Below are 54,106 nucleotides of genomic sequence, written 5' to 3'. Positions count from 1 at the left end.
CGTCTCGGCCAGCCGGACCGCCTCGATCACGTGCGCGGTCGACACCGGCAGGTCCTCCTCCCGCAGCACCGCGGCGACGCCGGTCAGCCAGCGCGTGGTGACGTCCTCGGCCGTGGTGAAGAGGTGGTGGTACCAGCCGGGCGACCGCACCCCCGCGCCGTAACCGCTGGTCGTGGCGAGCCGGCCGTGGGTCCACGGCACCCAGGTGCACGCGACCTTCCGCTTCGGCAGTCCTTTGAGGACGGCCTGGTCGTGCGATGCCGGTGGCAGCGGGTCGGCCAGCGCCGGCACGTGCCACGCGCCGCAGACGACGGCGATGTTCTCGAAGCCCTCCTTGCGCGTGCGACGCAGCACCGAGCGCATGTACGCCTCGCGGCGCGCTTCGTTGCCCTGCGGCGGTTTCTCGTCCTCGCGCACCGCGGTCATCGCGTCCGCGATCACGTCGAACGGGTTTTCGCTGTCCCGCCGGGACTCGACGACGTCGTCCCACCAGCGTTCCGGGTCGTCGTAACCGCCGGCCGAGGCCAGCAGCGCCAGCGGGTCGACCGGCGGCCCGGCGTGCTCGTCCGGGCCCGCGGCGAAGGTGTTCGCGGCCGGGAGGTCGCAGAACCGCACCGGGATCCCGGCTTCCCGCGCGTAGGCGAGCGCCTGCCACTCGGGGCTGAAGACGGCGAACGGCCAGAACGCGGCCCGCGAGACGTCGTCGGTCGCGTACGCCAGCAGCGCGACCGGCGGCGCCATCGCCGGGTCCTCGGTCAGCTCGACCAGGGCGTCGGCCTCGGGTGGTCCCTCGATCAGCACGACGTCCGGTTCGAGCTCGGCCAGCCGGGTCGCCACGGCGCGGGCCGAACCCGGGCCGTGGTGGCGGATGCCGAGCAGGTGCGTCGTCACGAAATCTCCTGGCCCGCCCGGTAGAAGTCGGCCCAGCCGTCGCGTTCGCGCACGACCGTCTCGAGGTATTCGATCCAGATCGCGCGGTCGGCGACCGGGTCCTTGACCACCGCACCGTGGATGCCGGCCGCGACGTCGTGCGGGCGCAACACACCGTCACCGAAGTGCGCCGCCAGCGCGAGGCCACCGGTGAGCACACTGATCGCTTCGGCGGTGGAGAGCGTGCCGGACGGCGATTTCACCGCCGTGCGGCCGTCTTCGGTGCGCCCGGAGCGCAGCTCGCGGAACACGGTGACCACCCGGCGGATCTCGGCCAGCTCGGCGGCTTCCGCGGGCAGCTGCAGCGACGCGCCCAGCTGGGCGACCCGCCGGCTGACGATCTCGACCTCGGCGTCGGCGCTGTCCGGCAGCGGCAGCACCACGGTGTTGAACCGCCGCCGCAGCGCGCTCGACAGCTCGTTGACGCCCTTGTCGCGGTTGTTCGCCGTCGCGATCAGGTTGAAGCCCGGCCGCGCCTGCACCTCGGTGCCCAGCTCCGGGACCGGCAGTGTCTTTTCGGAGAGAATGGTGATCAGCGAGTCCTGGACGTCGGCCGGGATGCGCGTCAGCTCCTCGAGCCGGGCCAGCTTGCCGTCCCGCATCGCGCGCAGCACCGGGCTTTCGACCAGCGCGGCGGCGCTCGGGCCCTCGGCGATCAGCCGGGCGTAGTTCCAGCCGTAGCGGATCGACTCCTCGGACGTGCCCGCGGTGCCCTGCACCAGCAGCGTCGAATCCCCGCTGATCGCGGCGGACAGGTGTTCCGACACCCACGTCTTCGCCGTGCCGGGCACCCCGAGCAGCAGCAGCGCGCGGTCGGTGGCCAGGGTCGCGACGGCGACCTCGATCAGCCGCCGCGGGCCGACGTACTTCGGGGTGATCACGGTGCCGTCCGGCAGGGTGCCGCCGAGCAGGTACTGGACGACGGCCCAGGGGGAGAGGTTCCAGCTGGGCGGCCGGGTCCGGTCGTCGGCGGCGGCCAGCGCGGCCAGCTCGGCGGCGTGGTCCTGTTCGGCGTGCGGCCGGAGGACGGTGGCGGCGGTCATGCGAGCTCCTCGTACATTTCGCGGCGGAAGTTCAGCGTTTCGGTGAGCGCCCGGCGCCACGGCCCGGCGTCCATGGTCAGGCGGGTGGTGGCCAGCGGGTGGCCGAGGCACGTCCGCGGGACCGCGCGGGCGATCACGACGGCGGCGTGCGAAACCAGGCGGTGGTCGTCCTGGCGGGCGATCCAGTCGAGCAGCGCGGTGCCGAGCTCCTTCGTCCACGGCCGGGGCAGCTCGTGCACCAGCCGCGCGAACGACTCGACGGGCAGCCGGCTCACCAGGTGCCCGACGGTCTTGGCCTGGCTCGCCGGGCTCAGCGCGCCGAGCAGCGGCGGGGTGGTGCGCCCGCCGGGGTCGGCGCCGATCAGCGCCTGCGCCCAGGTTTCGTCGCGCTGGCGCAGGGCCGCGGTGGCCCAGGAGTCGCGCAGGACGCCGGGCGGGCAGCCTTCGACGGTCATCCGCACCACCTCGGCGGGCGGCCCGAACTCGGTCCAGAACCCCAGGGGAGCGGCCGCGACGAGCGTGCGCAGCCGGACGGTGCCCTCACCGCGTTCGCCTTGGGGCAGCGACACTTCCAGCACGCGGCCCCGGCGGCGCACCAGCGGCCGCAGCCGTTCGGCCATCTGCTGCCCGTAACGCGTGCCGGGCAGCCGGCCGAGCAGCTCGGCGGCCCGTTCGCGGACGGCGGCCGCGCGGTCGGTGAGCGCGGCTTCGAGGAAGGCTTCGTCGCCGGGGCGGACGTGCCCGGCGAGCACCCCGAGGAAGTCGGAGCGGACGTCGGCGGGTTCGGTCTTCCACGACGTGCCGAGTGCTTCCCGCGCGGCGTCCGGGTCTTCGGCCAGCCGGGCGGCCAGCCAACGACGGCGCTGGGCGAGGCTGCCGTACTGCCAGACGTCCGCGGTGTCTTCGGCGGGCGCGGACAGGAAGGTCCAGTCCGGGTTCCGCTGCCCGAGCCAGGCCCCGAGCGGCCCGGCGACCGCGACGAGCGGCCCGCGCAGGGCGGCCTTGCTGCGGGCCGCTTCGGCCAGCAGGGGCACGGTTTCCGGCGGGACGCGGTACGCCGTGCCCGCGACGATGCCGAGCCATTCCAGTAGCAGGTCGGGATGGCTGGCGGCCAGCAGCCGCGCGAGCCGCTCCCGCGCGAGCGGCGGCACGAAGGCCCGCTCGTCGGGCGCGGCGGCCGGCAGCGGTTTGACGTTCGACAGCGGCCGTTTCCCGGCGCGCCGGTAGGTGGTGAGCACGGCCGCCGCGGTGAGCAGCTGGTCCGCTGGCTCGGATCGATCACCGGCCAGCGCCTGGACGGCGGGCGGCTGCGTGGCGGTGTCGAGGGGCCGTCGGCGGGTGCCGAGCAGCGCGGTGCCGACGAGGTCTTCCCAGGCTTTCACGGGTTCACCGCCTTCCGGGGCTTGAGGTACAGGGGCATCACAGTCGCACCGCCCGGTCGCCGGTCCAGCACGTCAGGGGGCGCAGGCCCGCGAGGCTCCACTCGCCCGCGACCGTCACCGGGCAGCCGGCGGACATCGCCAGCAGCGACCACGGGAACGCGTACGGCACCAGCGGCAGCGCGGTTCCGTCCTCTTCGGACAGACACCAGCCGCCGGCGTGTTCGGCCGGGGTGACACCGGTGAGCAGGACCGGCCAGCGTTCCAGCCACGGGTCCGCCGCCATCGCCCGCGCGTACGCCGACAGGGCGTCTTCGATCGAACCGCCGTCGGCGGCGGCCGCCGGCAACGGGATGCCGCGTTCCACCACCAGCGCTCGCAGCGGCGCCGCGCCCGGGTAGAACGCCAGCTCCGCCGTCAGGAAGTGCCCTGGGGGCAACGACGAATCCAGCGGACGGCCCGGCGGCGCGAACGACAGCACCAGCGCGTCCCGGCCCGTGCGGCCGCCGCGCAGCCAGGTGCGCCGGGTGAGCAGCCGGTCGTTCTCCTCGTCGGCCGCGCCGGTGATCAGCCAGTCGTCGGCCACCCGCTCGCCCTGCTCGAGCACCCGCGCCGTCTCCACCGAAAACCCGAGCCGCGTCCGGACCGTCTCGGCCAGCGGAGGCGGCAGCGAGTCCAGCCGGCTCGCCGCGTCCGCCAGCAGGTACAGCAGCGACAGCTCGCCCAGCAACGCCTCCGGCCAGTCGTGGCGGCCGACGATCCCGGCTGCCCGCCGCAGCCCGCCCGCCAGGCCGGACGCCTGCGCGTCGACCATCCGGGCGGCGACCGTGCGCAGCTCCTCCCCGCCGCTGCGGTCGAACCCGGCGAACCCGGCGCCGATCCGGTCGGTGAGCCAGACCTTCAGCTCCGCGACACCGCCTTCGACCCGCGCCGCCCGATCCGAAGCGCGGCGGGCGGCGGCTTCTTCGTCCTTGGGCCCGGTCGCTTCCGCGCGTTTCTCCGCGCGGCGGGCCCGATCGGCCCGCTCGGCGAGCCACGTGTGCACCCATTCCGGCGGCTCCCCGGTGTCGAGCCGGCCGGCCGCCCAGAGCATCAGCAACCCCAGTGCGTGTTTGCACGGGAACTTGCGGCTGGGACAGGAACACCGGAACGCGGGCTCAGCGAGCTCGACGCACGTCTGGTACGGCTTCTTGCCGCTGCCCCGGCAGAAACCCCACACGGCGTCTTCGGACGCACCCGCGCCCGACCACTTCGCCGGCGCGGCGAGCGCCCGGCCCGCCTTCTCCGACGCGGGATCCGGCGCCAGCCCGGCCACGCGCTCCGCGGTCCACGGCACCGCCGTCACCACCTGTCCCCCCACTGTTCCCCCTCGGTTCCGTTACTCGCTGAAGCATGCCATCACCCACCGACAATTTCCGGAGCCGAAGTATTCTAGTGCTAGAGTACGGCCGTGCTGACGGACGCGGAACTGACGGTGCTCGGCCTCGTGGTCGAGCGGCCGAGGCACGGGTACGAGCTGGACGAAGTCGTCTCGGAGCGCGGTTTGCGCGAGTGGACCGCGCTGGGGTTCAGCTCGATCTACTACGTGCTCGGCAAGCTCCGCGACCGCGGCCTGGTCACCGAGGTCGCGGGCGAGCGCGCGCACGCCAAGGCCAAGAAGACGTTCACCGCCACCGACGCCGGCCGCGAAGCGTGCGCGCGGGCGGCCGAGGCGGCCGTCGCCGAGCTGCGTCCGGTCCACCCGCCGGTGCTGATCGGGCTGGCCAACGCGCCCGCCATCCCGCCTGACCGGCTCGCCGCGGCGCTCGCCCGCCGGGCCGAGGCGGTCCGGGAGCGGCTGGCCGAGGTCCGCCGCGCGGCTGCGGCCGACGTCCCGCCGTTCGTGCGCGCGATCTTCGACTACTCGATCGGCCAGCTCGAAGCGGAAGCCGAGTGGCTGGAAGGGATGGCCTGATGCCTTACGACGTCAAGAAGGACCTGAAGGAGCTGTACGCGCCGAAGAACCGGGACTGGGCGCTGGTGGAGGTGCCTGAGCAGCAGTTCCTCGCGGTCGACGGCCGTGGCAACCCGAACACTGCGGAGAGCTATGTGCGGGCTGTCGAAGCGCTTTACGGCGTTGCGTACACGATCAAGATGACGGCCAAGCGCGGTGGCGAGGACTTCGTCGTGGGTCCGCTGGAGGGCCTTTGGTGGGCTGACGACTATGCGGCGTTCACCGTGCGGGCCAAGGATTCCTGGCAGTGGACGATGCTGATCAGCCAGCCGTCGTGGATCGGTGAAGACGCGGTCGAAGAGGCTCGGGAAACGGTGCGGCGCAAGAAGAAGATCGAGGTCCCGGTGCGGCTCGAGAAGCTGCACGAGGGGCGGTGCGCGCAGGTGCTGCACGTGGGTTCGTACGACGACGAGGGTCCGCTCCTGGCCCGCCTGCACGACAAGTTCCTTGCGGCGCAAGGGCTGCGGCCGACCGGGTTGCACCACGAGGTGTACCTGGGCGACCCGCGGCGAGTGGCGGCGGCGAAGCTGAGGACGGTGCTGCGTCAGCCGGTCGGCTGATCCAGCTCGGCGAGGCCGCTTTCCCACCGCTCACGCCGTTGCGCGGAAGTCTGCTCCCACCACGGCTCCCCGCGTTCGCCCAAAGCCACCTTCGCCGTCTGCGTCCGCGCGCGGTCCTGCACGCGCCGCGCGGCCATCAGGTGCTTCTGCAGCCGGTCGCGGACGTCGTCCGGGATCTCCGGGTCCGTCGCGCGCCAGCGACGGCCGTCGACGACGATGTACCGGCCGTCCGGGGTGTGCTCGGGCATCAGTACTCGGAAGTCGCCGGCCAGGTGTCGTCGTGCAGGAGCCTCTTGAGGATCTTGCCCGTCGCGTTGCGCGGCAGATCCGGCACGAAATACACGTCGCGCGGCACCGCGAAACGGGCCAGGCGCTGGTGGATGTACTGGCGGATGTCCTCCGCGTGCAGCGAAGCGCCGCGCCGCGGGACGACGTACGCCGCCAGGCGCTGGCCCCACTCCGCGTCCGCCACGCCCACCACCGCCGCGTCGTGGACACCGGGCAGCGCCACCAACGCCTCCTCGACCGGGCGCGGGAAGACGTTCTCGCCGCCGGAAACGATCATCTCGTCGGCGCGGCCGGTGACGAACAAGCGGCCCGCCGCGTCGAGGTACCCGACGTCGCCGGTGGCCATCAGGTCCGCCGCGCGGGCCGGGTCGGTGCCGTTCGTGTAGCCGTCGAACAGCATGTCGTTGCCGACGAAGATCTGGCCCTCGCCGCCGGGCGGGACCGGCATGCGGTCCTCGTCGAGGATCGCGATGCGCGTGCCGAGCAGGCAGCGGCCGGCCGTCGTCGGCGCGGCGCGCAGGTCGGCCGGGGCGGCGATGCTCGCCCACGAAACCTCGGTGGAGCCGTAGAAGTTGTAGAGGACGTCGCCGAAGGTGTCCATGAACTGCGTGACGAACGCCCCGGACATCGCCGAGCCGCTGCTCGCCACGATCCGCAGCGACGACAGGTCGTACCGCGCGCGGATCCGCTCGGGCAGGTCCATGATCCGCTGCAGCATGATCGGCACGGCGAACAGCGCGTCGCACTTCTGCTCGGCGATCATCCGCAGGGTCTCTTCGGCGTCGAACTTGCGGGTCAGCGCGAGCGACGCCCGCAACGCCATGCCGATCTGCATCGCGGCGAGGCCCCAGCTGTGGAACAGCGGCGCCGCGACGAGGATCCGGTCGGCGGCGCGCAGCGGGATGCGGTCGAGGATCGCCGCGGCGGCGCCGAGGCCCTTCGGGGTGGGCCGGCGCGCGCCCTTGGGCGTGCCGGTGGTGCCGGAGGTGAGCACGACCAGCCGGCCCGGCCGTTCGACCGGCTTCGGCGGGTCGGCGGGCGCGGCGTGGATCAGCTCGTCGACGGTCGGGTAGCCGGTCTCGGCGTCCGGCCAGGTGCTGACCCGCGCGAAGTCGCCCGGCACGTTCGCGATGGTCTGCGCGAACTCGTCGTCGGCCAGCACGGCGGCCGGTTCGTGCTCGGCCAGCACGTCCTTGACCGAGGACCCGGAGAGCCCGGTGTTCAGCAGGATGACGTCCGCGCCGAGCTTGCTCGCGGCGACGAACGACTCGACCATCGCGGCATGGTTGCGGCACATGAGCGCGATCCGGTCGCGCTCGCCGACCCCGAGGTCGGTCAGCGCGTTGGCGAGCCGGTCGCTGCGCTCCTGCACCTGGCGGAAGGTGCGGAGGTTGCGCTCGTCGTGCAGGGCGGGCTCGTCGGGGACGCGGCCCGCGGCGGCCTGGTAGCCGCCCGCGACGGTGGCGCCCCACTGCGCGAGCGAGTTGAGCTGGCGCGCCAGCTTGTCCGGCCGCGCGGGGCTCAGCACACCGGCGCGCAGCAGGACGCTCGTCGTGCGCAGCTTGGTGGCCTTGTAACTGTCGTTGTCCGCGCCGGGGTCGGACTCGCCGGCCAGGTGGAGGTCGAGACGCCGGGCCAGCGCGCGGAGGTCCTTCTTCACCGACGAAACCAGGTCGAGGTACGACGGCGGCAGCATCATCCGGACGAACAGCTCGGTCTTGCCGCCGGCCAGGGGTCTCAGCTCGAGGGAGACCCAGGTGCCGTCGTCGGGGACGCCGCACCACACGACGTGCTCGCCCGGCCGGTACACGACGGCCTGCACCTGCGACTCCAGCATCGGCCCGCGCTCGGGGACGATCCGGATGAGGCCCTTCGGCCCCCGCCCGCGCGCCGGTGGCTCCTGGACCTCGCACCAGCTGATCTCCGGGACGAACCGCGAGTACCACTCCGGCGACCCGACGATCTGCCACACCACGTCCGGCGTGTGCCCGACCACGGCACTCGCCTCGACCACATCGTCACGCATCGTCTGCCCTCACCGAAGTGTCACCGAACACACGTTCAGGTCACGGAGGCGTCACATTAGCAGCAAACGGGTGATCAGGGATACTCCGAACGGCGAGATACCGGGGAGTAACGGACACTCGTAGTAGGTCTTCCTACTGTCCACTAAGGATGGATTAACGCCGTTCACCGAGTATGACGGGCTGGCGGCTCGTCAACAAGTCCGTCCGAAGTGGGCGGAGCGGGTGTTCCGGTGGGTGGGGAGCCGGGGGTGGCGGGGGATTTTGGTTCTTTTCGGCATCTCGGTATCGAGGGATTTATCGGGCATAACGGGCGACTGGTTCAGAGGTCGGCCGCTTCGGTTCGGCTTGGACCGACTCTGGCCATTCTCGCAATCGGCTGATCATGACCGCCGGGGCTTGCTCCTCCGGGGCGCGAGCTGTTCGGATGAAGCCTGGCGATCTTGCTGGGGGCGCCTGTGTCGGTCGAAGACGTCGCTCGTGAGGTGAACGAGGTCCTCGACGGACTACCGGCCGGCGGCCTGGACCAGGCCGCTCGGGCGTTGCGGGAAGCGGGCGAGGTACTTGCCCAGGCCACAGTGGGCGCGCGTGGTCAGGAGATCGAGCAGGCTGCCGGCTTTCTCGTGAGCGCGCTCGAAGACCTGGGTCGCGTGCGGCGCACGCTCCAGGCGGCGGCGAACGAGCTCCAGACCTATCTCGACACCATCGGCAAAGGCGGCCCGGCTCCTTCGTCTGACGCTCGGGGCCGTCGGTGCCGCCACGACAGCAGGGAAAGTCCGGCAGGCTGAGCCCGGGGCGATGTGGCGACGTTGCGGTACCCAGACCGAACCCTGAGAGCAAGAAGACGCAAGGCCGGTGGCTGGATTCGCACGAAGCGTCCGGACGGCCGTCAGCGGTGACGATCGGTGGTCGGCGAAGGCTTGGGAACTGCTTCAGCAGGCCGGTGTGCCTGCCGGGCGTAAGCCGGTGATCACCACGCACGTCGAAGCCAAGGTCGCCGCGGAGATGACCCACGACGATCAGCGGCACGGCGAGCTGGTGGTGAACAACCGCCCATGCGTCGGGCCGATTGGCGAGGGAGGCGAGCAGTGGTAGCGCTCGACATCTGGTACGACCAGGCGCCGAAGAACGACGAAGGCAGCGTCGTCATCCGCGTTGACACCACCGCCGAACTGGACGAGCTGATCGACCGCATCCTCGAGGAGACCGCTGGGCACGAAGCGCCGCCGATGATCCAGGTGGCGATCTCGGGGGTGAAGCGCTCGCCTGCGCTCGAAGTGGGCCTCGGCAAGGACAAGGGCTTCATCGGCTACACCTCCCGGACGGAAGGCGGCTGGACCCGTGGCGACGGCGATTCCGGCTCGGTTGTCGACTACCTCTACATGGGCAGCCACAGCGAAGTGCCTGCCGATGCAGAAGTGCCGATGACGGTTGTGCGTCGCGGGCTGCGTGAGTTCCTCGAAACTGGGGAACAGCCGAGCATGGTGAGCCTCGGCTAGCCGGGCGTCCGGGCATAGCGGGCCACCAGTTCGGCGCCCAGCCGCGCCAGTTCGGCCTGGACGGACTCCGGGCCCTCGACCTCGACCAGCGCGCCCCAGCCGGCCAGTTCCTGGGCGATCATCAGCGGCGCCGGGGCGGCCACCCGGGCGCGGACGCGGTCGCCGGGCAGTTCGGTGACCAGCTCGCAGTGGCGGCCGAACCGGTCGCGCAGCACGCGGAAGTGGCGGCGGGCCAGGACGACGTCCGCCGTGAGGAGGGAACGGCGCTTCTCCACCTCCTCGACCACCTGCTCCCAGACCTCGGCCAGCTCCAGGTCCGACGGCCGGTCCGCGGGCTCGCCGGTCGGGACGGCCTCGATGATCCGGTCGACGCGGAACGTCCGCCGTCCTTGGGGCGTGCCCGCGACGAGGTACCAGACGTCGTCCTTGTCGACCAGGCCCCACGGGTCGACGACCCGCTCCGACCGCTCGCGTCCCGCGTAGGTGAGGAGGACGCGGCGGCGCGCGATGACGGCGTCCCGCAGCGCCTCGACCATCGGCGGCCGGTCCTTCGGGCGCTCGCCCCAGCCCGCCTGGTCGACGAAAACCGCCTCCGCCGCGGCCTCGGCGTCCGCCCGGAACGTGCCCGGCAGCGCGCCCATCAGCTTGCGCAGTGCGGACTTCACCTCCGGCGCCCCGGCCGCGGCCGGGCCGGCCAGGAGGAACAGCGCCTGCGCTTCCCGCGCGCTCAGGCCGGACAGGTCCGTGCGCGCGCCCCCGACGAGCTGCCAGCCCCCGCCGCGGCCCGCCTGCGGGTAGACGGGCACCCCGGCGGCCGACAGCGCTTCGAGGTCACGGCGGGCCGTCGCGACGGAGATTTCCAGCTCCGCGGCCAGCTCGCCCGCGGTGACGCGCCCGCGGGTCTGCATCAGCAGGAGGGTGGCCACGAGGCGGTCGGCGCGCATGGAGGAAGTGTCGCAAACAAAGTGCTCAGATGGTGCGCACTTTCACCCCGCATGATGACCGAAGACAAGAGAGAAGGAGCAGACATGCTGCGAGGAATGGCCACCGTCTCGTACTTCGCCGACGACCACGAGGCCGCGAAGAGCTGGTACAGCGAGTTCCTGGGGGTCGAGCCGTACTTCCACCGCCCGGGGTACGCGGAGTTCCGCATCGGCGACTACCAGCACGAGCTCGGCCTCATCGACCGCAAGTACGTGCCGGACATGGGCGGCGCGAGCGGCGAGATCGTCTACTGGCACGTCGACGACCTCGAGGCGACGCTCGCGCGGCTCATCGAACTGGGCGCGAAGGAACACGAGCCGATCACCGAGCGCGGGCCCGGGTTCGTGACGGCGTCGGTCGTCGACCCGTTCGGCAACGTCCTGGGTGTCATGACGAACGTCCACTACCTGGCGGTGCTGAAGGAGCGGTGAGTGTCGCGGATTCGCGACAGGGGCGGCCGTGCGGCGGACGGAACTCTCGGACCCCGGTGACAGAATGCGGTCATGGCGACACCCTTCGCGACACCCCGGGCGAGAGCGCTCGGCTTCGGGCTGCGCAAGTGCCGGGAGGAAAAGGACGTCGGCGTGCGGCAGCTGGCGCGGGTGCTCGGGGTGCACGCGCAGGAGGTTTCCAGCTGGGAGTACGGGAAGAGGGTGCCGCGGGTCGAGCAGGTGGCCCTGGTGATGGGGGCGCTGGTCGTGGCGCCGGCGGAGCGCGCCAGGTTGCTGGAGCTGGCGCGCACCGCGGCGGAGCCGAGCTGGCTGGAGAAGCAGGTGCCCGGGGTGGCGCCGAGCGCCTCGACCTTCGCCGAGTACGAGCGCGAGGCGACCGCGATGGTCGACTGGGAACCGCTGGTGATCCCCGGGCTCCTGCAGACTTCGGACTACACGCGGGCCTTGCTGGGCGGCCGGGATGGCCCGCCGTGGCGGATCGAGAGGATCGTGCACGCCCGGATGGCGCGGCGGGGCGTTCTGATGAGGCCCGATCCGCTCGACTACCACGTGCTGATCGGCGAGGGCGCGGTGCGAGGAGATGTCGGCGATGCGCGGGTGATGGCCGAACAGCTCACCCACCTGCTGGAAATGGCGCGGCGGAAGAACATCCGGCTGCAGGTGATGCCGGCGCGATGCCAGCCGCAGGTGGTCTTCCACAACTTCGCGGTGATCGAGTTCGCGGCGCTCCCGACGATCGTTTTCATCGAGCTCCACCAGGCGAGTGCCTACCTTTACGATGACGATCAGGTGGCCGGTTACCGTGCTGCGGCGGAATCCATGATGGCGCTGGCGATGGATGAGCGAGAAAGCGGCGAGTTCATCGGGGAGGTGATCGCCGGCCTGGGAGGGACGACATGACCTGGCGGAAGTCCAGCTACAGCGCGACCGAAGACAAGTGTGTGGAAGTGGCGCTCGGAGCCGTGTCGCAGATCCGCGACACCAAGGACCGCCCGGGCGGCACCCTCGAAATCTCCACCCGATCGTGGCACGCCCTCCTCGCCGACCTATGTGCCCCCACCCCACTGGATCTTCCGAACTTGTAGCTCCCGCGCACATGGCCCGCGACGCGGGTCACGCTTACCGTTCCCGTCCATGACCAGCGATCTGGACGGGCGCACCGCCCTCGTCACCGGCGGGGCCGGCGGTATCGGCCTGGCCTGCGTCCGCGCGCTCGCGGCGGCCGGGGCCAAGGTGCACGTCGTCGACGTCGACGGCGATGGGGCCGAAGCCGCCGCGGCCGAGGTCGGGGGCTGGGCGCACGTCGCCGACCTCACCGACCCCTCCGCCGTCACCACTCTGCCCGCCGAGGTCGACGTCCTGGTCAACAACGCCGGGATCCAGCACGTCGCACCGCTGCAGGACTTCCCGCCTGAGGTCTTCACGCGCATCCAGGCGCTGATGGTCACCGCCCCCTTCCTGCTCATCCGGCACACGCTGCCGTCGATGTACACGCGCGGGTGGGGGCGGATCGTCAACATGTCGAGCGTCCACGGGCTGCGCGCGTCCCCTTACAAAGCCGCTTACGTCGCCGCGAAGCACGGCCTCGAAGGCCTCTCCAAGGTCGCCGCCCTCGAAGGCGCGGAACACGGGGTCACCAGCAACTGCGTGAACCCCGGCTACGTCCGCACGCCGCTGGTCGACAACCAGATCGACGCCCAGGCGGCCGAGCACGGCATCCCGCGTGAGGACGTCGTCGCCGAGGTGCTCCTCAAACGCGCCGCCATCAAGAAGCTCATCGAGCCGGCCGACGTCGCCGCACTGGTGCTGTGGCTGTGCTCGCCGCACGCCGGCCACCTCACCGGGGCGTCCCTGCCGCTCGACGGCGGCTGGACCGCCGCCTGAAACCCCGTCCCCACAAGGAAGTGGAGCCCGCAGTGAGCCAACCCCAGCGGCCGGCGATCGCCAAGATCGTCGGCGCGAGCCTGATCGGCACGACCATCGAGTGGTACGACTTCTTCCTCTACACCTCGGCCGCCGCGCTGGTGTTCAACAAGCTGTTCTTCCCGACGGCGAACCCGCTCACCGGCACGCTGCTGGCGTTCCTGACCTACGCCGTCGGGTTCCTCGCCCGGCCGGTCGGCGGCCTCGTCTTCGGCCACTACGGCGACCGGCTCGGCCGCAAGAAGCTCCTGATCGTCAGCCTGGTGCTGATGGGCGGCTCGACCTGCCTGATGGGCGTGCTGCCGACGTACGCGAGCGCGGGCGTCGCGGCTCCTCTGCTCCTCACGCTGCTTCGGCTCGTCCAGGGCTTCGCGCTCGGCGGGGAGTGGGGTGGCGCGGTCCTGATCGTCTCCGAGCACGGTGACGACCGCCGCCGCGGGTTCTGGGCGTCCTGGCCGCAGTGCGGCGCGCCCGGCGGCAACCTCCTGGCCACCGCCGTGCTGGCGATCCTCTCCGCGACGCAGTCCGACGCCACGTTCATGTCCTGGGGCTGGCGGGTGCCGTTCCTGCTCTCGGGTGTGCTGCTGCTGATCGGGCTGTGGATCCGGCTGGCCGTCGCCGAGTCGCCGGTGTTCCTGGCCGCCCAGCAGCAGGCCGACGAGCGCGCCGAAAAGCACGTCCCGGTCGTCGAGGTCTTCCGCGACAGCTGGCGCCAGGTCCTGGTGACGATCGGCGCGCGGATGGCCGAGAACGTCTCCTACTACGTGCTGACGGCGTTCATCCTCGTGTACGTCACGACCGGGCTGCACCTGCCGAAGGGCGTCGGGCTGAGCGCGGTGCTCATCGGCTCGGCCGTGCACTTCGTGACGATCCCGCTGTGGGGCGCGCTGTCCGACCGCGTCGGCCGGCGTCCGGTGTACCTGTTCGGCGCGATCGGGATGGGCTTGTGGGGCTTCGCGTTCTTCGCGCTGCTGGACACGAAGTCGTCGGCGGTGATCGTGCTGGCCACGATCGTCGGGCTGGTGCTGCACGGCGCGATGTACGGCCCGCAGGCCGCGTTCTTCGCCGAGCAGTTCCCGACCCGGGTGCGCTACACCGGCCTCTCGGTCGGCGGCCAGCTGTCCTCGATCGCCGCCGGGGCCGTCGCGCCGCTGATCGCCGTGGCGCTGTTCTCCGCGTGGGGCAGCACCGTGCCGGTGTCGCTCTACGTCGCGGCGATGTGCCTGATCACGGTCGTCGCGCTGCTCGCGGCCCGCGAAACCCGAGGTCAGTCCCTGCACGATGACGACGTTCAGGCGGAAACGGCGACCGTTTCGCCCTAGCATGACCGCCGTGAGCGCACCCGCCGAGAACGTCACCGCGTTGCGCCGGCTGCTCGACCTGCTCGCCTCCGGGGCGAGCACCGAGCAGCTGGCGCACGTCGTCGTGGCCGCCCGGGCCGGGGGCGCGCTCGGCCCGGCCGACCTGGCCGCGCTGGCCAGCGCCGGCGAGCTGGCGCTGCGGATCCGCGAGACCCTCGCCGAGCACCGGCGGCGCGAGGCCCAGCTGGCCGCGCTGTTCGACACCGCGAGCGAGCTCGCCGCACTGTCCGATCCGGACACCGTGCTGCGCTCGATCGTCCGGCGGGCGCGGGCGCTGCTGGGTGTCGACGTCTCCTACCTTTCGCTGAACAACGAGGCCGAGAACAAGACCTACGTCCGGGTCAGCGACGGGTCGGTGTCGGCGGAGTTCCAGCAGATCGTGCTCGGCATGGGGGAGGGCCTCGGCGGGCTGGTCGCGCAGACCGCGCGGCCGTATTCGACGTCGGACTACTTCACCGACGACCGCTTCAAGCACACCCGGCACATCGACTCCGGCGTCAAGGACGAAGGCCTGACCGCGATCCTCGGGGTGCCGCTGGCGATCGGGCCGAAGGTGCTCGGGGTGCTCTTCGCGTCCGACCGCTCGGCGCGGGAGTTCAGCGCGGACGAGGTGGCGCTGCTGTCGTCGCTGGCCGACCACGCCGCGATCGCCTTGGACAGCGCCAACCTCCTGGACCAGACGCGCCGGGCCGTCGCCGAGCTCAACGAGGCCAACGCGACGATCCGCGCGCAGAACGAGGCGATGGAACGCGCCGAGGACGCCCACGACCGGCTCACCGACCTCGTGCTGCGCGGTGGGGACCTGCCGGACGTCGCGGCGGCGGTCGCGGGGGTGCTGCACGGCGACCTCACGGTGTACGACCCGGACGGCACGATGCTGGCGAGCTCCGGCGCCACCGCCCGGCTCGACCCGGACGCGCTCGCCGCGGCCCGCGCCAGCGGCCGCGCGGTGTCCACGAAGGACACCTGGGTGTGCGCGGTGCAGGCCGGTCCCGAACTGCTCGGCAGCCTGGTGCTGGCCGGCCGCGGCGGGCTCAGCGATCCCGACCGGCGGCTGTTCGAACGCGCCGGCGTCGTGACGGCGTTGCTGCTGATGCTCCGGCGGTCGGTGGTGCGCGCCGAGGACGAGGTCCGCGGCGAGCTGCTGACCGACCTGCTCACCGCGCCGGAGCGCAACCCCCGCGCGCTGCTGGCTCGCGGCCGCCGGCTGGGCATCGACCTGTCCGCGCCGCACGCGGTGCTCGTCGCGCACGCCGACGGCGGTTCGCGGCGACGCGTGGCGAGCGCGGCCGCCCGGCACGCGACGCTGGTCGGCGTGCACGCGGAGGAGGTCGTGCTGCTCGGCGCGGGCGACCCGGACGAGCTGGCCCGCCGCGTCGCGGCCGAGCTCGGCTCGGTGACCGGCCGTCCGGTCACGGTGGGCGCGGCCGGTCCGGCGAGCGGGCCGTCGGCGATCGCGGACGCCCACGCCGAAGCGGCCCGCTGCGTCCGGGCGCTGCTTGCGCTCGGGCGCACCGGTGAGGGCGCGGCGATGGCCGGGCTGGGGTTCCTCGGCCAGCTGCTGGGCGCGCACGCGGACCTCGGCGCGTTCGTCCGGCAGACGCTCGGCCCGGTCCTGGACTACGACGAGCGGCGCGGCACCGAGCTGGTGGCGACGCTGCGCGCGTACTTCGCGAGCGGTGCGCAGCTGGCGCGCACGAAGGACGTCCTGCACGTCCACGTGAACACGGTGGTGCAGCGGCTGGAACGGGTGGCGTCGCTGCTGGGGGAGGACTGGCAGGCGCCGGACCGGGCCCTGGAGATCCAGCTGGCGCTGCGGCTGCACCGTCTGCGCGACGCCTAGGCCCGGAAGGCTTTCGACCGGCGCACCACGAGGGACGCGCCCAGGCCGCACAGGACCGCGATGCCCACCGCGGCCGGCAACGCGCCGTGGTCGAGGCCGAACCCGCCGAGCGCGGCGCCGAGCGCGATGCCGATCTGGAACGCCACGATGTAGACGGCCGACGCCAGGTCCGGCTGGCTCTTCGCCACACGCAGCACCGCGGCCTGCAGCACGACGCCGATCCCCGCGGCCGGCGCCGCCCAGAGCACCACCGCGCCTCCGGCGAGCACCCCCGGACCGGCGACGAGCAGCGTGAGCAGGCACACGGCCAGGCCGCCGGTGGTCACCAGCGCGGTGGCCCGCGGCCGCCGGTCGACGTGCCGGCCGATCAGGACCAGGCCGGCCAGCCCCACCAGCCCGTGACCGAACAGCAGCGCCGACGTCGCCGCGCCGGTCAGGTGGACGTAGTCGGCGATGATCGCCGTGATGTAGGTGAACGCCGCGAAGTGGCCGGTCACCACGACCACCGTCGCGAGGTTCACCGGCCACAGCGCCCGGTCGGCGACCACACGCCGGATCGATCCGCGCTCCGGCGACTCCGGCGGGGCCGGGCCGACCGTGAGGCGGATGCCCAGGGCCGCCAGCGCCGCGACCCCCGCGACGACGAGGACCGCGAGCCGCCAGCCGAGCGTCGTGCCGAGCCAGGAGCTGAGCGGGAGCCCGAAGAGGAAGGCCAGGGAGTTCCCGGCGAAGACCACCGCCGTCGCCCGGCCGCCCTGCCCGGGCCCGAGCAGCCGCGCGGCCATCGCCGCGACCACCGACCAGAACACGCCGTGGCCCAGCGCCGCGACGAGCCGCGCGGCCACCGCGACGCCGTAGTTCGGCGCGACGGCCAGCAGCAGGTTCGAACCCACGACCAGCAGGATCGTGACGAGCGCGGTCGTCCGGCGGTCGCGATGGGCCGTCCACGCGACCAGCGGCACCACCGAGACCGCGACGACCACGGCGTACCCGGTCATCAGCAGGCCGACGGCGGAATCCGGGACGGCCAGGCCGGCGGCGAGCTGCGGCAGCAGCGCCACGGGCAGGTTTTCCGAGGTCACAGACGCGAAGCAGGCGAGGCTCAACGCCCCGAGCGCGACTCCGGTGCGGGGCACGACCAGCATTGTTTAACGATACACAGCTAAGGTGGGGTCATGTCCAGCCCCGCGCGCGTCACGATGGCCGACGTCGCGCGCCGCTGCGGCGTCTCGGCGATGACCGTGTCGTACTGCTACAACCAGCCGGACCGGGTCGCGCCGGAGACGCTGCGCCGCGTCCGCGAGGCCGCCGCCGAGCTCGGGTACCGCGGGCCGGACCCGACCGCGCGGTCGTTGCGCCGCCGCCACAACGGCGCGATCGGCGTGGTGCTCGGCGAACACCTCGCGTATGCGTTCGAGGACCCGCAGGCCCGCCGGTTCCTGGCCGGTGTCGCCGAGGTCTGCCGCGAGCGGGGCAGCGGGCTGAACCTCATCCCGACCACCGGGGCGGCCGACGACGTCGAGCGGGTGCGGTCGGCGTCGGTCGACGGGTACATCGTCTGGACGACCGTCGACACCGACCCGGTGCTCGCTGTGGTGACCGGGCTGGGCAAGCCGGTCGCGATCCAGGGCGGCCCCGCGGTGGCCGGGGCCCGGGTGGTCACCATCGGCAACCGCGCGTCCGCCCGCGAGCTGGCCGCCCGCACCTTCCCCGGCGCGCGGCGGCCCGCCGTGCTCGCCTTCCCTTTCGACCGCGACCGCCGGCCGCGGCTCGAAACCGGCCCGGACCCCGACGAAGTCGAGTTTCCCGTTACGCGCGAACGCCTTCTCGGCGTCTACGACCACTGCCGGGACGCCGGGCGCGATCCCGGCCGGCTGCCGGTCGCGGTGGTCGCCCGCAACGACCGCGAAGAGGCCACGGCGATGGCCGACGCGCTCTTCGACACGTGCGAAGCGGACGCCGTCGTCGCCATGAGCGACCAGCTCGCCTTCGCCGTCCTGGACGCCGCGCACCGGCGGGACCTGCGGGTGCCCGAAGACGTCGCGGTCGCCGGGTGGGACGACGATCCGGACGCGGCCCGGGCCGGGCTCACCACGGTCACCCAGTCGTTGTTCGACCAGGGCCGGGACTGCGCGCTGATCGCGCTCGGCGAGCGAGTCCCGGCCCGGCCGGCCGAGTGGACCGTGACGGTCCGCGAGAGCACCGCGTCAGCACTGCCCGTCGGCGATGACCCAGTAACCCGTTGACGTCTCCCGCAGCGCGTGAGTCGTGAAGGTGTTCCACAGCCCCATGGCCTGGTTGGAGCCGTTGGCGTAGACCTGCCCGCCGCTCTGGTGCGCGCGCCCGGCCTGGGTGTGGGCGTAGTTGCTGGCGTTCACGCAGGCGCCCGACGGCGGCGGGGTGGTGGTGGTCGTCGTGGTGGTCGGCGGGGGTGGGGTGGTCGTCGACCCCGATCCCTTGTCCAGCCCGAAGAACACGCCGGTGTAGTAGCTGGAGCAGATCCCGGCCAGGAAGTACGCGCCGGTGCTGCCGCACTGCGTCGTGCCGCTGCCGGGGTCGACCGCGGTGCCGTGGCCCATGCCGGCGATCGAGTAGAGCTGCACCTTGTCGCCGTAGGTCGTCAACGTGGTGCTGCCGGGCAGGTTCTGCGTGCTCGTCGGGGTCTGGGAGAGGCCGTGCACCGCGGTCCACTGGTCCCGCAGCTCGGTGCCGTTGACCGGGTAGACGGTGTAGTCGCCGGTGCCCTGCCAGATCGCGACCCGCGGGTACGGCCCGCCGTAGCCGGGGTACTGCGCCTTGGCCTTCGACGCCCACTGCGCCGGGGTCAGGTTCTGGTTGTTCTGCTGGCAGCTCGTCGCCTGCGTGATGCTCGTGGCGCACTGCGCGGGGATGCCCGCCATGACCCCGCCGCCGGCGAAGACGTCCGGGTACGCCGCGAGCAGGTCCGCGGTCATCGCGCCGCCGGCCGAAAGCCCGGTGACGAACACGCGCGAGGTGTCCGCACCGTGGTCGGCCACCGCCTTGTCCACCATGGACTTGACCGACGCCGCCTCGCCGTTGCCGCGGGTGTCGTCCGCGGTGCCGAACCAGTTGAAGCACTTCAGCGAGTTGTTCGCGGTCGACTGCTGGGGGAACACGACTTCGAACCGCCAGCGGTCGGCCAGCTCGGGCCAGCCGGAGTGGGCGTAGTAGTCGGCCGCGCTCTGCGTGCAGCCGTGCAGGGCGACGACCACCGGGCGGCCGGTCTCGAGGCCGGCGGGGGTGTAGGTGTACATCGCGAGCGCACCCGGGTTGGCGCCGAAGTTCGCGACCTGGACCAGGGACGACGGCGGCGGATCGGCGCTGGCCACCCCGACGGTGGTGAGCACGGCGGCGGTGATCGCGGCGAGTCCGGCGAAGACGAGCTTGCGCATGAGGACGTCCTTCTCGTCGTTGAGAGGGTTTCCAGCGACGTTAGGTCGTCCCGCGTGGTCCGGACCATGTGGCCGGCCACCACATCGCGACGGGAATTCATGGTGGCGGCCGGGATGGTTCCCGGGCCGGGCACACGCTTGGGTTCTGTCCCATCAGACCCCGGAGGTGGACCGTGCGGAGTTGGCTGGCTGTGGTTCTGGCGGGAGCGCTCGCGACGGCGGTGCCCGCATCGGCGTCGGCGGCGCCCGGGCACTGCCGGGTCGCCGTGCCCGGCGCGGAAAAGTCCGTCGCCGTCTGCCTGGACGACCTCACGACGACCGGCACGCTCGTGTCCGGGCACACCGTCGAGGCCGACTGGGCGGGGCTCACCTCGGCGGGCCTGCCGGTGCCGGGGCGGGTTTCCGGCGTCCAGGTCGACGGGTACTTCCCGGACACGTCGACGTCGAACACGAACAACGGCTGGAACCACGACGCCCAGTTCGTGCTGCGCCTGCCGGACCGGTGGAACGGCGGCCTGGTGGTCGCCGGCTCGCCCGGCGTGCGGCGGCAGTACGCGAACGACCGCGCGATCGGCGACCAGGCGCTGGCCGAGGGCTACGCGTTCGCGGCGACCGACAAGGGCAACACCGGCGCGACGTTCTTCACCGACGGCGTCCGGCCCGGCGACGCGCTGGCGGAGTGGAACACGCGCGTCACGCAGCTGACGCTGGCCGCCCGCGGCGCGGTGGCCCGGCACTACGGGCGGCCGCCGGCGCGGACGCTGGCGGCGGGGCTGTCCAACGGCGGGTACCTCGTGCGGTGGCAGCTGGAGAACCGGCCGTGGCTCTACGACGGCGGCGTCGACTGGGAGGGGACGCTGTGGCGGGCCGACGGCCCGAACCTGTTCACGTTCCTGCCGCCGGCGCTGCGGGCCTACCCGGCCTACGCGGCGGGGTCCGAGGCGGCGCATCAGTCCATTTTGGACGCCGGGTTCGCGCCCGGGTCGGAGTTCCTGTGGGACTACCACTACCGCGTCTACTGGGACCTGACCCAGCGGATCTACCGCGAGGAGGTCGATCCGTCGTTCGACGGCTCACTGGCGGCGGGGAACCCCTTCTGCGCCAGCGGAACTCCGGCTTGTGACGCGGACTACGACTATGCGTCCCGGCCGTCGTCAGTGGCGCGGGCGGTGGAGCGGATCTCGCTGACCGGGCGGATCGGCAAGCCGCTCCTGACCCTGCACGGCACGCTCGACACGCTCCTGCCGATCACGCGGGACTCCGACGTCTACGACCGGATGATCAGCGCGTCGGGGCGTGGTTCTCTGCATCGGTACTACCGGGTGGTCGACGGGAACCACGTGGACGGCTTGGTGGACCAGTACCCGGACCGGCTGCGGCCGCTGGGCCCGTGCTTCCGCACGACGTTCGACGCCTTGGCGGGCTGGCTGCGCGGCGTGCGGCCACCGGCGTCCGGGACCATCGCCCGGCCTGCCGGTGCGACTCCGGCCGAGCTGGCTCGGAGCTGTTCGCTGGGCTGACGCGGTCACCCGTCTTCGGAGCTCGTCCGGACCGGCTCGCCGTTCCGGACGAGCGGTCCGACGAACGTCGAGTTCGAGCCGGCGTTCGGCCCGGGTCTGGCCCCACAGCATCGCGGCGACCGCGACGCCCGCCGCGACACTCGACAGCAACGCGAGGACAACCCACACCATCCGCCCATCCCACCACGGGCCGCGAGCGGTCAGTCGCCCTTGATGAGGTGCTGGGCCAGCGCCGGGCTGAACGTGCCCGCCGGCACCCCCTGGCCGTAGCCGCAGCTGCCGTCCGAGTCGCCCGGGACCTTGATCCACAGCTGCATCTCCGGGCCGCCGCCGAGCCGGGACGTCGCGCCCAGCCTGCGCTTCGGCGGGTTGCACCACTCGGTGTCCGTGCCGTGGCCCGCGCCGTTGCGGCTCGTGTCCACCACGAACGGCGCCGCGTACCCGAGAGCCGAGCCGACCGCTTTTCCATACGTCGTCGAGTCGGCCGTGGAGTAGAAGTTGGACACGTTGAGCACGAACCCGTGGACCGAACCGACACCCGCCGCCTTCAGGCGGGTCGCCATCGTGGGCGCCGCGATCCAGGTCGCGTTGCCGCCGTCGAGGTAGGCCCAGGTGTTCGGCGTCTTCTCGGCGAACTGGGCCGCGGCGTACTTCAGCAGCTCGGTGCGGGTCGTGCGGGCGGCCTCGGGGAGGCAGTCGAGCTGGGCGAGCGCGTCTGGCTCGAGGATGACGATCGCGGGCTTGCCGCCGACGCCGTCGGCGAACGCCGAGATCCACTCGCGGTAGGCCGCCGGGCTGCCCGCGCCGCCCGTGGAGTCGCCGCCGCAGTCGCGGCCGGGGATGTTGTAGGCGACCAGGACCGGGAGCTTGTCGGCGACGTCCGCCGCGTACGTGAACTTGTCCACCGCCGTGCGGACGTCGCCGCTCCAGGCGCCGAACCAGCGAGCGCCCGGCTGGGACGCGATGGCCGTCCGGATCGGGCCGGCCAGGCCGTCGCCCGGGTGGCCGCGGACCCACGTCGCCGGGTTCGAGTCCGGGTCGACGTAGAAGCCGTTCGTCTTCTCGAGCGGGTTGCCGTCGGCGGCGACGGCGGGAGCGAAGCCGGTGAGCGCCAGCGCGGCGGCCACGAGCCAGGGCGAAATGCGCATTCCCGGAGTTTGCCGAGGGTGTGTACACGCGTCGTACAAAGAAAAGTGAACCGGACGCCGCCGGTGGCCGTACTACCTGGTGAGGGGCTCGTTCAGGCTACCCCAAAACGGGCTCTGACCAGCGGCTTCACCCCCGGACGGGGCACCTCGTTCGGCCGCTTGCGGGAGCGTTGACCGTCGTTCATGATGGCTCCGGGGTCCGCGAAACATTCGTTCACGTCGAATACCCAGGTGTCGGCCATGCTTCGGAAGAACCGCAAGTCCGGAAGTGAACGCCATGCTGCTACCCGTCGCCGGGGCCACGTGATGTCCGTGGACCTGCCCGGTCTCGCCATCGTCGCCGGTCTGCTGCTCCCCGCGCTCGCCGCCGCGGCCTGGGCGGTGACGCTCGAACGCCGCCGGCCTCGCCGCGCGTCGGCCGCGCCGGACCCGGAGCCGGACTGGACGGTGGCCGGCATCCAAGCGCGCCTGCGGTACGAGCAGGCGTCCCGGCAGCTGGCCGAGGCGGGCACGATCGCGCTGCCGACCCTGCCGATCCCGGAGCAGCCGGGCCGCGACGCGTCCCCGGACCAGCTGCCGTGGCGGCTGCCCCGGACCGTCCCGCCGCCGCGGCCGTCCACCGGCCGGGTGCTGGTGCCGCGGCTGGCGTTCGCGGCCCCGGACACCGAGCTGATGCACCGCATCCTCGACGGTCTTCGCAAAATGGACTGAAACCCGGCCCGCTCCGCCTAGGCTGGGGACATGACCGACTCGAGGCGGGGTTCCGGCGAAACGCCGGAGGAGCTGGCAAGCACGTTGCGGGAGCAGGCCAGGAGCGCCGCCACCACGGCGTTGCGCACGGGCCTGGAAGACATCGAAGACCGGCACGGCCAGCACGTCGCCGACGAGGTCGCCGCCCTGGTCGACGTCGACGCGGTGTTCGCGGGCCTGGACGATCCCCGGAAGCCGGCCCGCCGCGTCGAGGAGGACGACGACGGGCCGTACGAGTTCAGGCCGATGACCGGTCTGTAGCGGTCACTTCCGCCAGTCGTAGCTCAGCGTGGGCGGGTGGTCGGACCCCATCGTGACGGTGAGGTTGTCCTTGGGGTGTGCGGCGGCGTACCGGACCATCTCGTTGTACATCCGGTCGCGCATCGCGACGTCCCGCACCTCGATCGTGGCCCGCTGGGCCAGCGGGAGCTTGTCGGCCTCCACTCCCGGGTCGTTGCGGATCGCCAGGTTCCAGAAGTGCTTCTTGTCGGTGCCGTCGGCGCCCTGGCCGTCGTTGGTGAAGTACACCTGGCCGGTGTCCTTGTTGTAGATCGTCTGGGTCACCTTGATCTGGTCGTCACCCTGGGCGGTGTTGAAGTGCCCGTTGTTGTTCGGCGAGTCGCTGGTGTAGAAGCCGACTTCCCCGCCGAACGCGTGGCTCCCGTACTTGCCCTTCCACAGCTCCAGCCGGTACGTCTTCCCGGTCTCGGGGTCGGTGAACTCCATGTTGTCGCCGTCGTCACCGGTTTCTTGGAGCTTCATCCCGGCGATCTTCCCGAGCTTGTCGTAGAAGTCCTCCCAGCCCAGGTAGCTCTGCATCGAATGCTCGCCGGTGGTGTAGAAGTCGCCGTCCTTGTTGTACCGGAAGCCGAGGTAGTCGTAGATCTTCTGCGCGACCTCGGGGTTCTGCATGATCGTGTTCCAGTCCTTGCGCCGGAGGGCGTCCCACAGTTCCGGGTGCTTCTTCAGCAGCGCGAGGAGGCCGGGTATCTCGCGGCCCATGATCGCGAAGATCTCGGCCAGGTTCCGCTTTTCGGAGCCCGCGAGCTCCCACACCTGACCCGTCCTGAACCGCAGCTTCTGGCCCTCGATGAGCAGGATCGCGTCGTAGGTGGTCGTCACCCGCTCCAGGTCGGCCAGCAGGACGAGGGCCTGGGCCTTGACGGCCTTGTCCTGCGCCCAGGCGACCGCGAGGTCGACCTGGCGGATCCCGAAGCCGTGCCAGCCGTGGTCGAGCTTCTTCTGGAGGCCCTGGGCGTCCGCGCGCTTGTTCCGGGCGTCCTGCTGGGCCTTCGCCAGCGCGTCGCGGATCCGGTCGAACGACTTGGCCGACTCCTCGAGGTCGTGGGCCTGGTCGTCGCGGTTCTGCTTGAACGCCTCCAGCGACTTGAGCGCCGCTTCGCCGGCCCCGCCCTGCCAGGCCTCGCTCAGCTGGACGCGCACGCTCTCCAGCAGGGCCTTGGTGTCGGCGAGGGTTTCCTTGGTGGCCCGGCAGGCCCGGGCGCGGTCGTCCAGCTCGGTGGTGCTGCCCTTCTCCACCTGGTCGGCGAGCGCGTAGATCTTGTCGAACACCGCCGTCACCGGTCGATCCTCTCGAAGCTGCTGTCCAGCGCCTTCAGGAACGCGTCCCGGGCCCCGGAATCGGTGCCGTGGTAGGCCTTCGCGGCCGCCTCGATGCTTTCGACCAGGTAGCCGACCTGCTGCTGCGCGGCGTCCAGGTCGTCCTTGCGCGTCGCCAGCCAGACGTCGTAGTCCCCGGCGAAACCGCCGGCGCGGGCGGTGTTCCCGACGTTCGGCGACCCGCCGATGGAGAGCGCCGGTGGCGTCCCCGCACCGAGCTTGGCCGCCGCGGCCTTGATGTCCGCGACGTCGACCTCGAAACCCACCGGAACTCCTCCCCGCCGGCCGAGTGACAGGCCCCGTCGGCAATGTAACAGTTTGCCGCAGGTGGGACGCCGGGGTTCCGTTTTCGGTTCCCCGGTCGGTGGCCAAAACCGGACACGTCCGGGGGAGGCCAGGGCGCTCAGGAGCCGAGGGCCGCGGGGGACTCCGCCTCGGGGATCAGCAGCCGGGCCGCGCCCGAGCCGTCGGACGGAACCGCCCAGACGTCCGCGTGGCCGGGCGCCCGGGGGACGCCGTACCCGATCGTGTGATCGTCGAGCCAGGCCGGCTGGTCGTCGACGCTGCGGGTCTCGGCCAGCGGGGTCACCTTCGACGTCGCCAGGTCCAGCACCGACAGCCGCCAGCCCTTCGCCGGGTCACCGTCCACTGCGGACTTGAACGCCACCCGCGTCCCGTCCGGGGACAGCGACGGGCACTCGACGTTCTCGCGCAGCGTGCGGACCGTGTGCGCGGTGAAGTCGCCCGCGACGAGGTAACGGCGCCCGGCCGTCGACATCGTCGCGTAGAAGTGGCGGTCGTCGCGGGTGAACGTGACACCCCAGAAGTTGAGGTCGGCCGCCTGGTACGGCCGCCCGTCGAGCGTGACCGCGTAGTCCTCCAGCGTGCCCGCGAGGTCGCCGGTCGCCGTGTCGAGGATGCCGGCGCGGGTGGAGAACATCCCGCCGTTGTAGGAGTCGCCGGTGACGAACACCGTCCACGCGAGCATCCGGCCGCTCGCCGACACCCGCGCCCGGTTCGGCAGCCCGACCAGCGGGATCTCGCGCTTCGAGGTGAGGCCGGCGTCGAGCACCACCAGCTGGTAGGTGGTGAGGTCGCCGTCCGGGCGCAGGCAGAGCCCGGTGCCGCCGGCGGCGTACACCCGGCTGCACGACAGCGGTGACACCGTCCGCGCGCCGCCGGGGTCGGCCGCGGCCACCGTGGCGACGTGCCCGCGGTCGGCGTCGGCGGTGCTGCGGAACAGCAGCCGCGGGCCGGGGGAGAGGCTCACCATGCCGGTCGCCGTGACGTCGTGGCTGCGCGCGCTCGCGAACCCGACGTAAGCGACCGCGGCGCCGGCCAGCACGAGCACGCCGGCAACGGCGATCAGGATCCGGGTCTTCACGCAGCCTTCCTCGGGGAGAGCACTACGAAAGTGACGCCGATCGCGAGCACCGCCGCGCCGGCCGCGACGGCGATCGCGGGCTCCGCGCCCCAGAACTGCCACGCCAGTCCGAAAAGGACGGACGAGGCGAAGTAGGCCAGCGCCTGCGCCGTCTGCACCAGCGAAAGACCCGTGGTGCGCAACGACTCCGGCAGGAGCGGCCCGGCCAGCGCCATCAGGACGCCGTCGGTCGCGGCGTAGAACGCGCCGTACAACGCCAGCGAGAGCGCGAACAGCGGCCAGCCGGACACCGGGCCGGCCAGCAGCAGGTAGACGAGCGCCAGCGCGCCGTAGCCGCCGAGCACCACCGGCAGCCGCCCGACTCGGTCGGCCAGCGCGCCCAGCGGCGCGGCGAGCAGCAGGTAGGCGAGGTTGGTCCCGACCGCGAGCAGCGGGAACCAGCCGGTCGCGATGTCTTCCTTGTGCTGCAGCAACAGGTAGACGAACCCGTCGCCGACCGTGGCCAGCCCGAGCACGGCCGCCGCGACCAGCAGCCGCCGCACCCCGCTCCCGCGCAGCAGGGCCGCCGCGGCCCGGGGCGAGACCGGGGTGGCGGCCCGCGGGGTCCGGCGGTCACGCACGAACAGCACCAGCAGCAGCACGCCGATCGCGGCGACGCAGAAGCTGACGACGAACACCGCGTCGAACGCCTCGGGGTTGGTGGCGCCGACCGCGGCGAGCACGGCCAGCGCGACGAGCGGACCGGCGAACGCGCCGGCGCTGTCCATCGCGCGGTGCACGCCGAACGCGCGCCCGAGCAGCGGTTCGGGGGTCGACAGCGTGATCAGCGCGTCGCGGGGCGCGGTCCGCAGGCCCTTGCCGGCGCGGTCGAGCGTGATCACCGCGCCGATCGCGCCCGCCGACGCCCCGGCCGCGAGCAGCCCGAGCTTCGCCACCGCGGACAGCGCGTAGCCGGTGCCGGCCACGACCTTGCGCCGCCGGACCCGGTCCGCGACGTACCCGCCGGCGACCCGCAGCAACGCCGTCGCGCCGGTGTAGAGACCGTCGACCAGGCCGTATGCCGCAGGGCTGAGGTGCAGGCCGAGCACGAGGTAGACGGGCAGGATCGCCGTGACCATCTCCGAAGAGACGTCGGTGACCATGCTGACGGCGCCGAGCGCGAAGACGTTCGCGCCGATCGCCGAGAGCTTGCGCGGGGACGCTGCCCCGGCGTGCTCCCGGCGACCGATGGTGGAGAGGTACACGCGGCCTACTGCCAGACGTCGAGGATCGGCGACTTGCTCGCCGCGCCGCCGAGACCCGGCAGGCCGTAGGACGCCTCGATCGTGCGCAGCACGGTGTAGTGGTTGATCGATTCGCTGTAGCTGCCGACCGTGACGTGCGCGCCGGTGAAGCTGGTGAAGATCTGGTTCACCGAGGTGCCGCTGTCCTCGTCGAAGGTGGTGATCAGCAGGCTGTTATGCGTCTTCGCCCACTGGGCGTAGGCGTCGAGGTGGTTCTTCAGCCAGGTGTCGCCGGTGCCGACTGAGCAGTCGTGCATGTCGGAGCACATGTTCGGCGTGACGAAGGAGACCGTCGGCAGCTGGGTGAAGTCGGTGGGGAAGCTCGTGTAGCGGAGGTTGCTCGCGGCGGGGACGTTCGAGAAGTCCACCCAGCTGTTGTGCTTGCGCATGTAGGTGCCGCTGGAGCAGCCGGTGTAGCCGTCGGAGGGCATCGACTCGGAGTAGCCCTTGAACGTCTTGCCCGCGTCGATCAGCTGCTGGCCCAGGTTGGCCTTCGCGCCGAGGTTGGCCGGGCAGCTGTCGCTGGTCACGCCCTGCGTCGCGCCCGAGAAGAGGGCGACGTAGTTGGGCTGGCTCGGGTGGGTGATCGCGAAGGAGTTCGTGAACTTCGCGCTCTGCGAGGCGAGGGTGTTGAAGTAGGGCGCGCTGGAACTGCCGTTGATCGAGGAGTACTTCTTGTTCTCGAACATCACCAGGACGATGTGGTCGAACGCCGGCACGGTGGCGGCGGTGGGCTGCACCGCCGGCTCGTCCGTTCCGGTGACGGCGGCCGCCGTGACGGCACCGGCCGTGACCAGGGTCGTGGCGGCGAGCACGGCGAGGATCCGCTTGCGGATCATGGGTCCTCCAACGCTGACGTGGTGGGGCGCCTCATGATGCCCACGGCAGGGGGCCGGTTCGTGCCGTGTCGTGGTCCGGCTCGTGAACACCAGGAAACCTCCGGCGGACAACGGAAAGAGTGGGTGAATCGCTGTCCGGTGTCAACCTCCTTTCGTAGTGTCCATTGTGGACAGCCAGGGGTTTGACAGGTCGCTCCCAGCTCGCTCAAAGGAACGACGCCGAGACTCGTTCCCATGGACCCCTACACGACCGGCGGAGCGGCCCGCCGCGAGCACGGCCGCCGCAAGGCCGCCCTGGCCACGGCGGCCGCGGCGGTACTCGGAGCGGCCGCGGTCGGCGCGATCGGCTTCGGCCTGTCGTCCGCCTCGGCCTCCCAGACGACGACCACCACGGGCACGACCGGCGACCAGCTGCAGTCCTCCGACAGCGGCGTGGACTCCGGCTCGGGCAGCGCGCACACGGGCTCGGGTGCGTCATGACGGCGTTTCGCGCACTGGGCACCACGGCGGAGGTCCTGGTGACGGACCCGGCGCGGCTCGAGGTGGCGGTGCTGCTGCTGCACGAGGAGCTGGCCGCGATCGACGCGGCGTGCAGCCGGTTCCGGGCCGACTCGGAGATTTCGCGGCTGCACGAGGTCGCGGGTCGGCAGGTTCGAGTGGGGGAGCTGCTGGCGGAGGCGCTCGGCGCGGCGTTGCGGGCGGCTCGGCTCAGTGATGGGCTGGTGGATCCGACCGTGGGGACGGCTGTGCGGGCGCTGGGGTATGACCGCGACTTCGCGGAGGTGATCGCGGGCACCTTGGATGCGGCGGGCGGCGATTTGGCGTCGCGCGGGTTTGATGCGGATCGGCGCTTGCCCGCGGTTGCGGGCGGCGGCGAGTTGGCTTCGCGTGGCACTGGTGCGGATGATGGCCTGGCTGGGGCGGTCGGTGGCGGGCCTGCCTCGCGCGGGCTTGGTGCGGATCGGCGCATTGCTGAGTCGACCGGCGGCGCACCTGCGCCGCGCGGCCCAGGCGCGGATTCTGGCTTCGCTGCGCCGACCGGCGGCGAACCAGCCCCGCGCGGCCTTGATGCGGATCGGCACCTCCCCGCACCGACCGGCGGCGCACCTGCCTCAACTGCAAGCGTCGCCGTTCTCACCCAAAGCGCCCCAGGCTGGCACCGAGTCCTCTTCGACCCCATCCACCGGCTCGTCGTCCTCCCGCGCGACATCCACCTCGACCTCGGCGCCACCGCGAAAGCCCTCGCCGCCGATCGGGCCGCTCGGCGGATCCACGCCGTCGTCGGGTGCGGGATCCTCGTCAACCTCGGCGGTGACCTGCGCACCGCCGGTCGCGCTCCCGAGGGCGGCTGGCAGATCGCCATCGGCGACGACCACACCGAAGCCGTCGCGCGGCCGGACACCACCGTCGCGCTTCGTGCCGGAGGTCTGGCCACCTCCGGGACCACCCGGCGGCGCTGGCGGCACGGCGGCCGGACCGTGCACCACATCGTCGACCCGCGCACCGGGGATGTCGCGGAACCGCGCTGGCGCACCGTCACCGTCGCCGCGAAGTCCACTGTGGACGCCAACACCGCGAGCACCGCGGCCATCGTCCTCGGGCCCGAAGCGCCCGGCTGGCTCACCGAACGCCACCTCTCCGCGCGGCTCGTCGGCGTCGACGGCGACGTCGTCCTGACTCCCGGCTGGCCCGAAGAGCGGGCGTCATGAGTACCGCCGTCTGGTACTTCAGCCGCGCGACCGGCCTGGTGTCGCTGGTGCTCTTCACCGGCGTCGTCGTCCTCGGCGCGCTCGGCGCCGGCCGGTTCGCGACGCGGACTTGGCCGCGGTTCACCGTCGCCGCCGTGCACCGGAACCTCGCGCTGACCAGCCTCGGCTTCCTCGCCGCGCACGTCGTGTCGGCGGTCCTCGACGGCTACGTCCCGCTGAGCTGGTTCGACGTCGTCGTCCCGTTCGGCTCGGACTACCGGCCGCTGTGGGTCGGCTTCGGCGCGGTCGCGATCGACCTGCTGCTCGCGATCGTGGTCACCAGCCTGCTGCGCACCCGCATCCGGCCGCGCGCCTGGCGCGCGGTGCACTGGCTGGCCTACCTCTGCTGGCCGGTCGCCCTCGTGCACGGCTTCGGCATGGCCGAAAACGACGCCGCGTACGGCTGGATCGTCGCCCTCGACGTGCTCTGCGTGCTGGCCGCGCTCGGCGCCGTCGTCTACCGCGCCGGCGTGAAGCACGCCGACACCGAAACCCGCAAGCTCTCGCCGCTGGGAGGCACCCGATGAGCACCCTGCCCCCGCACCGGCTCGACCTGGCCGGGCACCGGCGCCGCAACGGCGTCGTCCCATGGGTCGCCTACCACGGCGAAGACGGCCGAGACCGCCTGATCGACGCCGTCGACGCGGCCGGCGTGCGCGGCCGCGGCGGCGCGGGCTTCCCGACCGCGGTGAAGCTGCGCGCGGCCCGGGCGCGACGCTCGATCGTCGTCGCGAACGGCTGTGAGGGCGACCCGCTCAGCCGGAAGGACGCCGCGCTGCTCACGCTGTCCCCGCACCTCGTGCTCGACGGCCTGCAGCTCGCCGCCCACGCCATCGGCGCCGGCGAGGCCGTGCTCTGCGTCCACGCGGACAGCCCGGTGCTGCCGAGCGTCACCTCGGCGCTGGCCGAGCGCGACGACCTGGTGCCCGTGCGGATCGCCGAGATCCCGCGCCGGTACGTCGCCAGCGAGGAAACCGCGCTGGTCCACTTCCTGACTTCCGGCGACGCGCGGCCGCTCGGCAAGCTGCCGCGGCCCGCCGAACGCGGGGTGCGGGGCCGGCCGACGCTGGTGGACAACGTCGACACGCTGGCGCAGGTCGCGCTGGCCGTCCTGCTCGGCCCGCACCACTACCGCGCGGCCCGCACCGACCTGGTCACGGTGACCGGCGCGGTCCGGCGGCCCGGTGTGGTCGAGGTGGCGCCGGGCGCGTCCGTCGCCGAGACGCTGGCCGCGGCCGGCGGTGAGGCCGAGCCGGTGCTAGCGGTGCTCGTCGGCGGTTACGGCGGCACGTGGACGTCCGACCTGGGCGACGGCTTGACCGGAATCCCGGCGGTGTACGCCCTGCCGGCCGGCGCGTGCGGGCTGGCCTACACGGCCGGCGTGCTGAAGTTCCTCGCCGCCGAGTCGGCCCGCCAGTGCGGACCGTGCATGTTCGGCCTGCCGGCGATTGCGGCGGACTTCGCGGAGCTGGTCCGCGGCGGCCCGTCGACGGCCCGGCTGGCCCACCGCATCCCGCTCCTCACCGGCCGCGGCGCGTGCGGCCACCCGGACGGCGCGGCCCGCCTCGCGGCGTCGGCCCTGCGGACGTTCGCGTCCGACGTGACCGCGCACCTGGCCGGCGGCCGGTGCCGGGTGCTGGAGGGAGTGGCGTGAAGCTTTCGGTGGACCCGATCGGCTGCCGCGCGCACGGGTTGTGCGCCGACCTGCTGCCGGAGTCGGTGCGGCCGGACGAGTGGGGTTACCCGGTGGTGGCGCCCGGCGAGCTGCCGCCGGAGCTGGTGGCGGACGCCCGTCGCGCGGCGGCCGCGTGTCCCGCGTTGGCGTTGCGGCTGCGGAAGAACTGAGCGGTAGGGTCGGCCGCGTGACAGAGTCGGCTCCCGGCTGGGACGCGATCGAAGCCGCGGTCGCGGCGCACCTCCCGGCGCAGGAACCCCTGCACTGGGGCACGGACACCCTGCCCGGCCAGGACGGCGTCTACGGGATCAGCGCCTACCGCGGCGCCGGGCACTGGCTGCTGGTCACCTTCGGGCTGACCGAGCTGTTCACCAAGGAGAGCGACGACCCCGGCACCAGCGGCTGGGGGATCGAGCTGACGATCCGGGTGCCCGGCGAGTCGCCCGCGCCGTGGTCGCTCGAGCTCCTGCGGAAGCTCGGCGGATACGTCTTTTCGACCGGCCGGGTGTTCGCGCCGGGCCACCGCATGAGCCCGGGCGGCCCGATCACCGGCTCGGCCGGCACGCGCCTCACCGCGCTCGCGTTCGACGTGGACCCGGTGCTCGGCAAGATCACCACACCGCACGGCGCGGTCACGTTCCTGACCGTCTTCGGCATCACCGAAGACGAGCTGAGCGCCGCCCAGGAGACGACCACGGCCGAGGTGCTGACGGCGATCCGGGAGGACAACCCCTTGCTGGTCACCGACCCGGCCCGATAACCGGTCGTCCGGACGCGGCCGGCTCGTTAACCTCCGTGCCATGGACGAGAAGCTCCTCACCCGGATCCGCGGCGCCCGGCGGATCGCCGTGCTGACCGGTGCGGGTGTCTCCACCGCGTCCGGGATTCCCGACTACCGCGGCCCCGACGGCGTCTGGACACGCACGCCGAGCGCCGCGAACGCCTTCACGCTCAAGGACTTCATGGCCGACGCCGACGTGCGGCGCGAGTTCTGGCGCGGTTACGCCGGGCACGCCGCCTGGCGCGCCGAGCCGAACGCCGCCCACCGCGCGCTCGCGAAGCTCGACGAAGCGGGGGTCGCCGTCCGGGTCCTCACCCAGAACGTCGACGGGCTGCACCAGCGGGCCGGCCTCGCCGCCCGCAAGGTGCTCGAACTGCACGGCACCATGCACACCACGCGCTGCACGGCGTGCCCGGTGCGGCTGCCGACGGCCGAGGTGCTGGCGCGCTTCGACGGCGGCGATCCGCGGTGCCCGGACTGCGGCGGGATCCTGAAGCTCGACGTCGTCCTCCTCGGACAGAGGCTGGACGGCGACGTCCTCGGGCACGCGCGGAACATCGCCGCGGCGAGCGGGCTCTTCCTCGCCGTCGGCAGCTCGCTGCAGGTGGAGCCGGCCGCGTCGCTGTGCACCGTGGCCGTGCAGTCCCGGGCGACGCTGGTGATCGTCAACCGCGACCCGACACCCTACGACGCAGACGCCGATTTTGTGGTGCGGGAAGACATCGAGACCGTCGTCCCGGAACTGTGCGACGCCGTGGCGGCCGCGTGATCCGCGAGGCCCGCGACGAAGACTGGCCGCGGATCTGGCCGATCATCAGCGACGTCGTCACCGAGCAGCGGACGTTTCCCTACGACCCCGCGATGACCGAACCCGAGGCCCGGCGGAGCTGGCTGGTGGCTCCGCCGGCCCGGGTGGTCGTCGCGGTCGACGGGGACCGCGTGACCGGCACCGCGAACATGTACGCCAACCGGCCCGGGCCCGGCAGCCACGTCGCGTCCGGCAGCCTGATGGTCGCGAAGGCGGCGCGGGGCAAGGGGGTGGGCCGCGCCCTCACGACCGACCTGATCGCCTGGGCGCGGCGAAGCGGCTTCGCGGCGATCCAGTTCAACGCCGTCGTCGACGTCAACACGGCCGCCGTCCGGCTCTACGAGAGCCTCGGGTTCGTCACGCTTGGCACCGCGCCCGGCGCGTTCCGCCATCCCGACCTGGGTGACGTCGGGCTGCGGATGATGTGGCTGGACCTGCGTTAACGGCGTCCGCCGAACTGCCAGGAGTGCACTTCGACGGCGGCGTACCGCTCCGGCGTCAGCACTTCGCGGGCGGCTCGGGCGTCCGGCGCCCGGAGGAGGGCGGCGGTGCCGAGCCAGGCGGCGCCGTCGTCGGACAGGAGCGGTCCGTAGGCGATGAGGTCGTGCCCGGCCGGAACCGTGGTGTCGGCCGGTCCTTCGCCGAGGCCGAGCACCAGGTAGCCGGTCGGCTCCCCGGGCGACTCCCACATCGTGCGGCCGAGGCTGTTGCGCCACCGGCGGATCAGCACGTCCCGGTAGGCGCCGGCCTGGTAGGCGGGCTCGTCGAAGGCGAACGCCCGCGCGGCGGCGGGGTCCGGCAGGTCGACGATGTGCACACTGCCGGTGAGGACGTCGCCGTCGAAGGTCGGGCCGCGGGCGATCATCCGCTCCGCGTAGCCGTCCATATAGGACCAGTGCGCGGCCAGCGTGGCCTCGCGCAGCGGCCGGGAGCCGGGGCGGTCGCGGTGGTGGCAGAAGAACTCCATACCCTTCAGTCTCCCCGGCTGGCAGACTGCGGTGGTGCACGATCCCGCGTCGCTCACGGATCCGGAGAACTGGACCGGCGGCTTCTACGAGCTTTCCCTCGAACTCGACGACGTGCGTTTCGACGCCGCGGTGAGCGCGGTGTGGCGAGCGGCGGGCGCGGTGCCCGCGCTGGAGACGTCGTCCGGCCACCTGCGGGGCACGGTGACCTTCGGCGGCCCGGTGGTCTGCGGCAGTTTTGTCACCCGCTACGACGACGGCCCGGACTGCGTGACGTTCTACCTCCCGCTCACCGCGCTGTCGCTGCTCGAACACCGGATCGGCGGATTCCCGTCCGGGTCCTCGGGCGGCTCCGGGTCGCCGGCGTCGCGGGCGGCGCTGGACTCGTGGCTGGCCGGGGTGGCGGCGAAGGCATTCCGCGAGGTCGGCTTCCGCCTCGGCCTGATCGGCTTCGAGCTGGACCCCCTGACGGCGGCCGAGGTCGGCGGGGTGGTGCCGGAGGAGCGGTGGGCCGGCTACCTGCTGCCGGTCGACGGCCGCCTGGAGTACACCCCGGCCAACCGCTAGCGCGCCGCCCGGGGTGCCGGTCGCCGGCACCCCGGGGAAACCGACTTCAAGCCGACGTCAGCGGCGCCGTCGCCAGCAGGTGGTGCGCCGCGACGCTCGCGCCGTCCGCGCGGACCCGGGCCGCGAACCGCCGGGCCGTCCCGGCCACGGACGGGTTCAGCGCCGCGCCGAGAGCCGCCGTCAGCGCCTCGGCCGTCGGCACCCCAGGCTCGGTCGCCGCGCCGAGGCCCAGCTCGCGGACCCGGCCCGCGAAGTAGTGCTGGTCGTACATCTGCGGCACGACGACCTGCGGCGCGCCCGCGCGAGCCGCCGTCGTCGTGGTGCCGGCGCCGCCGTGGTGGACCACCGCGCCGACCCGCTTGAACAGCGCCTGCTGGTTGATCTCGTCGATGCCGAAGCAGTCCGGCTGCCCGGCCACCGCGGCCAGCCCGGCCCAGCCGCGGGCGATGATCGCCCGCCGGCCGTGCGCCCGCGCCGACGCGAGCATCACTTCGGCGAGCTCGCCCGGCGCGCGCATGCTGCCGAACCCGAAGTACACCGGCGGCTCACCCGCGTCGAGGAACTCCAGCAGGTCGTCCGGCAGCGGCCGCTCGTCCGGCCAGACCCACGCGCCCGTCTGGACGACGCGCGCGTCGCCCGGCTCGGGCCACGGCGCCAGCGCCGCGTCGGCGGCGAGCCACGGCCGATCGGAGAACACGTGCGCCTGCAGGTCGTCGACCGGATCCTGGCCGGCCGCCGCGCGGCAGGCGTTCACGTGCCCGCCGAAAAGCGCGTTCCAGCGCTGCGCGTCCTCGTCCCAAAGGGCACGGTTCTCCGCCTTTCCGGGCGTCCGCCACGGCATCGGCGGCGGCGCGTGCAGATCCGACGGCAGGGTGATCGGGCAAAAACTCGCATAAACGTAGGCGGCGCCGGTCCGCTCGGCGATCGAGCGGGTCGCGAACTGCAGCGCGCCCGCGGCGAGGAGGACGTCACATCCTTCGGCCGCCACGGCGATCGTCTCGAACTGCGTCGTGACGGTGTCTTCGACCGCCTTGCGCATTTCTTCGGGTGTCGGACGGCTCCCCGTGGCGGTTCCGCGCAGCTCAGGGCCGATCGGCACGACGTCGAACCCGAGCTCGTCGAGCCAGTCCCGGAAGTCCGGCGGCACGCACAGGCGGACGTCCTGCCCGAGCGCTCTCAGCTCCGAGGCCAGCGCCACGACCGGCTGAACCTCGCCCCGCGAGCCGATCGTGGACAGCAGCACACGCATGACGGAATCCCCTCCGCTGGAAAAAGGTGAGCCCGAATTGTGGACCCGCACCGGGGTCTTGCCACAAGCCCCGGGGTCGGCTATATGTTCAAGTGGGGAGAGGGAATCCCGCCGCGGTCGAGGTCGCCCGGAATCAACCGAGGGTGAACGGATCCCGCGTCCCGCCGGTCAGCTCGACCCACACCGCCTTGTCGACCAGGTACTCGTCGATCGCGTGCACGCCGTTCTCGCGGCCGAGGCCCGAGCTCTTGACCCCGCCGAACGGCACCGACGGCGCCACGACGCGGTAGGCGTTCACCCACACCGTGCCGGCCTTAAGCTTCGCCGCGACGCGGTGCGCGCGGTGCACGTCCTTCGTCCAGACGGCGCCGGCGAGCCCGTACGGCGTGTTGTTGGCCAGCCGGATCGCCTCGGCTTCGTCGGTGAACGTCAGCGCGGCCAGCACCGGCCCGAAGACCTCCTCGCGCACGACCGTCGACTCCGGCGTCACCCCGGTCAGCACGGTCGGCCGGACGAACAGCCCGCCCAGCGCCGGTTCCGCCTCGCCGCCGCAGACGACCGTCGCGCCTTCGGCCTTCGCCGTTTCGAGGTAGTGCAGCACCTTTTCGTACTGCGGCGTGTTGGCGACCGGGCCCATTTCGGTGCCGGGCTCGTTCGGGTCGCCCAGCCGGATAGCCTCGGCGCGCTCGGCGATGAGCCGCACCAGCTCGTCGTGGACGTCGGCGTGCACGATCAGCCGGGACCCGGCCATGCACGTCTGGCCGGTGGCGGCGAAGACGCCGGCGACAACCCCGTTCGCGGCCGCGGCGAGGTCGGCGTCGGGGAACACCACCTGCGGCGACTTGCCGCCCAGCTCCAGCGTCACCTTGTTGAGGTTCCCGGCGGCGGCCACGGCGACCGCGCGGCCGGTGGCGGTCGATCCGGTGAACGCGACCTTGTCGACCCCCGGGTGCCCGGCCAGCGCCGCGCCCGTCTCGCGCGAAAGCCCGGTGACGACGTTGACCACGCCGGGCGGGAACCCGGCTTCGGTGACCAGTTCGGCCAGCCCGAGCGTCGAGACGGGCGAGTGTTCCGACGGCTTCACGACAACCGTGCACCCGGCGGCCAGCGCGGGCGCGAGCTTCCAGGTGAGCAGCAGCAACGGCGAGTTCCACGGCGTGATGGCCGCGACCACGCCGGCCGGTTCGCGGCGGGTGTAGACGAGGTAGTCCGGGTTCGGCGCCGGGATCTGGCGGCCCTCGATCTTGTCGGCCAGGCCCGCGAAGTAGTGGTACCAGCCGCCGAGCCCGGTGAGCTGGCCGATCATCTCGCGGTAGAGCTTGCCGGAGTCGTTGACCTCAAGCCGGGCGAGGCGCTCGGCGTGGTCGCCGATGAGGTCGCCGAACCGGCGGAGGAGGGCGGCGCGGGCGAACCCGGTCGTCGCGCCCCACTCACCCTCGAGCGCCGCGCGGGCCGCGGCGACGGCGTCGTCGACGTCCTCCGGGCCGCCGTCCGGGACGACCGCCCACGGCTGTCCGGTGTACGGGTTCTGCGACTCGAACGTGCGGCCCGAGCGGGCGCCGACGGCCTTGCCGTCGATCAGCAGGGAAAACCGGGGGAGCATGGGCCGTCCTTTCGCTGTGCGACCTGATCAGCCTGCACCCTTCGGGGTGTCACGCGAAAGGGGGTACGCCGGAATTGATCACGCGGCTTCGGAAAGCGTTTCCGGCGCGGTCAGTTCTTCGGCGAAGATCGTGTCGATCTTCCGCGACGCGGTCCGCAGTTTCGCGACACTCGCGACGAACAGCAGGACGGCCGCCGCAGGCACCACGAGCAGCACCGGCGGCCACCCGGCGCCGACCACCGCGACCACCGAGAAAATGGCCATGACCAGGAAGACTGCCCGGCCGGCGACCCGCGGCCACGCGGGACGGGGCTTGGCGTGCCGGCCACGCGACGTACGCAGAACCGGCCGCACCAGGGCAGCGTGGACACTCATTCCGACCTCCGGAAAGTCGACGAACCGGCCGGGACGGGGATTCCCGGCGGTGGGTACCGGCACCGCGTTCGGCGCGGCGGACACGGTGGATGTGTCGGGGCCGAGCCGGTTCCGGTTACCGGTCGTTATTGCTTCGAGTCCGAATCCGGGGAATCGAATTCGGCGCGCATTATGGTCTGTTTCACGGCGGTTCCGGCACTAGGGCCGATGGGCCCGGTTCGTGCGGCCGGAGGTCCTCAGGACTCGTCGTGGCCGGGTCCCTTGCCTTTGCCCTTGCCACTGTTCCCGGTCTTCGGCGGCTTGGGCGGCTTTGGCCCTTTCGGCGGATGCACTGCACTCGAACGGGTGACGGCAGCGGGTTCGAGATCTGCGGCTTCGGTGACCCTCGGCGTGGGAGCGGGGTTCCCGGACTCTGCGAGCGGGGCCGAGGAGGGCGGAGCGGTCGCGGGCGCGGAGGAGTGAGGGGCCGGTTGCTGGGCGGGGGTGGTGGTCCCGGCGCCGGGGATGGTGAGCAGCACGGCCGCGAGGGCGGCAGCGGCAACGGCGGCGATCCCGACGGCCAGGGCGAGCCGACGGGGGCGGGCCGGGGGAGGCCCGATGTGCTGGGTGGGGCGGGTGTGGGGGAGGGGGCGGTTGCTGGGGTCGGCGGCGGTGCCGAGGTGTGGGGCTGGCTCGGCTGCTTCCGGCCACGATGGTGCGGGCGCGTCGCCCTGCGGAGCTGTTCCGGCGGCCGCTGCCGCGATGTCTGGCGAAGCCGGCCCGGCTCCGGCGGCTTCCGGCCGGTCGGCGCTGGCCGGGGAGTGCGCTGCGGAGGCTTGTTGTGAGGCTGCTGCCGCGATGCCTGGCGAAGCCGGCCCGGCTCCGGCGGTTCCCGGTTGGTCGGCGCCCGCTGGGGAGTTCGCTGCGGAGGCCTGTTGTGAGGCTGCTGCCGCGATGCCCGGCGAGACCGACCCGGCTCCGGCGGCTTCCGGGTGGTCGGCGCTGGCCGGCGAGGTCGCTGCGTGCGAGGCTGCTGCCGCGATGCCTGGCGGGGCCGACTCGGCACCGGCGGCCTCCGGCCGGTCGGCGCTGGCCGGGGAGACTTGGCGCGAGGCTGCTGCCGCGATGCCCGGCGAGACCGACCCGGCTCCGGCGGCCTCCGGCCACGATGTGGCGGGCGTGTCGCCCGGCGAAGCTGTTCCAGCGGGGGCCGCCGCGATGTCTGGCGAAGCCGACCCGGCTCCGGCGGCTTCCGGGTGGTCGGCGCTGGCCGGGGAGTTCGCTGCGGAGGCTTGGTGCGAGGTTGCTGCCGCGATGCCTGGCGAGGCCGACGCGGCTCCAGCCGGGCCATCCGTCGCGGCGGCGTAGTTCGAAGCTACTCCGGCGTTTGCCCGCCGTGCCGTGGCGTCCGCGATCTCCGAACCCACCGCGGAACCGGCACTCATCACATGCGGCTGGGTCGGCGCGAGCACCCCGTCAACCGCCCCCTGCCGCCGCCCGATCGCCGTCAACCCGGCGGCCACTCCGCGGCGCCACCAGGAACGTGTGCTCGGCCAGGACACCACCGGCACCGGCGCGTGCAGCAGTTCCAACACCTCCGCCGCCGTCGGGCGGTCGGTGGGCTCGCGCCTTGTCATCCGCTTCAACGTGTGGGCCAACGATGGCGGCAAGCCCTCCGGGATCCGCGGTGGCCGCGTCAGGCGGGCCATCGCCGCCTCGATCATCGTTCCCGAATACTCACGCTGGCCCGTCACGCACTCCAGCAGGATCAGCCCCAGTGCGTACACGTCCGCCGGTGGGCCTGCCGGCTCGCCGCCGACCTGTTCCGGGGCCAGGTACGCCGCCGTGCCCGGGACCACGCCCGTGCCCGTTATGTGCGTCGTGTCGAGTGCGTGGGCGATGCCGAAGTCGCCGATCAGCGGGCCGTCCTGCGACAGGAACACGTTGGCGGGCTTCAGGTCCCGGTGCACGATCCGCCGCGCGTGGACGTGCGCCAGCGCTTCGGCGAGGCCGGCCGCCAGCGCCGTCACCTCAGCCACCGGCATCGGGCCGCCGAGCAGGCGCTCCGCCAGGTTGTCGCCTTCGACGAGCTGCATCACCAGGAACGTCCGGCCGCTCTCGGAGCCGCTGTCCAGCAGCGCCACCACACCCGGGTGCGTGATGCTCGCCTGGATGTCCATCTCGCGCAGCCGGCGCCGCTGGTCGAGCGCCACGACCTCGCGGTCGTAGATCTTGACGGCGACCTCGCGGGTGAGCCGCGAGTCGAAGGCGCGGTAGACGCGGGCCGTGCCGCCGCTGCCGATCAGCCGGCCGACCTCGTACCGCCCGGCCAGCAGCTCGGGCGGCCGGACGTCCCCGAGGACCGGGTGCGGCGCCGAGCCGAACTCGCTGAGCGCGAAGCGAGCACACGTCACGTCTTCCGCGTCGTCGGCCACGGCCGCGATGTACCCCGATCCCGTGAAGCGCAAACGTCAGGCGGCCCCGAAGGCGTCCACTCCGGTCAGTTCCGCCGAGAGCGTCCACAAGCGCGCGGCCTGCTCCCGGTCGACGGCGTACGAGCGCACGCCCGACGCGGTCAGGCCCTCGGCGTCGGCCAGCTCGGCGACGTCGCAGTCCTCCAGGTACAGCCCGCCGAGCCCGGCCAGCTGCGGTGACGTCGCGGCCCAGACCGTCGTCGCCGCACCCTGCTCCGGCGTCTTGAACTCCATCAGCATCGTCCCGGCTTCGTCCATCCAGCCGCGCTCGACCATCTCCGCGCGGGACAGGTGCCGCTGCAGCGGCGTCATGATGCCGCCGGGGTGCAGCGCGAACGCGCGGACACCGCGCGAACGGGCCAGTTCGTCGAGGTGGACGGCGAAGAGCACGTTGGCCGTCTTGGCCTGGCCGTAGGCCGCCCACTTGTCGTAGCCGTGGGTGAACTGGACGTCGTCCCAGCGGATCGGCGAGTTGTGGTGGCCGCGCGAGGACAGCGAGACGACGCGGGCGCCGTCGGCGATCGCCGGCCACAGGCGGTTGGCCAGCGCGAAGTGGCCGAGGTGGTTCGTGGCGAACTGGGCCTCCCAGCCTGGGCCGACGCGGGTCTCGGGGCAGGCCATGACGCCGGCGTTGCCGATGAGCAGGTCGATCCGCCGTCCGGAGGCCAGGAACCGGTCGGCGAAGCCACGGACGCTCTCGAGGTCGCCCAGGTCCAGCTCGTCGACCTCGACGTTCCCGAGGCCGGCCAGCGCCTCCTCGGCGGCCGCGCGACGGCGGGCCGGGACGACGACGTGGGCGCCCGCGCCGGTCAGCGCGCGGGTGGTTTCGAGGCCGATCCCGGAGTAACCGCCGGTGACGACGGCGAGCTTTCCCGTGAGGTCGACGCCCGCGACGGCTTCGGCGGCCGTGGTGGTGGCGCCGAAGCCGGAGCCGAGCTTGTGCTGTGCGGTGGTCATGACGCCGACGGTACGAGCTGGAGTGCACTCCAGCGCAAATCGCGGCCGGGGCCGAAACGGGGGACAATCGACGGCGAGAGGCGCCGCCGACCTAGGAAGGCTCTGATGGCCGACTACTACGGGAACCAGCCCCAGGACGTCCGCCCGGGGATCGACGCGCGCCGGTTGTGGGCGGGCGGCGTCGCGACGGCGGTGATCGCGGCCCTGCTCGCGGTGGTCGGGCTGCTGATCGCGCGCGGCGTCTTCGAGGTCGAAGTGCTGGCCCCAAAAGGCGAAGGCGTCTGGGGCAACGCGAGCACCACGACGTACGCACTGGTCGCCGCCGCGGTGGCGCTGCTCGCCACCGGGCTGATGCACCTGCTGAGCGTCGCGACGCCGGCGCCGTCCCAGTTCTTCGGCTGGATCATGGTGCTCGTCACGTTGATCGCGGTGGTGCTGCCGCTGACCCTCACGGTCGCCCCGAGCGCGAAGATCGCCACGGCGGCGATCAACCTCGTCATCGGGCTCGTCATCGCCGCGGTCGTCAACAGCATGGCGGCCAGCGCCCGGACGCTGCACCGGCGCCGCAGCCAGCAGCCCGCGCCAACGCGCCAGTACCCGCAGCAACAACAGCAGCAGCCCCCGCCGACGACGCGCTACTACGACCAGTGACCATGGACGTGCAGGAGACGAACCGCCGCGTGATCCGCCAGTTCCGCGCGGGCGGCGAGGTCGAAGGCATGCACCGCGAGCGGCTGGTGCTGCTCACCACGACGGGCCGGAACTCCGGGAAACCGCGGACGGTCCCGATGATGTACCACCGCGACGGCGCCCGGCTACTGGTGGTGGCGTCCAACATCGGGGCGCCGAAGCACCCGGGCTGGTACCTGAACCTGATCGCCGATTCCCGGGTGAAGGTGGAGGTGGACGGCCACGAGTTCGACGGGGAGGCGCTGCCGCTGCTGGGGGCCGACTACGTGCGGACGTGGGCGGAGCTGGAGAAGCACTACCCGTTCCTTGCCGACCACCAGGCGAAGGCCAGGGAAGCCAAGCGGGTCATCCCGATCGTGGAGCTGTCCGAAGAGGACTGAACTGGCGGACGAACGTGTCGACGTGACCGAGAATGTCTCCCCGCCCCGCTTGCACGACTTGAACGAGCGCGAACGTGATCTTGTTGATGCCGCGCGCGCAGGAAGAACGCTGACCTGCGGAGATCTCGAGAGCGGTGACCCAGGTCAGCCGATCCGGTCGCAGCTGCTGCGGGAGCTCCTGCTCGGTCGGCACGGACCGGTCGATCCCCGGGGTCTCCGCGTCTCGGGTGCCCGGATCATCGGGGCGCTCGACCTCGACAACGTGGTCGCCCAGGCCGGGATGACGCTCACCGAATGCCACTTCACCGAGCGTGTCTCAGCCTGGAACGCCAAGCTGCCGTGGCTGGATCTGAGCCGGTCGCGACTGCCGGGATTTCGTGCCGATCTGAGCGAGATCGAGGCGGGCCTGTGGCTCACCGGCATCGTCGTCTCCGGAAGCGGGGCCGAGGGCGTGGTCGGACTCAGGGGGGCTCGGGTCAACGGGCCGCTCAACCTCTGCGACGCGCAGATTTTCAACGAAAGCGGAGCGGCAGTTCGAGCCTCCGGCATCGAGGTGAACGGTGACGTGCTGATGGCGGCGCGAGTCTCAGCGGTGCGGACAGCGGCGGTGTCGTACAGCTGTTCGGTGGTCACATCGGCGGTTGGTTGGTGATGAGAAACGCCGAGATCGCCAACCGGAGCGGCAAAGCGATCCAGGCCGGGCAACTCGAGGTGAAGGGAAACCTGAACTGCGGAGGGGTCGTGGCCTCCGGCGACGATTTCGGCGGAACGATCTCCCTGATCGCCGCCCGCGTCGGCGGTGACGCGTTCCGTCCTGTGCTCAGGCACGGGACACCGAACGGGCATGCGATGACGCGAAACTCGTCGACCTGAACGGGTTCACCTTCGGTGCGCTGGAGGCGGCTCCCGGGCGGCCGGTGCCTTGGCGCGAATGGCTTCACCTGATCCGCTACCACACGGATTCCTACCGCCCGGGCCCTTACCAGGTCCTCGCCGGCGTGGAACGCGCTGCGGGGCACGAGGGAAACGCCAGAAGAATCCTGATCGCGCAGCAGAGGGACATTCACCGGTGGGCCCCGGAAGCCTTGGGTGGGTGGCCGACCCGGGGCTTCCACCGGCTCTGGGGGATGCTGGCCGGGTACGGCTACCTCACGAGGCGAACCGCGGTAGCCCTTCTTCTCACCATGCCCCTGGCAGGCGGACTCGGTGCGTGGGCCGGGCGGGTGACCGACGGTGGCCATCACGTGGGGGAACGCGTGAGCTCGTTCACGTCGCCGGCCGGTCGGCCGTGCACCACGGTCGAACTCGTGGGGCTGGGGCTCGACCGCGGCCTTCCGCTGGCTCCGACGGGCGTTCGCGCCCGGTGTGACCTCAACCCCGACACCCGCTGGGCGGCGGAGTTCACTGTCGCGATGTGGCTCCTGCAAGCGGCGATCTGGGGTCTGGCGACTCTCGCGCTGCCCGCCTACTTGCTCGCCACGCGGCGGTAGCGCGCCGTCGCGAGAGGAGCGAACACCGCGATGATCGCCACGCAGCACAGGATCGCGTACAGGGCCGCGTTCTCCGCCGGCCAGCCCGTCGGCGCCGGGCCGAACCGGTTGCCGAACAGATCGCGGGTTGCGTTGATCACCGCCGTGAACGGGTTCCAGTTCGCGATCGCCTTGAGGAACGCGGGCAGTGTGTCGGTCGGGACGAACGCCGAGGAGATGAAGCTCAGCGGGAACATCCAGACCAGCCCCAGGCTCTGCGCGACTTCGACGCTGCGTGCGGCCAGGCCGATCAGCGCGCCCACCCAGGACAGGGCCCAGGCGAACATCAGCATCACCAAATAGCCGAGGAGCGCGTCCCAGAAGCTGCCGCGGATCCGCCAGCCGACCAGCAGCCCGCACGCCGACATCACCACCAGCGCGACCACGCTGACGACCAGGTCGGACGTCGTACGCCCGAGCACCACCGCGATGCGGGACATCGGCAGCGAACGGAACCGGTCGATGATGCCCTTCTGTAGGTCGTTCGCGAAGCCGATGACGGTGAACGCCGAGTTGAACGCGACCGTCTGGGCGAAGATCCCGGCGATGAGGAACTCGCGGTAGGCCGCGCCGCCCGCTTCACCGCCGATCGCGTTGCCGAAGACGTAGGCGAACAGCAGCACGAACATGATCGGCTGCAGCGTCGCGGCCATCAGCCAGTCCGGGTTGCGGCGGACGTTCATCAGGTTGCGCCACGTGATGATGCCGCCGTCGGAAATGCCCTTCGCCAACGCGTTCACTTCGCGGCCTCCTCGGCGGACTCGGCGCCGTGGCCGGTCAGGGACAGGAACACGTCGTCCAGTGTCGGCCGGTGCAGGGCGACGTCCTGGACGGTGATGCCTTGGCCGTCGAGCCGGCGCAGGGCTTCGATGAGCGCCTTCGGGCCGGTGTCGACGAAGATCTCGGCGCGGCGCGTGTGGTCGTCACCCGACGGGTCGCCGGTGCCGACCTCGCGCAGCACCGCCAGGGTGGCCGGCAGGTCCGCGGCCGAGGCGACGACCAGCTCGAGGCGTTCGCCGCCGATCTGGGCCTTGAGCTCGTCGGCCGTGCCGCGTGCGATCACCTTGCCGTGGTCGATCACCACGATGGAGTCGGCGAGTTGGTCGGCCTCTTCGAGGTACTGGGTGGTCAGCAGCACGGTCGTGCCGTCGGCGACGAGCTCCTTGATCACTTCCCACGTGTCGAGGCGCCCACCCGGGTCGAGGCCGGTGGTGGGCTCGTCCAGCACGACGACGGTCGGCTCGCCGACCAGCGCGCCGGCCAGGTCGAGGCGCCGGCGCATGCCGCCGGAGTACCCCTTCGCCGGGCGGTCGGCGGCGTCCTCCAGCCGGAACCGCGCGAGCAGCTCGCGCGCCCGGGCCCGCGCCGAGGCCTTCCGCCTGCCGTAGAACCGCCCCACCATGTAGAGGTTTTCGAAGCCGGTCAGGTTCTCGTCGACGGCCGCGTACTGGCCGGACAGCCCGATCCGGCGCCGCACCTCGTCCGGCTCGGCCAGGACGTCGTGCCCGGCCACCCGCGCCGAACCCGAGTCCGGCCGCAGCAGCGTCGTCAGGATGCGGACGGTGGTGGTCTTCCCGGCGCCGTTCGGGCCGAGCAGCCCGAGCACCTGGCCGGCCGGGATGTCCAGGTCGACGCCGTCGAGCGCGCGGGTCGAGCCGTAGGTCTTGACGAGCCCGCGCACTTGGACGGCGCTCTCCGGTTCCGGCATGGCGGTTTCCCCTCTCGGTGACCCCCGACAAGCTAGGCCACGGGCGTCCCCGTTGTCCTCCGGGTTTATCCCTGAGCCGCCGACAGGGTGACGGCGAACTCCGGCGGCGTCCGCAGCGACTGGAAAACGACGCAGTAGCGCTCGGTCAGCTTCTTGAGCGTGGCGAGCTGCTCTTCGGACGCGTCGGTGTCCAGGGCGAACGACAGCCGGATCGCGCGGAAGCCGACCGGGGCGTCCTTCGCGACGGCGAGAGTGCCGCGGAAGTCGAGGTCACCTTCGGCGCGCACCCGCCCGCCGCGGACGTCGAGGCCCAGCGACGTCGCGACCGCCCGCAGCGTCACCCCGGCGCACGCGACGAGTGCTTCGAGCAGCATGTCACCCGAACAGGCGAGAGTGCCGTCGCCGCCGGTGGCCGGATGCAACCCGGCTTCGACCACAGCACGGCCGGTCTCGACCTTGCAGGAGATGCCGAGCCCGTCCAGCTCGGCGTCGGCGTGCAGGGTGACGAGCGCGCTCTCGGGGCGTTCGCGGTACTGGTCCTTCAACGGGCCCTGGGTCGCGCGCAGCGTTTCGGCGTCCATGGCGCGATTGTGCCCCCGAAAACGCAGAAACGGGGAGACCGGTTTCCCGGCCTCCCCGTTTCAACGGTCTAGCTTCAGCTCAGGGTCACAGCCACGTCGTCGATGACGAACGAGGTCTGCAGCGAGCTGTCCTCGGTGCCGCTGAACTTCAGCGCGAGGGTGCCGCCGGCGGCCGACGAGACGTCGATCGTCTTCTGCGCGTACCCGGTCGCCTTGTTCAGGTTGGAGTAGCTGCCCAGCGTCGCGCTGCCGTTGGAGACGGTCAGCTTGTCGTAGGCGACGGTCGTGGTCGTCTCCGCGGTGTCGATGTGCAGGAAGAACGTCAGGCTGGCGTGGCAGCCCGCCGGGATGCTCACCGACTGCGCGACGGACTCGGTGTGGGTCGAGCCGTAGCCGTCGAGGTAGGCGGAGTAGGTGCCGCCGTGCGCGGCCTGACCCTGCGAAGCCCACTGGCCGATGGCGCCGGTGGTGCCGGTCCAGTTCGCCGCGCCCGACTCGAAGCCGCCGTTGGCGATCTTCTGGCCGGAGCAGCCGCCGGTGGTGCCGACGGTCCACGAGAACGACGCCGTGCCGGTCTTGTTGGCCGCGTCCTTCGCCGTCACCGTGACGTTCGAGGTGCCCGCGGTGGTCGCGGTGCCCGAGATCGTGCCGGTGGAGGCGTTGATGGACAGGCCGGCCGGGAGGCCGGTGGCGGTCCAGCTGTACGGCGCGGTGCCGCCCGAAGCCGACAGCGGCAGGTTCACCGAAGCGCCGGTCACGGTCGACTGGTTGCCCGGGTTCGAAACCGTGACGGTGCCGGTCGCCGAGCAGGTCGGGTCGGCCGACTGCGCCGGGACGGAGATCGCGTCCCACGCCGCCTTGACGGTGTTGAACTCGGTGCAGCTGCCCGGGAACAGGTTCTTCGCCGCGGTCAGCGTCCAGGTGCGGTACTTCAGGTACGAGCTGCTGGAGGTCTTGAGCAGCATCGCGTTGTAGAAGATCTTCACCGCGTTCTGGACACCGAGGCCGGTGACCGTGGAGCTGTTGCACGTCGTGCTGGTCGGCTGCCCGTTGGTCGGGTTGGTGCCTTCGGCCAGCAGGTAGAACCAGTGGTTGCCGGGGCCGGCGGCCGCGTGCACCTCACCGTTGGGGACGGAGCTGTCGTAGCAGTTCTTGTCGCCCAGCGCCGACGGGTTGTACATGTTGCGGATCGGGCCGGAACCGACGAGGTTCACCTGCTCGCCGACGAGGAAGTCCGGCTGGTCGTAGGGAGCCGGCTCGTTCGCGAACCACTCCGTCGAGGCGCCGAAGACGTCCGCGACGAACTCCTGGGTGCCCGCACCGGAGATGCCGCCCGGGGTGTGGTCGTCGATGCCGTGGCCGTGCTCGTGCGCGACGACGTCGATCGAGCCGATCCAGCCACCGTTGGTGTTCTTGCCGATCTGGACCTGGGTGCCGTCGTAGTAGGCGTTCTGGTCGTTCAGGCCGACGCGGATCGGCCAGCCGCCGCCGTTGCCGTCGAAGCTGTTGCGGCCCAGCCACTGCGAGAGCATCTTGTTCTCGGTCTGGGCGGCGAACAGCGCGTCGACGCAGCCGGTCTCGCGGCTGGTCGCGTTGCCGTTGCCCCACAGGTCGTCGGGGCCGCTGAAGGTGGTGTTGTTGGCCGCGTCCTGGCAGGACGTGTTGGTGATCGTCGGGTCCTTCAGCGAGTACGTGCTGCCCGAGTGCGTGGTGTCGAGGTGCACCGGGTTCGGGCCGTTCCACGCGCTGGTGCCGTCACCGTTGAGGACGTGCTCCTGCGTCTTCAGCACCTTGCCGGAGGCGGCGTCGACGATGACGTCGAGCCGGCTCGGGCCCTCGGCGTCCCGGCCGACGACGGTGCTCTTCCAGGCGAGGGTGGGCGTGCCGAGCGCGTAGACGACCTGCTGCGCGGGGCTGACGCTGTCCACGGCGGACAGCTGCTGCCGCGCGGTCGCCTCGGCCGCGGCCCCGGTCACCTTGGCGGTGGTGGAGGCGAGGTTGATGGTCTGGTCCTGCGCGACCGACGTGCCGAGCACCTGGCCCGTCGAGTTGGTCGCCACCACGAAGTCGCCGCCCACCACGGGCAGGCCCTTGTAGCTGCGCTCGTAGGGGATGTACTGGAGGCCGTTGGTCGAGGAAATCGCTTTCTGGGCCTGGAAAACGTCGTCCGTGCCGGCGTGCAGCGCGGCGGGCCTGCTCGCCACGAGGCCGGCGGCCGCGGAGACGGCCTGGGCCTGGGCGCTGGGCGCGGCGTTCGGGGTGGGTTGGGCCTGGGCGGTACCGGTGATGCAGAGGGCGCCGACGAGCACGCCGGTTGCTGCCAAGACGACAGGACGTCTCAGTTCCATCGAGGAATCTCCTCCGGGCAGGGTGAACCAGGCCCGGGTTCGAGGCCGGGCCGGATCAAGGGGACGAGAGGTGGTGCTGTGGAACGGAAATCAGAATCCGGTGCCGGAGCCTCGTGAACAAGCGACTAACGTACGGTCTTATCTACCGGACGCAATACTTCCCAAAAAGGACATTCGCCCCCATTGGGATTCGATCAGCTGACCGTCCCTTGTGGACTCGGCGGGGATCACCGCCGTTCGGGTGATCTTTGCCGCCGCCGAAACGACGAAGGCCCCTTCGCCGGGGATCGGCGAAGGGGCCTTACGTGGTGCGGATGTATCAGGCGGTCGTCTCGCGCTTCGGCAGCTTCCAGCCCGGGCGCGCGAAGTGGCACGTGTACCCGTTCGGAATGCGCTGCAGGTAGTCCTGGTGCTCCGGCTCGGCCTCCCAGAAGTCGCCGACGGGGGCGACTTCGGTGACGACCTTGCCCGGCCACAGCCCGGACGCGTCGACGTCGGCGATCGTGTCCTCGGCGATCCGCTTCTGCTCGTCGTTCTCGAAGTAGATCGCCGACCGGTAGCTCAGCCCGATGTCGTTGCCCTGACGGTTCTTCGTCGTGGGGTCGTGCACCTGGAAGAAGAACTCCAGCAGGTCGCGGAACGTCGTCCGCGACGGGTCGTAGACCACCTCGATCGCCTCGGCGTGCGTGCCGTGGTTGCGGTAGGTGGCGTTCTTGACGTCGCCGCCGCTGTAGCCGACCCGGGTCGAGATCACCCCGGGCTGACGGCGGAACAGCTCCTGCATCCCCCAGAAGCAGCCGCCGGCCAGGACGGCCCTCTCGGTTGACGTGGTCACGGCGTCACTCCTTCTCCTCGTGTGGTGCTGCCACCTGTACAACTTCGGTGGTCAGCCGATGATTCCACGCGGAGATTACGAAGGCCTGACGTCAGCCGGCCCGGAGCTTCGCGAGGGTGAGCACGTCGCCGCCGATGCCCCAGCCGCCGTCGGCGACCTCCTCGACCAGCACCATCGTGTTCCCGCGGGCGCGGTCGCCGTACAGCTCGGCGTAGAGGTCGGTCGTGCGGGTGACGATGAGCTCCTTCTGCTCGGCGGTGAGCGTGCCGGCGGGGACCTTGAAGTTGGCGAACGGCATGGTGTGTCCTCTGCGTATCGGTGTTACCGGATTTCGTAATCGACGCTAACACGCTTCGCGAATCGGCGCTACCGTCTGGTTGATATCGACGATAACGGCTGGTAGCGTCGTTACCGTGGACTTGAGAACGCGGATCCTGGAGGCGGCGGCCGACCTGCTCTCCCGCTCGGCCGAGGCCGACTTCTCGACGCGCGCCGTCTGCGAGGCCGCGGGGGTCGGCGCGCCGGCGTTGTACCGGCAGTTCGGCGACAAAGAGGGGCTGATGGCGGCCGTCGTCGACCGCGGGTTCGAGAAGTACCTGGCCGGCAAGCGGGCCGCGAAGCCGTCGGACGACCCGGCGCGTGACCTGCGCGACGGCTGGGACAACCACGTCGCGTTCGCGCTCGACAACCCCAACTACTACCGGCTGATGTACTCGGGCCTGTCGACCCCGCCCGGCGCGGCCGCGGAGGCGCACAGCCTGCTGCTGGCGGTCCTGGAGCGCTGCGCGGCCGCGGGCCTGCTCAAGCTGCCGCCGGCGCTCGCCGCGCAGATGGTGATGGCGGCCAACGCCGGCGTCGCGCTGTCGATGATCACCCGGCCGGAGCTCTACCCGGACCAGGAGTTCTCGGTCCGCGTCCGGGAGGGCGTGCTGTCCGGCGTCTTCGCCGACGAGCCGGCCCGGCCGGCCGACGACGTCGCGGCGACGGCGACCACCCTCGCCGCCCGGCTGCGAGAGGCCCCGCCGGCGGACCTTTCGCCGGGCGAAGCGACGTTGCTGCAGGAGTGGCTGGGCCGCCTGGGTGTCCACAGTGGACGCTGAGCCGGACGGCCGCGCCGGCTGAGCCGTCCGCGTGGCTCCTCGCGGCACAGCGGGTGCCCGGACTCCCGGGGTGGGACCATGGTCCGCGGTGGCCCCGACCCTGCCCTCGAGGAGGCGCGCGATGCGCGACCAGGACGGAACCTGTGCGGAACGGGCCGCGGGAGTGCTGGTCGTCGAGGTGCGCGGTGAGCTGGACATCACGTCGGTGCTGCGCTGGACGACGGTGCTCGACACCGCCATCTGCGCGCTGCCGAGCCCGCACCTGCTGGCCGTCGACCTGACCGCGCTCACGTTCCTCTCGGCTCGCGGGGCGTGGTCGCTGTTCGAGGGGGTGCGGCGCTGTCGGGCGCGCGGGGTCGCGGGGTGTTTGGTCGTGCCGCCGGGCGGTGTGGTCGAGCGGGTGGTGCGGCTGGCGGGGTTCGCGGGTGTGGTGCCGGTCTACCCGAACCGGCTGGAGGCGATCGCTGCGAGCCAGCCGGAGGAGATGCGCTGGCTACCGGTTTGACTGGGTGGCCGCTGGCTTAGGCCGGCTTGCGAGCCAGCCGGAGGAGCTGGGCTGACTGCTGGCTTGACCGAGCGGGCCCCTTCCTGACTCAGGTTGGCTCGCGCGCCAGTCTGAGGACATGCGCTGCCGGCTTGACCGAGCGGCCCCTTCCTGGCTCAGGCGAGCTTGCGCACCAGCCGGCTTGACCTCGTTGCCCCCTGCCTGACTCAGGCGGGCTCGCGCACCAACTCCGCCGCAGCCGCCGTGAAAGCGCGTACTCGCGCGGTCGCCGCCCCGGCCCGCCACACGGGCGCCCACTCCAGCCGTGGTGCGTCGGTCAGCGGCACGTACACGACGTCCGGCCGCGGGTAGTACCGCCGGAGGTGCGCGCCCACCGGGAGCACACCCTCCCCGGCGCCGGCCAGCGTCAACAGCTCCTGCAGGCCCGCCGACGGCCGGATCTCCGCGTCCGGCGCGTGCTCGTCGAGCCACGGGTCCGGCAGCGCGCACCGCAGCACCGGCACCCGCGCCAGGTCCGCGACCGGCACGGACTCCCGGCGCGCGAACGGATGTCCGGCCGCGACGGCCAGGAAACGCAGCTCCCGCACCAGGACCGGGCCGATGACCAGATCGGGACCGTCGAGCGGGAGCCCGGCCAGCACGACGTCCACCTCGCCGTCGCGCAGCCACGGCAGGACCTCCGCCGGCCGCACCTCGCGGAACTCGACGCGGCACCCCGGCTCCCGCTTCCGGAACAGCTCCGCGACCCCCGCCAGGAGCTGCCCGCCCGCCGCGTCGCCGAACGCGACGCGCAGCGTGCCCGTCACCCCGCGGCCGGCTTCGACCGCCTTGGCCACGGCCGTCTCGACTGCCGACCAGGCCGGCCCGAGGTCGGCGAGCAGCTGCCGCCCCACCGGCGTCAGCTCGACGCGGCGGCTGGTCCGGGTGAACAGCGGCACGCCGATCCGCCGTTCCAGCTTCCGGATCGTCAGGCTGACCTGCGCGGTCGACACGTGCAGCCGCTCCGCCGTGCGGCCGAAGTGCAGCTCCTCGGCCAGCACCAGGAACGCCTCCAGCTCCCGCGACTCCGGCACGGCCGACCCCCATCGTCAAGTCCTGCTTGACGATCGTGGCACAGCAGCGCATTGATCGACTTGCCGGACCGCCCGAGGCTGGAGGACATGAACACCGACTTGCACGACCGCGTCGAGATCATCGACGCCCTGTACCGCTTCGGCCTCGGCCAGGACCTCAAGGACCGCGAGCTCTTCGCGTCGTCCTTCGCCGCCGACGCCGAGGTCGACTTCCGGCCGGCGGCCGCCCGCTGGGGCGCCGAGCCGGCGCCCATGACCGGCCGGGACACGATCGTCGACACGATCCTGGCGCTGTTCGAGGGCCGGGTCGACACGACCCACCAGGTGACGAACGAGCGCGTCCGCATCACCGGCGACACCGCCCGGCTGACCGCGATGGTCGAGGCCCAGCACCTGCTGAGCGCCGACCACGGCACGCACGCCCCTGCTGAAGAACCGCTACGAGGCCGACCTGGTCCGCGACGGCGACCGCTGGGTGCTGCGGCGGGTCGTCATCACCAACGCCTGGTACACCGGCGATCCGGTCGCGATCTTCGGCTGAGGCGGGCGGTTATTCGCCCCGCATCGACCGGCGGATCTCGGCCAGCCGGTCCTTGGCGGCCTGGTCACGGTCGGCGATCTGCTTGTCCAGCGTCTCGACCGTGTTGTCCGTGCCCAGACCGGCCACTTCGCTCGCCCCGACCGACGTCGTGTAGCGGTTTTCGATCTTGTCGCGGACGAAGTCGAAGCTGGGCACGCCGCCCTCGCTGTAGTCCGGGTCCGGCAGCGCCGGCGAAGGCACCGCGAGGGCGGCGGTCGGTGTCTCGTCGACGATCTCGCCGTCCACGACGTTCGGATCGTCCTGGGGTTTGTCCATCTCCCGACTTTAGCGCCGGTGCTTGCCGCTCGGCTCCCGCAGCGAGTCGCGGACGGCCCGCTCGACGAGGATCGGGACGAACGCGTGGATCCGCGCCTCGTCGAACCGCTGCCGCTCCCGTTCGACGAGGGCGTGCACCGACGGGCGGTCCAGGCTCGTGTAGTCCGCGTTCAGGCGGTCCTCGACCACGTGCAGCTGGAGGTCGAGCTGTTCGGACGCGATCGTGTCGAGCGTCTGCGTAGTCATGCCTGGGTTAATGCCACCGCAGATGTCTTCGGGGTGAACTCAAGATTAACGGCAGGTGATTTGACCGCAGTGGGTAATTCGGCCGTGGAGCGCGCCGCCGCCGTGGGGAATTCTCGGTCCCGTCACGCCGGAGTCCGGAGGGAGCAGACCATGGGTGCCGGGGCCTACCACGCCGAGACGGCGGAAATGGGGACGGTCGTCAAGGCGGTCGAGGACGTCGGGTCGTCCTTCCTGTCGACGACCCGCGACCTGGAAGGCCTGGTGCTGGACGCGCTGTCGTTCGCCGGCATCGGCAGCGGGGTCGCCGCCGCGAACTCGGCGCTGCACTCCTCGCTCGGCAGCGCGCTGCAGAAGTTCCTCAGCCTCATCACGAACGTGAACCAGAACGTCCAGACGGCCGCGAACGGGTACAACGCCGCCGACACCGACGTCGCGCAGGCCTACGGCGGCGGCCAGGCCGCCACCACCGCGCAGGGCGGCGGGGGAGCGGCGGCCGCGGCGGCGCCACCGCAGCTGGACCCGCGGGTCGTCGACTCGATCATGCGCTCCGAAGGCGCGACCGGCGAGCAGGGCGGCGTGCCCGAGGCCTACGGCTTCCGGCAGAACATGCACAACGGCTACGACCGGATCATCGCCGCGCGCGAGCAGTACGGCATCGGCAGCGCCGAGGAGCGCGCCGTCGTGTCCGACCTGATGACCGCGAACGCCCGGACGGCGGGCGCGCTCAACTTCACCGACCCGGGCGCCCAGGCCGCGGTCATGTCCGGCGCGCACATGCGCGGCGCCGGCGGGGTCCGCGCGATCATCAACCACATGGCGGGCGACGACATCGTCCAGA

At 72.1% G+C, this 54,106-nt stretch carries 62 protein-coding genes and 1 pseudogene (2 of these 63 running past the window's edge); 33 read left to right on the top strand and 30 right to left on the bottom strand.

The window, feature by feature from the left end; translation table 11 throughout:
* The 4 genes in view from ACZ63J_RS46210 to ACZ63J_RS46195 are tightly spaced (at most 37 nt apart) and all read right to left on the bottom strand, a layout consistent with a single transcriptional unit that may run on beyond the window.
* Positions 1-891, bottom strand: partial view of a DUF5682 family protein gene (locus ACZ63J_RS46210; protein WP_465401507.1) — the start only. The gene continues 1,290 nt to the left of window position 1, outside the view; the window shows 891 of its 2,181 coding nt (coding positions 1-891); the start codon lies at positions 889-891; its stop codon lies off the left edge, out of view.
* Complete coding sequence (locus tag ACZ63J_RS46205; RefSeq protein ID WP_465313511.1) at positions 888-1,973, bottom strand: ATP-binding protein; 1,086 nt, start codon at positions 1,971-1,973, stop codon at positions 888-890. Before ACZ63J_RS46205 ends, ACZ63J_RS46210 begins: the two co-directional genes overlap by 4 nt.
* Positions 1,970-3,355: a DUF5691 domain-containing protein gene (locus ACZ63J_RS46200; protein ID WP_465401506.1), complete on the bottom strand. Its 1,386-nt coding sequence runs from the start codon at positions 3,353-3,355 to the stop codon at positions 1,970-1,972. Before ACZ63J_RS46200 ends, ACZ63J_RS46205 begins: the two co-directional genes overlap by 4 nt.
* 37 nt (positions 3,356-3,392) lie before the next feature.
* On the bottom strand, positions 3,393-4,712 hold the full coding sequence (locus ACZ63J_RS46195; protein WP_465401505.1) for an SWIM zinc finger family protein: 1,320 nt from the start codon (positions 4,710-4,712) through the stop codon (positions 3,393-3,395).
* A 90-nt stretch (positions 4,713-4,802) separates the two neighbouring features.
* Between ACZ63J_RS46195 and ACZ63J_RS46190 the strand changes: the two genes are divergently transcribed.
* Both ACZ63J_RS46190 and ACZ63J_RS46185 read left to right on the top strand, forming a co-directional pair.
* A complete protein-coding gene (locus ACZ63J_RS46190) occupies positions 4,803-5,306 on the top strand; it encodes a PadR family transcriptional regulator (RefSeq protein ID WP_465401504.1) in 504 nt (167 codons plus the stop codon).
* Positions 5,306-5,905 carry a GyrI-like domain-containing protein gene (locus tag ACZ63J_RS46185; RefSeq protein WP_465401503.1) on the top strand — a complete coding sequence of 200 codons (600 nt, stop codon included), beginning with the start codon at positions 5,306-5,308 and terminating at the stop codon, positions 5,903-5,905. The genes ACZ63J_RS46190 and ACZ63J_RS46185 overlap by 1 nt, the downstream gene beginning before the upstream one ends.
* On the opposite strand, the gene ACZ63J_RS46180 is transcribed toward ACZ63J_RS46185, so the two are convergent.
* Together ACZ63J_RS46180 and ACZ63J_RS46175 are read right to left on the bottom strand one after the other, a co-directional pair.
* Positions 5,890-6,153 carry a hypothetical protein gene (locus tag ACZ63J_RS46180; protein ID WP_465313516.1) on the bottom strand — a complete coding sequence of 88 codons (264 nt, stop codon included), beginning with the start codon at positions 6,151-6,153 and terminating at the stop codon, positions 5,890-5,892. The genes ACZ63J_RS46185 and ACZ63J_RS46180 overlap by 16 nt on opposite strands.
* On the bottom strand, positions 6,153-8,219 hold the full coding sequence (locus tag ACZ63J_RS46175; protein WP_465401502.1) for an AMP-binding protein: 2,067 nt from the start codon (positions 8,217-8,219) through the stop codon (positions 6,153-6,155). The genes ACZ63J_RS46180 and ACZ63J_RS46175 overlap by 1 nt, the downstream gene beginning before the upstream one ends.
* A 456-nt stretch (positions 8,220-8,675) precedes the next feature.
* Between ACZ63J_RS46175 and ACZ63J_RS46170 the strand changes: the two genes are divergently transcribed.
* From ACZ63J_RS46170 to ACZ63J_RS46160, 3 genes are all read left to right on the top strand, one after another.
* Complete coding sequence (locus tag ACZ63J_RS46170; protein ID WP_465401501.1) at positions 8,676-9,005, top strand: hypothetical protein; 330 nt, start codon at positions 8,676-8,678, stop codon at positions 9,003-9,005.
* 67 nt (positions 9,006-9,072) lie between these two features.
* Positions 9,073-9,312, top strand: coding sequence for a DddA-like double-stranded DNA deaminase toxin (locus tag ACZ63J_RS46165; protein WP_465401500.1), 240 nt, complete (start codon positions 9,073-9,075; stop codon positions 9,310-9,312).
* Positions 9,306-9,716 (top strand): Imm1 family immunity protein, encoded by a 411-nt coding sequence (locus ACZ63J_RS46160; protein ID WP_465401499.1) that lies wholly within the window; start codon positions 9,306-9,308, stop codon positions 9,714-9,716. The genes ACZ63J_RS46165 and ACZ63J_RS46160 overlap by 7 nt, the downstream gene beginning before the upstream one ends.
* On the opposite strand, the gene ACZ63J_RS46155 is transcribed toward ACZ63J_RS46160, so the two are convergent.
* On the bottom strand, positions 9,713-10,660 hold the full coding sequence (locus ACZ63J_RS46155) for a helix-turn-helix transcriptional regulator (RefSeq protein WP_465401498.1): 948 nt from the start codon (positions 10,658-10,660) through the stop codon (positions 9,713-9,715). The genes ACZ63J_RS46160 and ACZ63J_RS46155 overlap by 4 nt on opposite strands.
* Before the next feature lie 84 nt (positions 10,661-10,744).
* On the opposite strand from ACZ63J_RS46155, the gene ACZ63J_RS46150 reads away from it, so the two are divergent.
* The 6 genes from ACZ63J_RS46150 to ACZ63J_RS46125 all read left to right on the top strand — a co-directional run bounded on the left by ACZ63J_RS46150 (position 10,745) and on the right by ACZ63J_RS46125 (position 16,279).
* Complete coding sequence (locus ACZ63J_RS46150) at positions 10,745-11,131, top strand: VOC family protein (RefSeq protein WP_465339026.1); 387 nt, start codon at positions 10,745-10,747, stop codon at positions 11,129-11,131.
* Between the two features lie 72 nt (positions 11,132-11,203).
* Positions 11,204-12,052, top strand: coding sequence for a helix-turn-helix domain-containing protein (locus tag ACZ63J_RS46145; protein ID WP_465401497.1), 849 nt, complete (start codon positions 11,204-11,206; stop codon positions 12,050-12,052).
* The gene (locus ACZ63J_RS46140) at positions 12,049-12,237 is read left to right on the top strand and encodes a DUF397 domain-containing protein (RefSeq protein WP_465401496.1); all 189 of its coding nucleotides are present in this window, start codon (positions 12,049-12,051) and stop codon (positions 12,235-12,237) included. Before ACZ63J_RS46145 ends, ACZ63J_RS46140 begins: the two co-directional genes overlap by 4 nt.
* 49 nt (positions 12,238-12,286) lie before the next feature.
* Complete coding sequence (locus ACZ63J_RS46135) at positions 12,287-13,036, top strand: 3-hydroxybutyrate dehydrogenase (RefSeq protein WP_465401495.1); 750 nt, start codon at positions 12,287-12,289, stop codon at positions 13,034-13,036.
* Between the two features lie 32 nt (positions 13,037-13,068).
* Positions 13,069-14,397, top strand: coding sequence for an MFS transporter (locus tag ACZ63J_RS46130; protein WP_465401494.1), 1,329 nt, complete (start codon positions 13,069-13,071; stop codon positions 14,395-14,397).
* A gap of 1 nt (position 14,398) precedes the next feature.
* A complete protein-coding gene (locus ACZ63J_RS46125; RefSeq protein ID WP_465401493.1) occupies positions 14,399-16,279 on the top strand; it encodes a helix-turn-helix domain-containing protein in 1,881 nt (626 codons plus the stop codon).
* On the opposite strand, the gene ACZ63J_RS46120 is transcribed toward ACZ63J_RS46125, so the two are convergent.
* Positions 16,276-17,424 (bottom strand): MFS transporter, encoded by a 1,149-nt coding sequence (locus ACZ63J_RS46120; RefSeq protein WP_465401492.1) that lies wholly within the window; start codon positions 17,422-17,424, stop codon positions 16,276-16,278. The two genes, ACZ63J_RS46125 and ACZ63J_RS46120, sit on opposite strands and share 4 nt — an antisense overlap.
* A 30-nt stretch (positions 17,425-17,454) precedes the next feature.
* On the opposite strand from ACZ63J_RS46120, the gene ACZ63J_RS46115 reads away from it, so the two are divergent.
* Positions 17,455-18,525 (top strand): LacI family DNA-binding transcriptional regulator, encoded by a 1,071-nt coding sequence (locus tag ACZ63J_RS46115; RefSeq protein WP_465401491.1) that lies wholly within the window; start codon positions 17,455-17,457, stop codon positions 18,523-18,525.
* On the opposite strand, the gene ACZ63J_RS46110 is transcribed toward ACZ63J_RS46115, so the two are convergent.
* Positions 18,487-19,692, bottom strand: a complete 1,206-nt coding sequence (locus ACZ63J_RS46110) for an extracellular catalytic domain type 1 short-chain-length polyhydroxyalkanoate depolymerase (protein ID WP_465401490.1) — start codon at positions 19,690-19,692, stop codon at positions 18,487-18,489. The genes ACZ63J_RS46115 and ACZ63J_RS46110 overlap by 39 nt on opposite strands.
* 191 nt (positions 19,693-19,883) lie before the next feature.
* On the opposite strand from ACZ63J_RS46110, the gene ACZ63J_RS46105 reads away from it, so the two are divergent.
* Positions 19,884-21,212: a 3-hydroxybutyrate oligomer hydrolase family protein gene (locus ACZ63J_RS46105; protein ID WP_465401561.1), complete on the top strand. Its 1,329-nt coding sequence runs from the start codon at positions 19,884-19,886 to the stop codon at positions 21,210-21,212.
* Positions 21,213-21,412: 200 nt separating this feature from the next.
* Here ACZ63J_RS46105 and ACZ63J_RS46100 read toward each other — a convergent pair whose 3' ends face one another.
* Positions 21,413-22,360, bottom strand: a complete 948-nt coding sequence (locus ACZ63J_RS46100; protein ID WP_465401489.1) for a glycoside hydrolase family 6 protein — start codon at positions 22,358-22,360, stop codon at positions 21,413-21,415.
* 306 nt (positions 22,361-22,666) lie between these two features.
* Here ACZ63J_RS46100 and ACZ63J_RS46095 point away from each other — a divergent pair, with 306 nt between their 5' ends.
* Entirely contained in the window at positions 22,667-23,071 is a 405-nt protein-coding gene (locus ACZ63J_RS46095) for a hypothetical protein (RefSeq protein WP_465401560.1), read from the top strand.
* A 30-nt stretch (positions 23,072-23,101) separates the two neighbouring features.
* Positions 23,102-23,371, top strand: a complete 270-nt coding sequence (locus ACZ63J_RS46090; RefSeq protein ID WP_465401488.1) for a hypothetical protein — start codon at positions 23,102-23,104, stop codon at positions 23,369-23,371.
* 3 nt (positions 23,372-23,374) lie between these two features.
* Here ACZ63J_RS46090 and ACZ63J_RS46085 read toward each other — a convergent pair whose 3' ends face one another.
* From ACZ63J_RS46085 to ACZ63J_RS46065, 5 genes are all read right to left on the bottom strand, one after another.
* Positions 23,375-24,691: a DUF4474 domain-containing protein gene (locus ACZ63J_RS46085; RefSeq protein WP_465401487.1), complete on the bottom strand. Its 1,317-nt coding sequence runs from the start codon at positions 24,689-24,691 to the stop codon at positions 23,375-23,377.
* Positions 24,688-24,996, bottom strand: a complete 309-nt coding sequence (locus tag ACZ63J_RS46080; RefSeq protein WP_465401486.1) for a hypothetical protein — start codon at positions 24,994-24,996, stop codon at positions 24,688-24,690. The genes ACZ63J_RS46085 and ACZ63J_RS46080 overlap by 4 nt, the downstream gene beginning before the upstream one ends.
* A 137-nt stretch (positions 24,997-25,133) precedes the next feature.
* A complete protein-coding gene (locus ACZ63J_RS46075) occupies positions 25,134-26,114 on the bottom strand; it encodes a hypothetical protein (RefSeq protein ID WP_465401485.1) in 981 nt (326 codons plus the stop codon).
* A complete protein-coding gene (locus ACZ63J_RS46070) occupies positions 26,111-27,358 on the bottom strand; it encodes an MFS transporter (RefSeq protein WP_465401484.1) in 1,248 nt (415 codons plus the stop codon). Before ACZ63J_RS46070 ends, ACZ63J_RS46075 begins: the two co-directional genes overlap by 4 nt.
* Positions 27,359-27,363: 5 nt before the next feature.
* Entirely contained in the window at positions 27,364-28,236 is an 873-nt protein-coding gene (locus ACZ63J_RS46065; RefSeq protein ID WP_465401483.1) for an alkaline phosphatase family protein, read from the bottom strand.
* 234 nt (positions 28,237-28,470) lie between these two features.
* On the opposite strand from ACZ63J_RS46065, the gene ACZ63J_RS46060 reads away from it, so the two are divergent.
* The 8 genes from ACZ63J_RS46060 to ACZ63J_RS46025 are packed head-to-tail and all read left to right on the top strand — an operon-like array spanning position 28,471 to position 33,691.
* Positions 28,471-28,716: a hypothetical protein gene (locus ACZ63J_RS46060; RefSeq protein WP_465339008.1), complete on the top strand. Its 246-nt coding sequence runs from the start codon at positions 28,471-28,473 to the stop codon at positions 28,714-28,716.
* Positions 28,713-29,945 (top strand): FAD:protein FMN transferase, encoded by a 1,233-nt coding sequence (locus ACZ63J_RS46055; RefSeq protein ID WP_465401482.1) that lies wholly within the window; start codon positions 28,713-28,715, stop codon positions 29,943-29,945. Before ACZ63J_RS46060 ends, ACZ63J_RS46055 begins: the two co-directional genes overlap by 4 nt.
* A complete protein-coding gene (locus tag ACZ63J_RS46050) occupies positions 29,942-30,511 on the top strand; it encodes a ferric reductase-like transmembrane domain-containing protein (protein WP_465401481.1) in 570 nt (189 codons plus the stop codon). The genes ACZ63J_RS46055 and ACZ63J_RS46050 overlap by 4 nt, the downstream gene beginning before the upstream one ends.
* Positions 30,508-31,638, top strand: a complete 1,131-nt coding sequence (locus ACZ63J_RS46045) for an NADH-ubiquinone oxidoreductase-F iron-sulfur binding region domain-containing protein (protein ID WP_465401480.1) — start codon at positions 30,508-30,510, stop codon at positions 31,636-31,638. The genes ACZ63J_RS46050 and ACZ63J_RS46045 overlap by 4 nt, the downstream gene beginning before the upstream one ends.
* Entirely contained in the window at positions 31,635-31,829 is a 195-nt protein-coding gene (locus tag ACZ63J_RS46040; RefSeq protein WP_465401479.1) for a ferredoxin, read from the top strand. The genes ACZ63J_RS46045 and ACZ63J_RS46040 overlap by 4 nt, the downstream gene beginning before the upstream one ends.
* A gap of 17 nt (positions 31,830-31,846) precedes the next feature.
* Positions 31,847-32,419: a suppressor of fused domain protein gene (locus ACZ63J_RS46035; protein WP_465401478.1), complete on the top strand. Its 573-nt coding sequence runs from the start codon at positions 31,847-31,849 to the stop codon at positions 32,417-32,419.
* 40 nt (positions 32,420-32,459) lie between these two features.
* Positions 32,460-33,209: an SIR2 family NAD-dependent protein deacylase gene (locus tag ACZ63J_RS46030; protein ID WP_465401477.1), complete on the top strand. Its 750-nt coding sequence runs from the start codon at positions 32,460-32,462 to the stop codon at positions 33,207-33,209.
* Positions 33,206-33,691, top strand: a complete 486-nt coding sequence (locus tag ACZ63J_RS46025) for a GNAT family N-acetyltransferase (protein ID WP_465401476.1) — start codon at positions 33,206-33,208, stop codon at positions 33,689-33,691. Before ACZ63J_RS46030 ends, ACZ63J_RS46025 begins: the two co-directional genes overlap by 4 nt.
* Here ACZ63J_RS46025 and ACZ63J_RS46020 read toward each other — a convergent pair.
* Positions 33,688-34,215, bottom strand: a complete 528-nt coding sequence (locus ACZ63J_RS46020) for a YciI family protein (RefSeq protein ID WP_465401475.1) — start codon at positions 34,213-34,215, stop codon at positions 33,688-33,690. The two genes, ACZ63J_RS46025 and ACZ63J_RS46020, sit on opposite strands and share 4 nt — an antisense overlap.
* Positions 34,216-34,249: 34 nt before the next feature.
* Here ACZ63J_RS46020 and ACZ63J_RS46015 point away from each other — a divergent pair, with 34 nt between their 5' ends.
* Positions 34,250-34,780, top strand: a complete 531-nt coding sequence (locus ACZ63J_RS46015; protein ID WP_465401474.1) for a hypothetical protein — start codon at positions 34,250-34,252, stop codon at positions 34,778-34,780.
* Positions 34,781-34,826: 46 nt separating this feature from the next.
* Here the strand turns inward: ACZ63J_RS46015 and ACZ63J_RS46010 are convergent, their stop codons facing one another.
* From ACZ63J_RS46010 to ACZ63J_RS45990, 5 genes are all read right to left on the bottom strand, one after another.
* Entirely contained in the window at positions 34,827-36,029 is a 1,203-nt protein-coding gene (locus tag ACZ63J_RS46010; RefSeq protein WP_465401473.1) for a glycosyltransferase, read from the bottom strand.
* Between the two features lie 133 nt (positions 36,030-36,162).
* Entirely contained in the window at positions 36,163-37,632 is a 1,470-nt protein-coding gene (locus ACZ63J_RS46005) for an aldehyde dehydrogenase (protein ID WP_465401472.1), read from the bottom strand.
* Positions 37,633-37,710: 78 nt separating this feature from the next.
* Positions 37,711-37,896, bottom strand: a complete 186-nt coding sequence (locus ACZ63J_RS46000) for a hypothetical protein (protein ID WP_465401471.1) — start codon at positions 37,894-37,896, stop codon at positions 37,711-37,713.
* A 347-nt stretch (positions 37,897-38,243) separates the two neighbouring features.
* Positions 38,244-40,421, bottom strand: a complete 2,178-nt coding sequence (locus ACZ63J_RS45995; protein ID WP_465401470.1) for a serine/threonine-protein kinase — start codon at positions 40,419-40,421, stop codon at positions 38,244-38,246.
* Positions 40,422-40,457: 36 nt separating this feature from the next.
* Positions 40,458-41,417 carry an SDR family NAD(P)-dependent oxidoreductase gene (locus tag ACZ63J_RS45990; protein WP_465401469.1) on the bottom strand — a complete coding sequence of 320 codons (960 nt, stop codon included), beginning with the start codon at positions 41,415-41,417 and terminating at the stop codon, positions 40,458-40,460.
* A 105-nt stretch (positions 41,418-41,522) separates the two neighbouring features.
* Between ACZ63J_RS45990 and ACZ63J_RS45985 the strand changes: the two genes are divergently transcribed.
* From ACZ63J_RS45985 to ACZ63J_RS45965, 5 genes are all read left to right on the top strand, one after another.
* The gene (locus ACZ63J_RS45985) at positions 41,523-42,068 is read left to right on the top strand and encodes a DUF6069 family protein (protein ID WP_465401468.1); all 546 of its coding nucleotides are present in this window, start codon (positions 41,523-41,525) and stop codon (positions 42,066-42,068) included.
* Between the two features lie 2 nt (positions 42,069-42,070).
* The gene (locus ACZ63J_RS45980) at positions 42,071-42,487 is read left to right on the top strand and encodes a nitroreductase/quinone reductase family protein (RefSeq protein WP_465401467.1); all 417 of its coding nucleotides are present in this window, start codon (positions 42,071-42,073) and stop codon (positions 42,485-42,487) included.
* Positions 42,488-42,509: 22 nt separating this feature from the next.
* Positions 42,510-43,139: a hypothetical protein gene (locus ACZ63J_RS45975; RefSeq protein ID WP_465401466.1), complete on the top strand. Its 630-nt coding sequence runs from the start codon at positions 42,510-42,512 to the stop codon at positions 43,137-43,139.
* Positions 43,139-43,360, top strand: coding sequence for a hypothetical protein (locus tag ACZ63J_RS45970; RefSeq protein WP_465401465.1), 222 nt, complete (start codon positions 43,139-43,141; stop codon positions 43,358-43,360). Before ACZ63J_RS45975 ends, ACZ63J_RS45970 begins: the two co-directional genes overlap by 1 nt.
* Before the next feature lie 383 nt (positions 43,361-43,743).
* Positions 43,744-43,977, top strand: a complete 234-nt coding sequence (locus ACZ63J_RS45965; protein WP_465401464.1) for a hypothetical protein — start codon at positions 43,744-43,746, stop codon at positions 43,975-43,977.
* On the opposite strand, the gene ACZ63J_RS45960 is transcribed toward ACZ63J_RS45965, so the two are convergent.
* The 6 genes from ACZ63J_RS45960 to ACZ63J_RS45935 form a co-directional block, all read right to left on the bottom strand.
* Complete coding sequence (locus ACZ63J_RS45960) at positions 43,953-44,756, bottom strand: ABC transporter permease (RefSeq protein ID WP_465313556.1); 804 nt, start codon at positions 44,754-44,756, stop codon at positions 43,953-43,955. The genes ACZ63J_RS45965 and ACZ63J_RS45960 overlap by 25 nt on opposite strands.
* Positions 44,753-45,724 (bottom strand): ATP-binding cassette domain-containing protein, encoded by a 972-nt coding sequence (locus ACZ63J_RS45955; protein ID WP_465313557.1) that lies wholly within the window; start codon positions 45,722-45,724, stop codon positions 44,753-44,755. Before ACZ63J_RS45955 ends, ACZ63J_RS45960 begins: the two co-directional genes overlap by 4 nt.
* Positions 45,725-45,789: 65 nt before the next feature.
* Entirely contained in the window at positions 45,790-46,305 is a 516-nt protein-coding gene (locus ACZ63J_RS45950) for an OsmC family protein (RefSeq protein WP_465401463.1), read from the bottom strand.
* Between the two features lie 74 nt (positions 46,306-46,379).
* The gene (locus ACZ63J_RS45945; RefSeq protein ID WP_465401462.1) at positions 46,380-48,653 is read right to left on the bottom strand and encodes a M4 family metallopeptidase; all 2,274 of its coding nucleotides are present in this window, start codon (positions 48,651-48,653) and stop codon (positions 46,380-46,382) included.
* Between the two features lie 319 nt (positions 48,654-48,972).
* Positions 48,973-49,488 (bottom strand): peptide-methionine (S)-S-oxide reductase MsrA, encoded by a 516-nt coding sequence (msrA, locus tag ACZ63J_RS45940; protein ID WP_465401461.1) that lies wholly within the window; start codon positions 49,486-49,488, stop codon positions 48,973-48,975.
* A gap of 91 nt (positions 49,489-49,579) precedes the next feature.
* Positions 49,580-49,786, bottom strand: a complete 207-nt coding sequence (locus tag ACZ63J_RS45935; RefSeq protein WP_465401460.1) for a tautomerase family protein — start codon at positions 49,784-49,786, stop codon at positions 49,580-49,582.
* Between the two features lie 115 nt (positions 49,787-49,901).
* Here ACZ63J_RS45935 and ACZ63J_RS45930 point away from each other — a divergent pair, with 115 nt between their 5' ends.
* Positions 49,902-50,588, top strand: coding sequence for a TetR/AcrR family transcriptional regulator (locus ACZ63J_RS45930; protein ID WP_465401459.1), 687 nt, complete (start codon positions 49,902-49,904; stop codon positions 50,586-50,588).
* A gap of 121 nt (positions 50,589-50,709) precedes the next feature.
* Entirely contained in the window at positions 50,710-51,093 is a 384-nt protein-coding gene (locus ACZ63J_RS45925; RefSeq protein WP_465401458.1) for an STAS domain-containing protein, read from the top strand.
* Positions 51,094-51,299: 206 nt separating this feature from the next.
* On the opposite strand, the gene ACZ63J_RS45920 is transcribed toward ACZ63J_RS45925, so the two are convergent.
* Positions 51,300-52,166 (bottom strand): LysR family transcriptional regulator, encoded by an 867-nt coding sequence (locus tag ACZ63J_RS45920; RefSeq protein ID WP_465401457.1) that lies wholly within the window; start codon positions 52,164-52,166, stop codon positions 51,300-51,302.
* Positions 52,167-52,253: 87 nt separating this feature from the next.
* Here ACZ63J_RS45920 and ACZ63J_RS45915 point away from each other — a divergent pair.
* A pseudogene (locus tag ACZ63J_RS45915) lies at positions 52,254-52,526 on the top strand (nuclear transport factor 2 family protein); the annotation flags it as partial.
* Positions 52,527-52,716: 190 nt separating this feature from the next.
* Here ACZ63J_RS45915 and ACZ63J_RS45910 read toward each other — a convergent pair.
* Both ACZ63J_RS45910 and ACZ63J_RS45905 read right to left on the bottom strand, forming a co-directional pair.
* Positions 52,717-53,022, bottom strand: coding sequence for a hypothetical protein (locus ACZ63J_RS45910; protein WP_465338984.1), 306 nt, complete (start codon positions 53,020-53,022; stop codon positions 52,717-52,719).
* Positions 53,023-53,031: 9 nt separating this feature from the next.
* The gene (locus tag ACZ63J_RS45905) at positions 53,032-53,268 is read right to left on the bottom strand and encodes a three-helix bundle dimerization domain-containing protein (protein WP_465338983.1); all 237 of its coding nucleotides are present in this window, start codon (positions 53,266-53,268) and stop codon (positions 53,032-53,034) included.
* A gap of 150 nt (positions 53,269-53,418) precedes the next feature.
* On the opposite strand from ACZ63J_RS45905, the gene ACZ63J_RS45900 reads away from it, so the two are divergent.
* Positions 53,419-54,106: the 5' portion of a hypothetical protein gene (locus ACZ63J_RS45900; protein WP_465401456.1), read on the top strand. The gene runs 236 nt beyond the window's last position; 688 of the gene's 924 nt are visible here — the first part of the coding sequence; it begins with the start codon at positions 53,419-53,421; its stop codon lies beyond the right edge, outside the window.

It is taken from the genome of Amycolatopsis sp. NPDC104863, from assembly GCF_055582965.1.
The sequence above is the reverse complement of the archived record's forward strand: the minus strand, read 5'-3'. Positions and strand labels throughout refer to the sequence as shown.

Coding starts and splice junctions, on each gene's coding strand:
- ACZ63J_RS46045 (WP_465401480.1), top strand. CDS start 30,508: ATGAGCACCCTGCCCCCGCACCGGCTCGACCTGGCCGGGCACCGGCGC.
- ACZ63J_RS45955 (WP_465313557.1), bottom strand. CDS start 45,724: ATGCCGGAACCGGAGAGCGCCGTCCAAGTGCGCGGGCTCGTCAAGACC.
- ACZ63J_RS46000 (WP_465401471.1), bottom strand. CDS start 37,896: ATGGCCATTTTCTCGGTGGTCGCGGTGGTCGGCGCCGGGTGGCCGCCG.
- ACZ63J_RS46110 (WP_465401490.1), bottom strand. CDS start 19,692: ATGCGCAAGCTCGTCTTCGCCGGACTCGCCGCGATCACCGCCGCCGTG.
- ACZ63J_RS46205 (WP_465313511.1), bottom strand. CDS start 1,973: ATGACCGCCGCCACCGTCCTCCGGCCGCACGCCGAACAGGACCACGCC.
- ACZ63J_RS46060 (WP_465339008.1), top strand. CDS start 28,471: ATGGACCCCTACACGACCGGCGGAGCGGCCCGCCGCGAGCACGGCCGC.
- ACZ63J_RS45985 (WP_465401468.1), top strand. CDS start 41,523: ATGGCCGACTACTACGGGAACCAGCCCCAGGACGTCCGCCCGGGGATC.
- ACZ63J_RS46180 (WP_465313516.1), bottom strand. CDS start 6,153: ATGCCCGAGCACACCCCGGACGGCCGGTACATCGTCGTCGACGGCCGT.
- ACZ63J_RS45925 (WP_465401458.1), top strand. CDS start 50,710: ATGCGCGACCAGGACGGAACCTGTGCGGAACGGGCCGCGGGAGTGCTG.
- ACZ63J_RS45945 (WP_465401462.1), bottom strand. CDS start 48,653: ATGGAACTGAGACGTCCTGTCGTCTTGGCAGCAACCGGCGTGCTCGTC.
- ACZ63J_RS45990 (WP_465401469.1), bottom strand. CDS start 41,417: ATGACCACCGCACAGCACAAGCTCGGCTCCGGCTTCGGCGCCACCACC.
- ACZ63J_RS46120 (WP_465401492.1), bottom strand. CDS start 17,424: ATGCTGGTCGTGCCCCGCACCGGAGTCGCGCTCGGGGCGTTGAGCCTC.
- ACZ63J_RS46185 (WP_465401503.1), top strand. CDS start 5,306: ATGCCTTACGACGTCAAGAAGGACCTGAAGGAGCTGTACGCGCCGAAG.
- ACZ63J_RS45935 (WP_465401460.1), bottom strand. CDS start 49,786: ATGCCGTTCGCCAACTTCAAGGTCCCCGCCGGCACGCTCACCGCCGAG.
- ACZ63J_RS46020 (WP_465401475.1), bottom strand. CDS start 34,215: ATGGAGTTCTTCTGCCACCACCGCGACCGCCCCGGCTCCCGGCCGCTG.
- ACZ63J_RS46175 (WP_465401502.1), bottom strand. CDS start 8,219: ATGCGTGACGATGTGGTCGAGGCGAGTGCCGTGGTCGGGCACACGCCG.
- ACZ63J_RS45970 (WP_465401465.1), top strand. CDS start 43,139: ATGAGAAACGCCGAGATCGCCAACCGGAGCGGCAAAGCGATCCAGGCC.
- ACZ63J_RS46055 (WP_465401482.1), top strand. CDS start 28,713: ATGACGGCGTTTCGCGCACTGGGCACCACGGCGGAGGTCCTGGTGACG.
- ACZ63J_RS46095 (WP_465401560.1), top strand. CDS start 22,667: ATGTCCGTGGACCTGCCCGGTCTCGCCATCGTCGCCGGTCTGCTGCTC.
- ACZ63J_RS46150 (WP_465339026.1), top strand. CDS start 10,745: ATGCTGCGAGGAATGGCCACCGTCTCGTACTTCGCCGACGACCACGAG.
- ACZ63J_RS46005 (WP_465401472.1), bottom strand. CDS start 37,632: ATGCTCCCCCGGTTTTCCCTGCTGATCGACGGCAAGGCCGTCGGCGCC.
- ACZ63J_RS45905 (WP_465338983.1), bottom strand. CDS start 53,268: ATGACTACGCAGACGCTCGACACGATCGCGTCCGAACAGCTCGACCTC.
- ACZ63J_RS46090 (WP_465401488.1), top strand. CDS start 23,102: ATGACCGACTCGAGGCGGGGTTCCGGCGAAACGCCGGAGGAGCTGGCA.
- ACZ63J_RS46125 (WP_465401493.1), top strand. CDS start 14,399: ATGACCGCCGTGAGCGCACCCGCCGAGAACGTCACCGCGTTGCGCCGG.
- ACZ63J_RS46115 (WP_465401491.1), top strand. CDS start 17,455: ATGTCCAGCCCCGCGCGCGTCACGATGGCCGACGTCGCGCGCCGCTGC.
- ACZ63J_RS46140 (WP_465401496.1), top strand. CDS start 12,049: ATGACCTGGCGGAAGTCCAGCTACAGCGCGACCGAAGACAAGTGTGTG.
- ACZ63J_RS45950 (WP_465401463.1), bottom strand. CDS start 46,305: ATGGACGCCGAAACGCTGCGCGCGACCCAGGGCCCGTTGAAGGACCAG.
- ACZ63J_RS46030 (WP_465401477.1), top strand. CDS start 32,460: ATGGACGAGAAGCTCCTCACCCGGATCCGCGGCGCCCGGCGGATCGCC.
- ACZ63J_RS45980 (WP_465401467.1), top strand. CDS start 42,071: ATGGACGTGCAGGAGACGAACCGCCGCGTGATCCGCCAGTTCCGCGCG.
- ACZ63J_RS46155 (WP_465401498.1), bottom strand. CDS start 10,660: ATGCGCGCCGACCGCCTCGTGGCCACCCTCCTGCTGATGCAGACCCGC.
- ACZ63J_RS46100 (WP_465401489.1), bottom strand. CDS start 22,360: ATGCGCATTTCGCCCTGGCTCGTGGCCGCCGCGCTGGCGCTCACCGGC.
- ACZ63J_RS46050 (WP_465401481.1), top strand. CDS start 29,942: ATGAGTACCGCCGTCTGGTACTTCAGCCGCGCGACCGGCCTGGTGTCG.
- ACZ63J_RS46010 (WP_465401473.1), bottom strand. CDS start 36,029: ATGCGTGTGCTGCTGTCCACGATCGGCTCGCGGGGCGAGGTTCAGCCG.
- ACZ63J_RS45910 (WP_465338984.1), bottom strand. CDS start 53,022: ATGGACAAACCCCAGGACGATCCGAACGTCGTGGACGGCGAGATCGTC.
- ACZ63J_RS46145 (WP_465401497.1), top strand. CDS start 11,204: ATGGCGACACCCTTCGCGACACCCCGGGCGAGAGCGCTCGGCTTCGGG.
- ACZ63J_RS46135 (WP_465401495.1), top strand. CDS start 12,287: ATGACCAGCGATCTGGACGGGCGCACCGCCCTCGTCACCGGCGGGGCC.
- ACZ63J_RS46065 (WP_465401483.1), bottom strand. CDS start 28,236: ATGATCCGCAAGCGGATCCTCGCCGTGCTCGCCGCCACGACCCTGGTC.